This is a genomic window from Nitrospira sp. T9 (genome assembly GCF_052156535.1).
GTDB lineage: Bacteria > Nitrospirota > Nitrospiria > Nitrospirales > UBA8639 > Nitrospira_E.
Genome location: NZ_JBQKUP010000027.1, coordinates 1 through 52,476, shown reverse-complemented (window position 1 = coordinate 52,476; position 52,476 = coordinate 1). Strand labels below are relative to the sequence as shown.

43 protein-coding genes and 2 tRNA genes are annotated in these 52,476 nt (G+C 48.0%); 38 read left to right on the top strand and 7 right to left on the bottom strand.

The features are described from left to right. Both ACTRXD_RS04330 and ACTRXD_RS04325 read left to right on the top strand, forming a co-directional pair. Positions 1–1,497 (top strand): PKD domain-containing protein (locus ACTRXD_RS04330; protein WP_442430616.1); only part of this gene is annotated, 1,497 nt, incomplete at its 5' end. Positions 1,498–2,503: 1,006 nt separating this feature from the next. Further along, positions 2,504–4,078 carry an FG-GAP repeat domain-containing protein gene (locus ACTRXD_RS04325; RefSeq protein ID WP_442430615.1) on the top strand — a complete coding sequence of 525 codons (1,575 nt, stop codon included), beginning with the start codon at positions 2,504–2,506 and terminating at the stop codon, positions 4,076–4,078. Between the two features lie 355 nt (positions 4,079–4,433). Here the strand turns inward: ACTRXD_RS04325 and ACTRXD_RS04320 are convergent, their stop codons facing one another. Next, on the bottom strand, positions 4,434–5,063 hold the full coding sequence (locus ACTRXD_RS04320; RefSeq protein ID WP_442430614.1) for an acyloxyacyl hydrolase: 630 nt from the start codon (positions 5,061–5,063) through the stop codon (positions 4,434–4,436). A 214-nt stretch (positions 5,064–5,277) separates the two neighbouring features. On the opposite strand from ACTRXD_RS04320, the gene ACTRXD_RS04315 reads away from it, so the two are divergent. After that, positions 5,278–5,475, top strand: coding sequence for a hypothetical protein (locus ACTRXD_RS04315; RefSeq protein WP_442430613.1), 198 nt, complete (start codon positions 5,278–5,280; stop codon positions 5,473–5,475). Between the two features lie 516 nt (positions 5,476–5,991). Here the strand turns inward: ACTRXD_RS04315 and ACTRXD_RS04310 are convergent. Together ACTRXD_RS04310 and ACTRXD_RS04305 are read right to left on the bottom strand one after the other, a co-directional pair. After that, positions 5,992–6,162: a hypothetical protein gene (locus ACTRXD_RS04310; RefSeq protein ID WP_442430612.1), complete on the bottom strand. Its 171-nt coding sequence runs from the start codon at positions 6,160–6,162 to the stop codon at positions 5,992–5,994. 129 nt (positions 6,163–6,291) lie between these two features. Continuing rightward, a complete protein-coding gene (locus ACTRXD_RS04305) occupies positions 6,292–7,656 on the bottom strand; it encodes a sodium-dependent transporter (RefSeq protein ID WP_442430611.1) in 1,365 nt (454 codons plus the stop codon). Between the two features lie 187 nt (positions 7,657–7,843). Here ACTRXD_RS04305 and ACTRXD_RS04300 point away from each other — a divergent pair, with 187 nt between their 5' ends. Both ACTRXD_RS04300 and ACTRXD_RS04295 read left to right on the top strand, forming a co-directional pair. Next, positions 7,844–9,334, top strand: a complete 1,491-nt coding sequence (locus ACTRXD_RS04300; RefSeq protein WP_442430610.1) for an FAD-dependent thymidylate synthase — start codon at positions 7,844–7,846, stop codon at positions 9,332–9,334. Between the two features lie 43 nt (positions 9,335–9,377). Next, a complete protein-coding gene (locus tag ACTRXD_RS04295) occupies positions 9,378–10,397 on the top strand; it encodes a tetratricopeptide repeat protein (RefSeq protein ID WP_442430609.1) in 1,020 nt (339 codons plus the stop codon). 57 nt (positions 10,398–10,454) lie between these two features. Here ACTRXD_RS04295 and ACTRXD_RS04290 read toward each other — a convergent pair whose 3' ends face one another. Further along, positions 10,455–10,733, bottom strand: coding sequence for a hypothetical protein (locus ACTRXD_RS04290; protein WP_442430608.1), 279 nt, complete (start codon positions 10,731–10,733; stop codon positions 10,455–10,457). A 206-nt stretch (positions 10,734–10,939) separates the two neighbouring features. On the opposite strand from ACTRXD_RS04290, the gene serC reads away from it, so the two are divergent. The 31 genes from serC to ACTRXD_RS04135 all read left to right on the top strand — a co-directional run bounded on the left by serC (position 10,940) and on the right by ACTRXD_RS04135 (position 45,885). After that, complete coding sequence (gene serC, locus ACTRXD_RS04285; RefSeq protein ID WP_442430607.1) at positions 10,940–12,022, top strand: 3-phosphoserine/phosphohydroxythreonine transaminase; 1,083 nt, start codon at positions 10,940–10,942, stop codon at positions 12,020–12,022. Between the two features lie 160 nt (positions 12,023–12,182). Next, positions 12,183–13,766 carry a phosphoglycerate dehydrogenase gene (gene serA, locus ACTRXD_RS04280; protein WP_442430606.1) on the top strand — a complete coding sequence of 528 codons (1,584 nt, stop codon included), beginning with the start codon at positions 12,183–12,185 and terminating at the stop codon, positions 13,764–13,766. A 71-nt stretch (positions 13,767–13,837) separates the two neighbouring features. Next, positions 13,838–15,163 carry an ATP phosphoribosyltransferase regulatory subunit gene (gene hisZ / locus ACTRXD_RS04275; protein ID WP_442430605.1) on the top strand — a complete coding sequence of 442 codons (1,326 nt, stop codon included), beginning with the start codon at positions 13,838–13,840 and terminating at the stop codon, positions 15,161–15,163. Then, positions 15,150–16,505, top strand: a complete 1,356-nt coding sequence (gene dnaB / locus ACTRXD_RS04270) for a replicative DNA helicase (RefSeq protein WP_312646074.1) — start codon at positions 15,150–15,152, stop codon at positions 16,503–16,505. Before hisZ ends, dnaB begins: the two co-directional genes overlap by 14 nt. A gap of 21 nt (positions 16,506–16,526) precedes the next feature. After that, positions 16,527–18,338 carry a tetratricopeptide repeat protein gene (locus ACTRXD_RS04265; protein WP_442430604.1) on the top strand — a complete coding sequence of 604 codons (1,812 nt, stop codon included), beginning with the start codon at positions 16,527–16,529 and terminating at the stop codon, positions 18,336–18,338. A gap of 399 nt (positions 18,339–18,737) precedes the next feature. After that, entirely contained in the window at positions 18,738–19,184 is a 447-nt protein-coding gene (locus tag ACTRXD_RS04260) for a type IV pilin protein (RefSeq protein ID WP_442430603.1), read from the top strand. A gap of 108 nt (positions 19,185–19,292) precedes the next feature. Then, complete coding sequence (locus ACTRXD_RS04255; protein ID WP_442430602.1) at positions 19,293–20,600, top strand: nucleotide sugar dehydrogenase; 1,308 nt, start codon at positions 19,293–19,295, stop codon at positions 20,598–20,600. Positions 20,601–20,764: 164 nt separating this feature from the next. Then, on the top strand, positions 20,765–22,933 hold the full coding sequence (shc, locus tag ACTRXD_RS04250) for a squalene--hopene cyclase (protein ID WP_442430601.1): 2,169 nt from the start codon (positions 20,765–20,767) through the stop codon (positions 22,931–22,933). An 81-nt stretch (positions 22,934–23,014) separates the two neighbouring features. Further along, on the top strand, positions 23,015–23,800 hold the full coding sequence (locus ACTRXD_RS04245; RefSeq protein WP_442430600.1) for a phosphorylase family protein: 786 nt from the start codon (positions 23,015–23,017) through the stop codon (positions 23,798–23,800). Continuing rightward, the gene (locus ACTRXD_RS04240; RefSeq protein ID WP_442430599.1) at positions 23,797–24,564 is read left to right on the top strand and encodes an MlaE family ABC transporter permease; all 768 of its coding nucleotides are present in this window, start codon (positions 23,797–23,799) and stop codon (positions 24,562–24,564) included. Before ACTRXD_RS04245 ends, ACTRXD_RS04240 begins: the two co-directional genes overlap by 4 nt. 26 nt (positions 24,565–24,590) lie before the next feature. After that, a complete protein-coding gene (locus tag ACTRXD_RS04235; protein ID WP_442430598.1) occupies positions 24,591–25,340 on the top strand; it encodes an ABC transporter ATP-binding protein in 750 nt (249 codons plus the stop codon). Between the two features lie 122 nt (positions 25,341–25,462). After that, entirely contained in the window at positions 25,463–25,909 is a 447-nt protein-coding gene (gene mlaD / locus ACTRXD_RS04230) for an outer membrane lipid asymmetry maintenance protein MlaD (RefSeq protein WP_442430597.1), read from the top strand. A gap of 169 nt (positions 25,910–26,078) precedes the next feature. Continuing rightward, positions 26,079–26,633, top strand: a complete 555-nt coding sequence (locus ACTRXD_RS04225) for an MlaC/ttg2D family ABC transporter substrate-binding protein (RefSeq protein ID WP_442430596.1) — start codon at positions 26,079–26,081, stop codon at positions 26,631–26,633. 12 nt (positions 26,634–26,645) lie between these two features. Next, a complete protein-coding gene (locus ACTRXD_RS04220) occupies positions 26,646–27,854 on the top strand; it encodes a BamA/TamA family outer membrane protein (RefSeq protein ID WP_442430595.1) in 1,209 nt (402 codons plus the stop codon). Positions 27,855–27,908: 54 nt separating this feature from the next. Continuing rightward, positions 27,909–28,667, top strand: coding sequence for a tetratricopeptide repeat protein (locus tag ACTRXD_RS04215; RefSeq protein ID WP_442430594.1), 759 nt, complete (start codon positions 27,909–27,911; stop codon positions 28,665–28,667). A gap of 123 nt (positions 28,668–28,790) precedes the next feature. Then, positions 28,791–30,686, top strand: a complete 1,896-nt coding sequence (dxs, locus tag ACTRXD_RS04210) for a 1-deoxy-D-xylulose-5-phosphate synthase (RefSeq protein ID WP_442430593.1) — start codon at positions 28,791–28,793, stop codon at positions 30,684–30,686. A gap of 9 nt (positions 30,687–30,695) precedes the next feature. Beyond that, positions 30,696–31,892: a flavodoxin-dependent (E)-4-hydroxy-3-methylbut-2-enyl-diphosphate synthase gene (gene ispG / locus ACTRXD_RS04205; protein ID WP_442430592.1), complete on the top strand. Its 1,197-nt coding sequence runs from the start codon at positions 30,696–30,698 to the stop codon at positions 31,890–31,892. A 78-nt stretch (positions 31,893–31,970) separates the two neighbouring features. Further along, positions 31,971–32,046 (top strand) — tRNA-Cys (locus ACTRXD_RS04200). Between the two features lie 105 nt (positions 32,047–32,151). After that, positions 32,152–33,168, top strand: coding sequence for an adenosyl-hopene transferase HpnH (gene hpnH / locus ACTRXD_RS04195; RefSeq protein ID WP_442430591.1), 1,017 nt, complete (start codon positions 32,152–32,154; stop codon positions 33,166–33,168). Positions 33,169–33,257: 89 nt separating this feature from the next. Next, on the top strand, positions 33,258–33,605 hold the full coding sequence (locus ACTRXD_RS04190; protein WP_442430590.1) for a hypothetical protein: 348 nt from the start codon (positions 33,258–33,260) through the stop codon (positions 33,603–33,605). Positions 33,606–34,413: 808 nt separating this feature from the next. Then, positions 34,414–34,974, top strand: coding sequence for a c-type cytochrome (locus tag ACTRXD_RS04185; RefSeq protein ID WP_442430589.1), 561 nt, complete (start codon positions 34,414–34,416; stop codon positions 34,972–34,974). Between the two features lie 38 nt (positions 34,975–35,012). Further along, on the top strand, positions 35,013–36,728 hold the full coding sequence (locus tag ACTRXD_RS04180) for a cytochrome ubiquinol oxidase subunit I (RefSeq protein ID WP_442430588.1): 1,716 nt from the start codon (positions 35,013–35,015) through the stop codon (positions 36,726–36,728). A 24-nt stretch (positions 36,729–36,752) separates the two neighbouring features. Continuing rightward, positions 36,753–37,565: a c-type cytochrome gene (locus tag ACTRXD_RS04175; protein WP_442430587.1), complete on the top strand. Its 813-nt coding sequence runs from the start codon at positions 36,753–36,755 to the stop codon at positions 37,563–37,565. 26 nt (positions 37,566–37,591) lie between these two features. Continuing rightward, a complete protein-coding gene (locus tag ACTRXD_RS04170) occupies positions 37,592–38,536 on the top strand; it encodes a ubiquinol-cytochrome c reductase iron-sulfur subunit (protein ID WP_442430586.1) in 945 nt (314 codons plus the stop codon). Between the two features lie 28 nt (positions 38,537–38,564). Beyond that, the gene (locus tag ACTRXD_RS04165; RefSeq protein ID WP_442430585.1) at positions 38,565–39,677 is read left to right on the top strand and encodes a cytochrome b; all 1,113 of its coding nucleotides are present in this window, start codon (positions 38,565–38,567) and stop codon (positions 39,675–39,677) included. 79 nt (positions 39,678–39,756) lie between these two features. Continuing rightward, a complete protein-coding gene (locus tag ACTRXD_RS04160; protein ID WP_442430584.1) occupies positions 39,757–40,587 on the top strand; it encodes a hypothetical protein in 831 nt (276 codons plus the stop codon). Between the two features lie 119 nt (positions 40,588–40,706). After that, a complete protein-coding gene (locus ACTRXD_RS04155) occupies positions 40,707–42,515 on the top strand; it encodes a cytochrome ubiquinol oxidase subunit I (protein WP_442430583.1) in 1,809 nt (602 codons plus the stop codon). Positions 42,516–42,575: 60 nt separating this feature from the next. Next, positions 42,576–43,214, top strand: coding sequence for a c-type cytochrome (locus ACTRXD_RS04150; RefSeq protein ID WP_442430582.1), 639 nt, complete (start codon positions 42,576–42,578; stop codon positions 43,212–43,214). Positions 43,215–43,241: 27 nt separating this feature from the next. Next, complete coding sequence (locus ACTRXD_RS04145; RefSeq protein ID WP_312743831.1) at positions 43,242–43,970, top strand: c-type cytochrome; 729 nt, start codon at positions 43,242–43,244, stop codon at positions 43,968–43,970. 44 nt (positions 43,971–44,014) lie between these two features. Beyond that, positions 44,015–44,851: an ethylbenzene dehydrogenase-related protein gene (locus ACTRXD_RS04140; RefSeq protein WP_442430581.1), complete on the top strand. Its 837-nt coding sequence runs from the start codon at positions 44,015–44,017 to the stop codon at positions 44,849–44,851. Beyond that, the gene (locus ACTRXD_RS04135; RefSeq protein ID WP_442430580.1) at positions 44,848–45,885 is read left to right on the top strand and encodes a c-type cytochrome; all 1,038 of its coding nucleotides are present in this window, start codon (positions 44,848–44,850) and stop codon (positions 45,883–45,885) included. The genes ACTRXD_RS04140 and ACTRXD_RS04135 overlap by 4 nt, the downstream gene beginning before the upstream one ends. A gap of 262 nt (positions 45,886–46,147) precedes the next feature. Here the strand turns inward: ACTRXD_RS04135 and ubiA are convergent, their stop codons facing one another. Both ubiA and ACTRXD_RS04125 read right to left on the bottom strand, forming a co-directional pair. Beyond that, positions 46,148–46,999, bottom strand: coding sequence for a 4-hydroxybenzoate octaprenyltransferase (gene ubiA, locus ACTRXD_RS04130; RefSeq protein ID WP_442430579.1), 852 nt, complete (start codon positions 46,997–46,999; stop codon positions 46,148–46,150). Positions 47,000–47,143: 144 nt separating this feature from the next. After that, complete coding sequence (locus ACTRXD_RS04125; RefSeq protein WP_442430578.1) at positions 47,144–47,617, bottom strand: DUF2914 domain-containing protein; 474 nt, start codon at positions 47,615–47,617, stop codon at positions 47,144–47,146. A 264-nt stretch (positions 47,618–47,881) separates the two neighbouring features. Here ACTRXD_RS04125 and ACTRXD_RS04120 point away from each other — a divergent pair. Together ACTRXD_RS04120 and ACTRXD_RS04115 are read left to right on the top strand one after the other, a co-directional pair. Then, positions 47,882–47,956 (top strand) — tRNA-Thr (locus tag ACTRXD_RS04120). 1,296 nt (positions 47,957–49,252) lie between these two features. Then, positions 49,253–50,938: a tetratricopeptide repeat protein gene (locus ACTRXD_RS04115; RefSeq protein ID WP_442430577.1), complete on the top strand. Its 1,686-nt coding sequence runs from the start codon at positions 49,253–49,255 to the stop codon at positions 50,936–50,938. A gap of 652 nt (positions 50,939–51,590) precedes the next feature. Here ACTRXD_RS04115 and ACTRXD_RS04110 read toward each other — a convergent pair. After that, positions 51,591–51,719, bottom strand: coding sequence for a hypothetical protein (locus ACTRXD_RS04110; RefSeq protein WP_442430576.1), 129 nt, complete (start codon positions 51,717–51,719; stop codon positions 51,591–51,593). Positions 51,720–52,476 lie beyond the last annotated feature (757 nt).

The window sequence follows — 52,476 nt, the reverse complement described above, 5'->3', positions numbered from 1 at the left end:
ACGTGTATTGTGACCATGACGGCGGCGCGGGCGGTGACCGCCACGTTTACGACCGTGCAACGGACGCTGACGGTCACGAAAGCCGGGACGGGCAGTGGGACGGTCACCAGTAATCCTGGGGGCATCTCCTGCGGGAACGATTGCACCGAGGGCTATGCCAATGGGACGGCAGTGACGCTGACGGCAGTGGCGAGTGGAGGCTCGACGTTTATAGGCTGGAGTGGCAGCGGGTGTGAGGGCACGGGCACGGGCACCTGCACGGTGAGTATGACGGCCGCGCGGACGGTTACGGCCACGTTTACTCAAAATCCAGGCAATCAACCCCCGTCGGTGAGTGCGGGGCCTTCAATCACAGTTGCGCTACCGAATACGGCTTCGTTGAACGGCACGGTGACGGATGATGGTCTGCCGGCCACGCCGGGCACGGTCTCCACCACCTGGGATAAAGTGAGCGGGCCGGGGACGGTGACATTTGGCAATGCGTCGGCCCTGAGTACGACGGCCAGTTTCAGCCAAGCGGGGACCTATGTGTTGCGGTTGTCTGCGACGGATGGTGAGTTCTTGCGTAGTTCAGACATGACCATTACTGCGAACAATCTGGGTGCGAGGAAGTTATCTAACGATTTGAACGCTGACGGAACGGCAGACCTCCTTTGGCGAAATAGCCTCAATGGGCTCGTGGTGGGCTGGCTCATGAACGATGCTGCGGTGACCACCACCGGTGTATTGGGTGGTGTTTCATCCCATTGGCAGATCATGGGAACGGGCGATGTGAATGGTGACGGCCAAGCCGACGTGATTTGGAGAAATACGACGACCGGGGTCGTGGCGGTGTGGTTTATGAATGGGTTGACCCACATGTCGACGGGATTTCCAGGGAGCGCGTCCCTCAAATATGTCATCAAAGGAATCGGTGATGTGGATGGCAACGGAACCGCGGATCTTATCTGGCATAATAGCGTCAGCGGGGGCTTGGCTGTCTGGCTCATGAACGGGTCGACCATTACCAAATTTGGATTCCCTGGCAGTGCGCCGGTGCAATGGGAAGTCACCGGTGTCGGTGATGTGAATGCCGATGAAAAAGCCGATGTGATTTGGCGGAACACGACGACCGGGGCGGTGGCGGTGTGGTTCATGAACGGCTTGACCCACACGTCGACGGGATTTCCAGGGAGTGCGCCTCTCAGTTATGTCATTAAGGAAATCGGGGATGTGGATGGCAACGGAACTGCCGATATCGTTTGGCACCAAAAGCTCAATGGTTCGGTGGCCATCTGGATTATGAACGGACCCACGGTCGCCTTTGTCGGGTTTCCTGGTGGAGTGCCCCTGGACTGGCAGATCACGGGAATGGGTGATGTGAATGCGGATGGTCAGGATGACGTCATTTGGCAAAATCGCACGAGTGGGGCGGTGGCGCTGTGGTTAATGAACGGGAAAGACGTCATGGACACCAAATTCCCGAACGGCACCTCTACTGACTGGGAAATTCAATAAGGATGATCTCGTAATTTGGCAAGGTTTAATGCTAAAGGCCAAACCGCAAAGGAAACCATGGGAATGATGGTTTCATTGTAACTGTGCCGGGGACAGCCGTTTTACTAAACTCAGAGTAGGCCCGGCTGTCGGTCCGGCTGTTTCGACAGAAGGCAAAACCTACGGCACAAACGGTAGGACAAAACCTTGTCTCTCTATGAAAGCCTCACATCTTCGGGTGTGAGGCTTTTTTTATGGAAAACCTTTCTTCACTTTTCATCTTGTTCTCTTGAGAACACGCCAAGTGACTTTTCCCTGCTTATGAGGAGGGTCTCTCATTGATCTTCTGTGGCATGTCAACGCATCCCGCCGATTTTGTTTTTCGGGACAAATCCCTTGTTCCCATTCCTTTTTTGGTTTTCTCTTCCACGACGGTTTGCTCTCTCCTGCTAATTTAAAAAAACGTGTTCGTCCGGTTCATGTGCCCTGCTTCCAGATCAATTCATTCCGAGTTGGATGATGTCCTACCCCTTTTAGACCAGATCTGCCTGCTCTTCTTCCGATCGAAGGAACGAACAGCCATTCGGGTCCCTTCTGTTATCAACCCGGAATCTCTGTAGGGGCTGTTGAAAAAAGCCGCCAGCGGCGTTCTCGCCATTTTTCCGTGCTCACGTGGAAGTACGCTCTGCGCGCAAAAATGACTGCGGCCTTGCTGGACGGACCCTTCGGGAAGACTCAGGGCATGCTTTTTTGAACCGCCCCGAGACCTCTAATATGAAACGTGCCTGTGAGGCAATATGCTCTTGGAAATTGGTTTTATTCAACACTCCCCTGTAATTTCCAGTTGAGCTTTAATAGAAAGGCTGACGTTTTTGAGGAGTCTGGTAAGAAAATAAAGAAATGGCGAGGGAGAAAAGATCTGGAATGTGGTGCCTGATTTTTAAGAATGGAATTGTCTATCCGATAAGGTTAGTCAACCTTGCTCATGTAATCTCTTATGTCAAATCAATTGATGTCGAAACACATAATGCCCGACGTAACCGGTCTGAGCCAGACCATCATATCCCTCATTCTGGTGGGGATGGTTTGTCTGTCTGTCCCGTCACAGAGCCTTGCGTATAAAATCGAAATTGGTGTTTCAGGGCCGATTGGTGGGAATTCAGTTGTCGAGGAAAATGGACGTACTGAAATCCAATTAGACACGGGTCCGGTAATCGGACCAGACGGTGAAGCCGGCTCAGCCTATGCCACAGCGAATTTAGCCACTGGAACCCTCGCGCTTAAAGTGACCTCGACGACTCCCAATCAAAGTTCGCAAGAGGGTATGGGATTGGCCTCCATTCAAATCAATGACCGGTTGAGGTTTTCGCTGGATCCGGGCGTGGCCATTGCCAACATCAGATTTTCTATGAGGGTCGATGGGTTTCCCTCTTGTCGGGATTTGTCTTCCAATTGCTTTACCAATGCGATCATTCGTTTGGGAGAGATGAGTGATCAGGCTCTTGGGCTTCCTTTACCGGAGCCAAAGGAGTTGGAGGTTAGAGTTACAGTTGTTGATGGGCAGGAGCTACCCATTGAGGCGTTTTTATCGGCCAGGGTCGAGATGAATAACCTCATCGATGTCAGCGATCCAAGTGCGACTATCCGGTTAATTCTGCCAAAAGGGGTAAGCTTTACCTCAGAATCCGGGGTGTTCCTCGGCCTTCAGCCTCCTTTTGAGGAACCGTCGCCTCGTGCCCCTGTCAGTTCCGATCTCAATGGAGATGGCAAGGCGGATATTGTCTGGCGCAATGTGAGAACCGGTGAGGTGGCGGTGTGGTTAATGAATGGTGGGTTGATTGGTTCCTCTGGTTTCCTGGGTGGGGTCTCATCCGATTGGCAGATCGTTGGAGTGGGTGATGTGAGTAATGACGGAATGGCTGATATTGTCTGGCGCAACACCCTAAGTGGCGCCGTAGCTGTATGGTTTTTGAACGGGTTGACGATCACGTCGGCCAGTTTCCCCGGGAGCGCTTCCTTGGATTGGGTGATTAAGGGAGTGGGCGATATGGACGGCAATGGTAGTGCCGACCTCATCTGGCACAATATGCAAAACGGAGCTGTTGCGGTCTGGCTCATGGATGGGCCCTCAATTAGCGGGTTCCGTTCACTGCCCGGTGTGCCCTTAGCGTGGCAGATCGTTGGGATCGGTGATGTGAATGCGGATGGTCTGGCGGACATCATTTGGCGCCATAGCGGAGGGGTATCTGCCGTGTGGGTGATGGATGAGGCGACGATCACTTCGGTGGGATTCCTCGGAGGGACCACGCCAGAGTGGGAGAAAGCAGGCTTTGGTGATCTGAACGGAGATGGGACAACTGATATGGTCTGGCGTCATACCGGTACCGGGAAGGTGGGGATCTGGTTGATGAACGGAGGGGCGATTGAGGAATCCGGCTTTTTGCCGGGTATGCACTCGGGGTGGCGTATTGCGCAGGTTGGTGACGCAGATGGAGATGGGAAGGCCGATGTGATCTGGCATAATCGCAGTACAGGACAGGTGGCGGTCTGGCTCATGGATGGCCTGACCTTGTCCTCGACAGAATTTCCCGGTAGCACGTAGATGTCAGTTTTATGACCACAGAACTTAGGTTCGATAAGCCCCCCTATCAAAGATCGTGTCTTTGTTCCAACTCTCAATTCGCCCCTTGAGAATGGGCGGATCCGATTCCTTGAAGCCTGCTCTGAATACCGTGGTTATTCAAATCCCCGTTTGGGAGAGAGAGCCATCCTAGTAGCGTTTTTTCCGTTTAAGAAGTTGATTTCCTTTCCCCGGGTTGCCCTCCCTTTCGTGTGTCCAAAAATTTTCTGGATAGCTCTAGAGACGACAACCACGGGAAGGGCTAAGACCGATTTTTCCAGAGTATCGGCACGAGCAGGCGAGTACCAAGAGTTGCGGATTTTCGAACCACAATATCTCACGGGGAAAAAAAGGATATGCCGACATTGAAGAGACAGCCATTCAATCCAATATTCCGTTCGCCAATCCCTGCGTTGGAAATATGATGGAAGCGAATACCGAGGGTCACCGCGGTGTTCTCTGTCACAAAATACGAGACACCCGGACCCGTTTGGAGGACGAAATTAAATTGCGTGCTTTGTTCGGGAATCCGGGGTCCCAGGTCTGTCCACAACATGCCTGCTCCACCATCCCAAAATGGCATCCACCGTCCAAAGTTGAGGAAATTATATTTCACCATTAACGAGCCTCCGAACGCTGAGGCGCTAAACGGTTGGTAATAGTGCGCAGCCAACGGTTCAATTAACACTTCGACATTCCCTGAGGTCCAACCTGAGCCAATCTCATCCGTCAACACCAGACCCAATTGAGGTAGGAAATAGACGGCGCTGCGGTTAGCTGACGGTTCATTACCAAAGGCGTTATTCCCTTGCCAATAGCCGGTGAGAAATCCGAATTCGAGGGTGCCCTTGGTCACACGATTTCTGGCATCAAAATCCACACCCCACGCCGTTCCAACCAAAAAGAGCATGAACAGCACACCAGTCATTTCGATGATGAATTGTTCCCTTTTGAATCCCTTAAACATGAAAATTCCTTTTTGTTTGTCTGCAAATCATTCCGATGAGTTAGTCAGAGAATTTGCAAGTTAAGCCTCATTCAGCTTCCGGTTTCGGCAACTCCCTCGGGAGCATTTCATGAAATTCCAATAATGAGCAGGAATTTCCCATAATTGGAACCAACAATTCAATGAACTTTTTATTCTAAAGGGTTACAATCTTTAGACTATTGAGGTCAAAAAAATGGAATCTTCCCCTTTATCTTTGAACATGCCACTCAAGAAATCTGCGAAAGATCCCCTTGCGCGATTGTCTTTGGCCGTCCGCGAGTTAGATAAACTCATCAACCGGGCCAATCAACTGGCCCATCTCTCAGAACAAGCCCTCCCTATTGATCACTCCACCCAGTCTGACCAGTGCACCCCACCTCAACAGACCTGACTCTGATCGATTTAGTCAAAGCTATTTTCCTCAATCCGCATAAAATCCTTTTCTTCCCTCCACCAAAGAGAATTCCCATTTTTACAGTGATCAAGCTGTGAAAGCTTCCAACAAAAATCTCTGCAACTCAAACGGTTTCCCGAGAACTTTGGCAAGTGATTGCGCGGGGAAAGAGGGAGCCGTGCTTTAGATTGATTCCCAGGACTTGTGAGTCTTGAGTTTTTTGGAGTCAGGTAAACTCAGAGGGGAATTTTGCCGGGTTGCCGAATAGATGTTTGGGCCACGGCTGCAGACAGAGATTCGACCAGGCTTCACTTCCGGTGCATGGCTCGTTTTCTGAAACTGAATTGCGTTGGGAATTTGGCGGGATGAATGACAGAGTTGAACGATGCTTGCTAATGGTTCACCTGAGTTAACAGACAAGAAGTCTGGAGGGATTAAGGAGGAGAGTTGAAATGATCGATGCTGTCCCCTGGCTTACAATTCCGGTTGCCCTGTCCAGCGTTCTGGGTGAGACTACCTGTGGTGGGCGTGCAGGGCCTTGGCTTCCAATGAAAGCGATACCGTGTCTTGGGTGGAAGAAGACGACAGGTTTCCTTGGGGTTGGGGAACGACGGCTGCTTGGATGAGCGGAAGAGAAGCTTGGGTGAGGAAATTGGCGGCTGCTAATGCAGATAATTCACTCATGAGGCATCTCCTTTCCTGAAGGTCTTGTCGGTTCAGTTTCCGGGATTCTTGATCCATATTCGCCGGAAAAATCAGGACGTCTGTCTCATGCGTGCGGGAAAGATTTAGGGAAAGTTGCCGTCCTGTAGGCTATAGAATGCCGATCGCGTTGAGGAGGACGATAAACACAGCAACCGGGGCGATGTAACGTACGAGAGCCTGCCAGGCAAGGTAGAGGGTAGGGTTATGTATGTTGAGTTCGGATTGGGTGCTTTCGGCCTTCATGAGCCACCCGGCAAAGAGGGCAATGAGAATCCCACCCAGGGGGAGCATGAGATTGGATGTTACAAAATCTAACAGGTCAAAAAAGGTTAGACCGAAAAACTTGATTTCTGCCCACCAGTTGAATGACCAGACTGTCCCGAGGCCAATCAGCCAGGTGGTTACCCCTGAATACAGGGAAGCCTTGATTCGTGATAATCCAAAAGTTTCAATGAGCCAGGTGACCAGGGGCTCAATCAAAGAAATCGACGACGTCCAGGCGGCCACAAGCAAGAGGATGAAAAAGAGCGAACCGAAGGCGAGGCCGCCGGGCATGTTGCCGAACGCGACGGGCAGTGTTTGAAAGATGAGACCTGGCCCGGAGCCTGGTTCCATATTGTTTGCAAAGACGATTGGAAAAATGGCCATGCCGGCTAATAAGGCAACAAGGGTGTCAGCTAGGCCAATGATAATTGAGGTGGAGGCGATTGACGTGTCCTTGGGAACATACGAGCCATAGATCATGATGGTGCCCATGCCAAGACTGAGGCTAAAGAAGGCTTGCCCCATGGCTGTCAGCATGCTCGCGCCTGTCAATTTACTGAAGTCCGGCGTAAAGAGAAATTCCAGACCTTTTCCAAAAAAACCCGTGGTCATGCTGTAGGCGACCATAAGCAGCAAAAGCAGGAAAAGAGTCGGCATAAGAAATTGAATTGCTCTTTCCAATCCTCCTTTGACTCCCCCTGCCACGACGATCATGGTCATGGTCATAAATATCGTGTGCCAAATGAAGAGCGTGGTTCCGCTCCCTATAAAATTGTTAAAGGTGTCTGCAGCAAATTGGCCCGAGGTCCCGCTGAAAGCCCCCGCGCCTGATTTGAAAATATAGGCCAGCGTCCAGCCGCCAATGACACTGTAGTAGGAAAGGATCAACATGCCCGCCAAAGTGCCTGACCAGCCAACAATTTGCCACCATTGGGTGGTGTTGGTTTCTTCCGCCAGCACTTGCATTGAATGAATTGGGGTGGAACGTCCTCTCCGGCCCAACAAAATTTCGGCCATCATCAAGGGGATTCCCAGGGCTGCCACGCAGAGGATATACACCAGAACAAATGCACTACCTCCATTTTCTCCCGTGAGGTAGGGGAATTTCCAAATATTGCCCAACCCCACGGCCGCACCGGTGGCCGCAAGGATGAAGGTCCATCGGGAGGACCATTGGCCATGCATGGATTGTCGATCGGAAATATTCATTGAGGATTGGATTTCTACCTGGAGACCCGGTGGAGTGTAGTGGAGGTGCCAGGCACTTTCAAGGTCTTTGGAGCATACCTTGCGGAGAGATAATGTCTGACTTGAGATGTCACTCCTGTCTGACTATAGTGTCGTCTTCTCTGTTTCGATTGTGTTTTCTTCGGGATAAGTTGGAAGGATTGAATCGATGAGCGACGAACAACGAAATCGGAAAGTGATTGCTCTGGCCCCGATGCCGCCGGAAAAATCTGCCTATGCCCTGGCTCGGTATAGTCGTTCACCGGATTCCATTGAGGAGAGTCTGCGATGGGTTCATTCCCATTCTTCCGAAAAGTTTTGGGAGCAGTTTTATTTCGCCTATGGGCATGGCTCGATTGCCGATCTTGGGCATGCGACGGTGTGTTTCGAACATATTTCTGAACTGGCGGCTATTCGTCTTGAGGATGAACCTCTGTGGGATGGGCAAGCCAAATCCAGCCGCTATCAAAACTTTGCGGCAGCCGGCTGTTACGTGCCTAGCGAGATTGCTAATACGGAAATCGAAGGGGAATATCGCGGCATCCTTGGCAGCCTCTATAACATTTATCGGTTGCTGAAAGATCCGATCCAAACCCATTTGAAGAAGCGATATCCCAGGCCGGAAAGTATGAAACCCGCAGATTACGATCGAACCATCGGTGCTCGAACCTATGATGTCATTCGCTATCTGCTTCCACTGGCGGCTATGACGAATGTGGGGCAGGTGGTCAGTATTCGCACATTGGAAAAGCAAATCACGCGGTTGCTGTCTGCTCAATTGCCGGAATTGAAGGGGATTGGAGAAGATCTGAAGGATGCGTGTGCCAAGTCACCCTCAACGGTGTGGGCCGAGTTGCAGCAAGAAGAGAGCAAAGGGTTAGAGGCCTTGGCGCCGACCTTAGCCCGGTATGCGGGGGCTAACGAATATCAAGGTTCGGTATATAAGGACGTGCTTCGCCAGGTCAAAGGGCGACTCAAACAGGCCGGCTATGATGATCCGCAATCCTGGAAAGGGAGGGATCAGTCGGTTGATTTGCTGGAATCGCATGCACCCTTGGATGAATTAGTGACGACGCTGGTATACCGAGTGAGCCATGCCCCCTACCGGTTCCTCCTTGAGTGGGTACAACAGTGGTCGGAAAAAGAGAAACAGGAAGTGGTCGATGCCGCGCTACGCGGTCGTGGTCCTCATGACGATTTGATAAAGGAATTCCGTTCAGGGTATGCCTTTATCTTTGACATTCTGATGGATATCGGTGGGTGGCGGGATATGCACCGGCACCGCCGTTGTCAGCAGATTCAGCAAAATTTCACGACGATTCATGGGTACGAGGTGCCGTCCGTTTTATCGGAGGCAGGGGTGGAGAGAGAATATCGGCAAGCCATGGATGCCGTGCGACTGGATATAGAGCGGTTGCGTGTCAGCAATCAGGAGGCGGCTCTCTATGCCATTCCCTTTGGGTTTCGTGTTCGGTGTTTGTTTAAAATGGATTTTGCTGAAGTTGAGTATATTGCCAAATTGCGGTCCGGGGTCAAGGGCCATTGGTCGTATCGAACCGTGGCCTGGCTTATGAAGCAAAAGATGCTTGAGCGACACCCGTATCTAGGAAGCCTCATGGAGGCCACGTCGCCGGATATTGAAGACTCGCTGAGGCGTTAGCGAATGAATATGCATTATTGAACTCGATTAAAAGGATGTGGGCATGAGTATAGATTATGAGCATGTAATTAATGACGCCATTTGCCAGGGAGAATGGGATGTAGTCTACGCAAAGGCGCGAGAGTGGTCTGAACAGGCTGACTGCGGGCCTTTGCCCTATTTCGCGCTGAATGTCGTGTGCATGTTGCGGGGGGATTTTGCCGAAGCGTGGAATATCTATCCTCGGGCTTTTGGAGAAGAGGCCGATGTGCAACTGCTTCAGGAGTGGATGGCGCGCTTGCGGGTTCAGGGATCGGATGCGCCGGATTTTTTGTTATTTGAAGGAGTGTTCTATACGCAATCCGGACGGTTGGAGGAGGCAGCGGCCAGTTATGAACAAGTAGGAGCGTTGGCTCCCCACTCTCCCTATCCCTACTTTTTCCTGGCGCAAATTTATCAGGCCAAAGACCGCATCGATCAAGCCGTTAAAGCCTACCGCGAAGCGATTAAGCGGGACCCCTCCTATGTGGCGGCTCGCCTCAAACTCGGGGTGGCCTATCAGGATCAAGGGCAGTTGGAAATGGCCATTCTACAATATCGGGAAGTCCTGAAGCTCCGTCCCGATGATGCCTTTGGGCATACCAATCTGGCCTGTGCCTTAGCGGAACAAGGTAAAATTGAGCCGGCGATTGAAGAATATAAAAAGGCGTTGCAGATTGATCCTAATGATGCTGAAGTGTATTTCGCCTTGGGCGGTCTTTATGAAAACAAGGGGCGGCTGGATTTAGCGAAACGACAGTACGAAGAAGCCCTTCGGTTGGAACCAAACTTTGCTCCGGCCGCGACCGCGATCGGCTGGTTTTTATATGATAAGGGGCAAGACGATTTTGCCATGGATTATTTTAGTCGAGCGCTCAAAGCCAACCCTGATGATGCCCAAGCGACATTCGGGGTTGGCCGGATCTATGAAGAAAAGCGCAAGCCGGAACTGGCGGTGCAGCATTATCAGCGGGCACTGTCTTTAGAAAAAGACCCGGACAAGAAGATGCGCATTCTCAATTTTATGGATAAATTGCTTGGATAGATTAAATAGCAGTAGGGGGCGGACGGGCATCAGGCATTCTTCGAAAGCGGTGAGAAGTTATTCCTTCCGAAAGAACTCTTGAATGACTGATATTTGAGGATTGAGGTCTCCGGTGTTTCGTACTTCCCGGCGTATCTGCTCTTGTAAATAGGATGAGTATCCCACCTTGTTGACGAAAAGCGCGAAAAATTGATCAGGTGGAAGCGCAGTCTGGGTTCGCAATTCCTCAACAATGTCATCACTGATGGGGATCAAAGTACTCCCGATGTGAAGAATGACTTTATAGTAATTCCCGTCCCCCCGTTGTTCCAATCTGAGACCCGTCTGTGTTCCCAAGTTGTTCTCCAACCTTCCTGAAAATCTATGAAAGCCTTCTCCAATCGCCGGTCATTGTAGGGTATCCAAAATTGGAATAACAAGGTTGCGTCCTCTTCTTGACTGGTCTAGGACCCTGTGCTAGCGTAACCTCTTTTTTCACACTGGTGAAGTTCCGTAATTCAATAGGTATGACGCCGGTTTAGGCATGGAGGACGAGTCAAGTAATGGCGCGGTTATATAACTTTAGTGCGGGTCCGGCGATCTTGCCGGAAGAGGTGTTAAAGCAGGCTCAAGCCGAATTGCCGGATTGGCATGGCTGTGGCGCATCAATTATGGAAATGAGCCATCGTGGGAAAGAGTTTGTTTCGGTGGCTGCAGAAGCCGAGCAAGATGTCCGCGATTTATTGGGAGTCCCTGCTAATTATAAAGTGCTTTTTTTGCAAGGCGGGGCGTCCACGCAATTTGCCACCATTCCCATGAATATTTTACGTGGGAAAAGTAAAGCTGATTACATTCTAACCGGTGCGTGGGGCAAAAAAGCTGTAAGCGATGCCAAAAAATATTGTGTGGTCAATGTTGCAGCATCTTCCGAAAGCGATAAATTTACGAGTATTCCACCATTTGAAGGTTGGGCATTAAGTCAGGATGCTGCCTATGTGCATTACACGCCCAATGAAACGATCGGTGGGGTGGAATTTCACTGGGTCCCGGACACCGGCGAGGTGCCGTTAGTTGCCGATTTTTCATCCACTATTTTATCGCGTCCCATTGATGTCAGTCGGTTCGGAATCATTTATGCTGGCGCACAAAAAAATATTGGCCCAGCCGGTTTGACATTAGTGATTGTGCGGGACGACCTCATTGGAAATGCGTTGCCGATTACCCCAAGCGTGTACGATTATGCCAAACAAGCAGAAGCGGATTCTATGTTGAATACACCGCCAACTTATGCCGTGTATATTGCGGGTTTGGTGTTTAAATGGTTAAAAAAACAAGGTGGGCTTTCGGCGATGGGTGCCATCAATCAACGAAAGGCCGGTAAACTCTATGCAGCCATTGATGGGTCTAGGTTTTACCGAAATCCCGTGGAAAAGGCCTCTCGTTCCTGGATGAACGTCCCCTTCGTGTTGGCCAATCCGGATTTGGATAAGGCCTTTCTTGCAGGAGCGACAGATGCAGGATTAACAACCCTTGAAGGCCATCGTTCTGTTGGCGGAATGCGCGCCAGTATTTATAACGCGATGCCTGAAGCTGGCGTTGATGCGTTAATTGACTTTATGGCGGACTTTGAGAAACGCAAAGCCTAACGTCTCCTCGGAAATACGGTTTCGAATGACTCGCCAAGATAATGGTGCGGGTATGTTTGCGACAACCCTGTGTGTGAATGAGATGCCCTTTGAAATGGCAAGAGTGCTCAAGATTTCCCCGTGAGAAATAAAGTGGGGCCTCCCCTATATTGGAGATACTATGAATATTTTAGTGAGTGACAGCCTTTCCCCTAAAGGAGTTGAAGTCTTAGAGCGTGCCGGATTTTCGGTGGATGTTAAAACCAAGCTCACGAAAGAGGAATTGCTTCAAGAAATTCCCAAATATGAAGGTTTAGTTGTTCGGTCTGCAACCAAAGTCACTAAAGACGTGATTGAGGCAGGCAGTCGTCTTCGTATTGTGGGACGTGCCGGAACCGGTTTAGATAATGTTGACAGTGAGGCGGCAACCCGGCGCGGTATTGTGGTCATGAATACTCCAGGTGGAAATACAATTACCACTGCGGAGCACACAATGTCGATGATTGCTTCGATGAGTCGAAAGATTCCACAGGCGACCATGTCCATGAAGGCAGGTAAGTGGGAAAAAACCCGGTTCATGGGAACGGAACTCTATAACAAAACTTTGGGGTTGGTAGGGTTAGGCCAGATTGGGTCGTATGTTGCAAAATTGGCCCAGGGATGGTCCATGAATGTCATTGGCTATGATCCCTATTTGGCCGTGGAGCGGGCCAAACAAATGGGGATTGAAGTGGTGGATTTAAATGAATTGTTCCATCGTTCTGATGTGATTTCGGTTCATACGCCCTTGACCAATGAAACGAGAGGCCTCATTAACACCGAGACCATAGCAAAGATGAAAGATGGGGTCATGATCGTGAATTGTGCCAGAGGCGGTATCATTAATGAACTGGATTTATGCGAAGCGTTGAAATCCCAGAAAGTTGCCGCGGCGGCCTTTGATGTGTTTGAAAATGAGCCAGTGGATCCCAAGCATCCTCTCATGGATCTTGATAACTTTATCTGCACCCCTCATATAGGTGCTTCTACCGAAGAAGCTCAAGAGAATGTGGCAATTGGAATTGCTGAACAATTCGTTGATTATTTCAAGCGAGGCATTGCCAGAGGGGCTGTAAACGTTCCCTCTGTGGCACCTGAAGTGCTTCCCCAACTGCAGCCCTATTTGGTCTTGGCCGAACGTATGGGTCGATTTCAGGCCCAATTATTAGATGGAGGGATTAAATCCGTTACCGTTGAATATTTTGGTGAAGTGGCTCAACTTACCGTGGCACCCGTGACCGTCGCTGTGTTAAAGGGCCTTCTCTCACCTATTTTGGAAGATGTCATCAATTACGTGAATGCCCCTATCGTGGCAAAAGAACGTGGTATTGAAGTGAAGGAAGTGAAAAGTAGTGATGCCGGAGACTTCTCCAGTTTAATCCGGATTAAAGTCGAAGCTGGTTCTCATACGTATTCCCTGGGGGGAACTCTTTTTCATCGTCAAGAACCGCGTTTTGTCGAAATTAACCAATTTCAGGTCGAGGTGGTCTCGGAAGGCCAAATGATTTTGATCGATAACGTGGATCGCCCAGGGGTGATTGGTATGGTGGGTCAGATTTTAGGCCAGCATGATGTCAACATTGCCAGGATGCAATGCGCCAGAGTCGAGCGGGGAGCATCAGCACTGCTGATTATTGGTCTGGATGCCCCGCTTGCTTCCGCCGTATTGGATCTTCTCAAGAAAGAGAAAGATATTCTGTCTGTTCGCATGGTTGACCTTAGCTAGCTTGACGGCTTCTTTCTGCAGACTATCTTGGCCAAACAATTCGAGTTGGCAGGTTCTCTTCCTTACGCCCCATGAAACCACTCCGCTCGCTTATCCCCATTGGCACAGCTACATTACTTCCCCATACGGCGCAAAGCGTTCGGTGGTTGGAAGATCAATTGTTGGCGCATTGTTCGACCTGGGGCTATCAGGAAATCATTCTTCCTACCTTTGAGTATCTTGATGTATTAGCCGTGGGCTTGGCTCCTGAAATCCTGGAGAAATGCTATAAATTTGCGGATTGGGGGTCAGGCCGAATTCTGGTCTTGCGACCTGATGCGACCGCACAGATTGCCCGGATGGTGGCCATGGGCCTCGGAGGAGATGCTCTTCCCTTGCGGTTTTCTTATCGGACCACGGTTTTTCGGTATGAACCGGAACATCGTGGACGGGACCGTGAAGTATTTCAGGTCGGATCTGAACTGCTCGGCAAGGATACTTCTCAAAGTGATGCCGAAGTCGTGACTTTATTGGCGGGGCTTCTGGAACGGATTGGATTGCCAGAATGGAAAATTTCTCTTGGTCATGTCGGATTTTTTAAAGCGTTGTTGGCCCAATCCGGTCTGTCACTCAGTGGGCGAAAGCAGGCAGAAATCGCGGCAGCCCATAAAGACCTTCCTCAGCTGGAAAAAATTTTAGAGACTGAACGGTTATCTCGTTCTAAGGTAAAGGACATATTGCAAGTGCCGGAACGGTACGGCCGTGACGAAGTGCTGGAATGGGGGATGCGAATCGCTGGGAAGGATACGCAATTGCTTAAGCCCTTACAACGTCTGACGCAGGTGTATCGGCAATTGATCGCAAACGGCGTGCAAGATTATATTCTTTTGGACCTTGGGGAATTTCGTGGTTTTGACTATTACGATGGTGTCGTATTTGACGTCTTTACCTCTACGTTCGGCAGTGAAATCGGTGGAGGAGGGCGTTACAATCATTTGGTTGGGCGGTTTGGCCGGGACCTGTCTGCCATTGGATTAGGGCTGGATTTGGACCGCGTGTTTTCCGCCTTGGAGCGGGGAGGAAAGGTGAGCGGCAATGGATTGAAGCCTGTCAGAATTTTTACTTCTCCTCATCAGTCTGAGGCATCCTTCGCTCTTGCTCAGCGATTACGGGGGGCTGGAATTTGTGTGATTGAAGAAATGATAGAAGGTTCTCCAAAATCGGCCTTGAGCTGGGTTACCACAGTTGCTCGGCGTCGAGGGGTGCCGAGTGCAATGATTTTTGAAGAAAAGACATCCACCCCGCAATCGGTGCTCTTGTTGGAATTCACCTCTTTTTCTCAAAAGCCCCGGCAAACCCGGATGCTAGTTCAAGAACTTCCTCAACGGTTACAAGCATTCAGCCATGGCAATATCTGAAGCACCAGAGATCCGAGTCCCTCCCCAAAATCTCGAAGCGGAACAATCCGTCCTTGGCGCCATTCTTCTTGATAATGCGGCGCTTAATCGAGCGATGGAAATCTTGTCGGAGGATGACTTTTATCGAACGGGCAACCGGATCGTGTATCGTGGCATGGTGGCATTGTCAGAGCGGAATCAACCTGTTGATCAAATTACTCTGACAGACTATTTGCGAGGGACCGGCGAACTCGACCAGATCGGGGGCGCTTCGTATATTGCAGAAATCGTACAGGTGGTTCCCAGTGCCGCCAATATCCGGTATCACAGTAATATTGTTCGAGATAAATCCTTGCTTCGTGGCCTTGTTCAAACCGCCACTGAGGTGGCCATGCGAGGCTATGAGGGGACGACGGGGACGAATGAACTCCTTGAATTTGCCGAACGCGAAATTTTTCGATTGGCCCAGGGGCATTTGGGAGGAACTTTTGCGCCTGTCAGTAGTATCATTAAGGATAGTGTTGAGATTGTTGACCGGTTGTATAGCCGAAAAGAACGGATCACCGGAGTGCCCACCGGGTTTTCGGATTTGGATAATATGCTGGCTGGGCTTCAACCATCTGATTTAATTATCGTGGCGGGTAGGCCGAGTATGGGGAAGACCAGTTTGGCCTTAGGGATGGTCGAGTATGCTTCTCTTCGATCCAATGCCGTAGTCGGAATCTTTAGTTTAGAGATGTCCCGTGCGCAGCTGGTTTTGCGTATGTTGAGTTCCCAGGCGCTATTAGACTCTCATGCTCTCCGGACTGGGCAGTTAACGAAACATGACTGGGTAGCCTTAACTGAGGCAGCGAGTCGGCTGGAGCAGGCCAGGATTTTCATAGACGATTCTGGAAATTTAACTCTTCAACAAATGCGAGGGAAGGCTCGACGGTTGAAAGCCGAACATGGTTTGGACCTCCTGGTGGTCGATTATTTGCAATTGATGGAAGGGCGTGGAGATTCAGAATCTCGCCAACAAGAAATTTCGGATATTTCCCGGGCCTTAAAAGGATTGGCAAAAGAATTGAATATTCCTGTGATTGCCCTTTCTCAGTTAAGCCGGGCGGTGGAAAATCGAAAACCGCCCATCCCCGTGCTGGCTGATTTGCGGGAGTCGGGTGCGATTGAGCAAGATGCCGATGTGGTAATGTTTATCTATCGCGAGGAGGTCTATGAGCCTGATACGGAGCAGAAAGGCATTGCGCAAATCCTGGTGAGAAAACACCGGAATGGACCGATTGGAGAAGTGGATCTGCAATTTCATGACCGGTATGCCAAATTTAATAACTTAACGAGAGAGAGACAGGCTGGTATAGTATAAAGAATTGTTGAGGGACGGCATATGAATTCTAAAACTGTGCAAGCTATGGCGAAGAAGGTTAGGGCAGGACAGACATTCCCCATGTGGTTGGGTCGGCTGAGAACGCTTTTGTGGGGAATTCCACTTCTGGTGGTGTCCTGTGGGACAGCTCCCCCTCCCACTTTGAATGGACAGGAAGCGTCCATGGTAACGCGGGAAACTGTCCACCCTCAGGCCTACTATCACTTCCTTCGAGGTTCCCTTGCCGAGTTGAATAACAATGCCACAACAGCTTTAGAGGAATATCAAGCAGGTTTGGCATTTGACGCGGATTCGAAGTTTTTAAAATTTCGACTTGCCAAACTGCATTTCTCTATGTCGCATTTGACTGAAGCCGTGGACCTAGCAAGACAAATCCCTGTGTCGGAAATTTCTCAGGCGGCAATGTTTTTCGATTTGGCGAAAATTTTTGCCGGGGGAGGGGATACCGGGCGAGCTGTGGAAATTTTGGCTGAAGGGGAACGACATTTTCCTCAGGATGAACGGATATACATTTCTCATGGGACTCTTCTGTTAAATATCAAAGAGCTTCAAATGGCTGAAGATGTATTCCATGATTTATTAGTTCATGTCCCTGGCTCCGCTGAAGCCCATTATTATTTGGGGGTGATTGCTTTGGAGGCGAAAACGAAACAGGAAGCCAAGGACCATTTTCAGGATGCCATTGCTCTTCATCCCACCTTTGAAAGGGCGTACCTGAAGTTGGTGGCCATTTCCGAAGAAGCAGAGGAGCCTCAGGAGGCTATTGAACTTTTGGAGCGCTACTTGATTGAGGTCAATCCGCATCATCGGGAATTCCGGTTGCGTGTTATCCGGCTATATATTGGCCAACATAACACGGACAAGGCTTTGAACCATTTGGATTATTTTCTCCAGCAAAATCCAGATGATTTGCATGCGCAGATTCTAAAGGCTCAAATTTATGGTGAAATGGGGAATTTTCCGGCTGCAATCGAGCAGTTAAACGCCATTCTGCGCGTGAGACCTAACGAATTGCGTGTTCGTGACTTTCTGGGATTGTTATATGAGGAAATGAAGGATTATGACCGCGCGATTCAGGCCTATCGAACGAATGTCCAAATGGACGACACTTTTTTTGATAGTATTCTGCATTTAGGCTTTGTGTCCTACCGGTTAAAACGAAACCAGGAAGCTCTCTCGTATTTGGATCAGGCCGTAAGCCTCAATCCTAACCGGCCAGAGCCGTATTTATTGTTGGGGCTGACCCATTTTCAAATGGAAGAATATCACAAGGCCAAGGCCAGATTAGAGGAGGGTATTCACCATGACCCCTCAAATGCCGAACTCCATTTTAATTTAGGCACGGTCTATGACAAATTAGACCATTTCGATAAAGTGGTCCGGGAAATGGAACAGGCTTTGGAGTTGGATCCGGAACATGCGGATGCCTTGAATTATTTGGGGTATAGCTATGCCGATCGCGGCATCAAGGGGGAGCAGGCCTTGTCCCTTACGCAACGTGCCGTTGCCTTAAAACCGAATAATGGGTATTACGTGGACAGTTTAGCTTGGGCACTCTATAAGCTGGGACGTATTGAAGAAGCACTGGAAGCGATTCAACGAGCGGTCTCTTTAGTGTCCGATGATCCTGTTATTTATGAACATTTGGGGGATATTTTCTTAAAGCAAGATGAGCGAAATAAGGCACGAGAGGCCTGGCTTCATTCGCTGCAACTCGATTCAACAAATAAGTTGTTGGGTAAGCGGTTTCGTGAGGCCGGTTTTGGGGAACCGATTCCTACCCTTTCCCATCAGTCTACCCTGTCCCCTTAGGTTCTGACCCTTCTAGATATTTCGCTGTGATTTACCCAATAAATTTTTCAAGTGATACCTCCAGTTTATTTTAAAAGGTGATATGAGCCTTCTTGATAGGTTCCGTGACTGAGTCATTTTCAGCCGCTGATTCTTAAGACTTGCTTTCTTCCTGGCGAATAAATAGTCACACCTGTTTGTATTTGCCTTGCATGAAGATGTGGCCCTCCATTTTTTGTGTCCCTGAAATGGTCCGTTATATGAATTTTTGTGACGTTTAATGTCGTTTCATTGCCGTCTTTAAGGCCGTGTTAATTTTCATTGGAGCCCTGGCTACTTGAGAAAACCAGGTGTACCATCATCCGAGGGTGAGATATATAACAATCTGTTGGAGATAGTTCTCCATGGAGGATTCGTAGGATGCTGACTCAACTCAATGAACAAAAGGGTTTCAGTTTAACGGAGCTGATGATTGTGGTGGCAATTATTGGAATATTGGCGACTATAGCCATTCCAAATTTTTTGCGTTATCAAGCTAAGGCCAAGCAAACGGAGGCCAAAAGCAATTTGGTGGCAATCCATACCGCAGAAATTGCCTATTTTGCTGAAAATAATGGGTATATAGACGATTTTAATGCAATTGGGTTTGGCATGAGTGGGTCTTCGCAGCGATATTTTTATAAAATCGGCAATGCCAATCTTGGAACTTTACCTCCCGGGTGTACCGACCCGAATTTGGATTCTGTGAGTGCACTAGGTTTTACGGCGGTTGCCATTGGAAACATTGATGGAGATGCAACCTGCGACGTGTGGACCATTAATGAGGGAAAGGTCATCACGAATGTGACGAATGATGTGTCTTCCTAGTTTTGTTGTGTCAGAGCGCAATGGATTCAACGGTAACCAACTCAAGAAAAGTTGATTTTCCCCGAACTTAAATTGAATCGATTAACGTGATCTCAAGAGGGGGCAACAGTGGACATACTCGAAAAAATAAAAAATCGGTCAGCCAATGTGGGAGTGATTGGATTGGGATATGTGGGGCTTCCCTTAGCCGTTCTTCAAGCTAAAGCGGGGTACCATGTATTTGGGGTGGATGAAGTGGTAGCCAAGGTTGAAATGGTGAACCAAGGGCGTAATTATATTTTGGATGTGGTGGACTCTGAGTTACGAGAAGTCGTAGACCAAAAAAAATTACAGGCGACAACTGATTTTTCCGTATTGCGGCAGTGCGATGTCATACTTATCTGTGTGCCGACTCCTCTAACCAAAAATAAGGAACCGGATATCTCGGCAATTGTAAAAGTTCTTGGGCATCTTGCCGATAATTCACATCCGAATATGCTCGTTGTATTAGAAAGTACAACCTATCCAGGAACAACCGAGGAAGTCATTTTACCTGCCTTGACAGCAAAGGGTTTAACGGCTGGAAAAGATCTGTTTGTCGCATTTTCCCCAGAACGGGTTGACCCCGGAAATACTGAGTTTAAGACTCATAACACTTTTAAGTTGGTGGGTGGTGTTACCAAAGTTTGCGGGGAAGTTGCCAAAGCCTTTTATGAACAATCCATCGTGAAAATCTTCCCTCTCAGCTCTCCACGTGTTGCGGAAATGGCGAAGGTCTTTGAAAATGTTTTTCGCTCAGTAAATATTGCATTAGTGAATGAGCTCACTTTGTTGTGTGACCGGATGAATATTAATGTTTATGAAGTGATTGATGCCGCAGCCACAAAGAACTTTGGCTTCATGCCTTTTTATCCTGGCCCTGGCGTGGGTGGACATTGCATCCCCCTGGATCCATATTATTTAGCGTGGAAGTCAAAAGAGTATGATGTCCATACCAGGTTCATTGAGCTGGCTGGGGAAATCAACGAAAATATGCCCTATTTCGTAATGAATAAGGTTCAGCGGATTTTAAATCAACGAGGTCAATGCTTAAAAGATTCAATCATTCTAGTATTGGGAGTAACCTATAAAGCCGACATTGAAGACCCACGTGAATCGCCTGCCACCAAAGTCATGGAACTATTGCAACATGAAGGAGCAACGCTGCAATATTCAGACCCCTTTACTCCTTCCCTTATTATTCAAGGAAAGGAATATAAATCTCAACAGATAAATCCTGAATTGTTAAAGCGCAGTGCGTGCGCCCTGATTTTGACCGCGCATTCTGCTTTTGATTACCAGTTGATCGTTGAGCACGCTCCCGTGGTATTTGATACCCGGAACGGAACTCGTCAGGTGAAGCATCACCGTGATCGTATTGTGTTGCTTTCAACCTAAGGAGCGTTTCAGTAGAAAACACATTCGGCTTGACAGTCTAACTGTATTTAGCTATAAAGCCCTGTTTAAACAGGGCTTTTTTGTGCTTGTGAATCTCTCATTTGTTGGCAGCACTCCCCCACAAATTGCATTATTAAAAGTAGAATCGCTGAAAGACCTACCGCATGAAGTTGCTCAAGCAATTCTTAGTACGGTTATCGGGGAATATCTTTGAAACCCTGACTCCAAAGTTGGGACCCTATCGTGTAAAGCAAAAGCCACCGCCCCTTAAGCTGGTTTCCCATAACCCTCATCCAGAGGTTTCTCAGGATCGCCCTCTCCAACGAACAGCCAATCTTGGCCATATGAGTGCTCTGGAATCAGCTCTTCAAAAAGGGGAAGACTGGTTACTGAACATGCAAGATCCTGAACAGGGATTTTGGGTAGAGGAGCTGGAAGCGGATACGACCTTGACCTCTGAGTATGTGATGCTTCGACGGTTTCTGGATTTGGTTGATCTGGATAGAGAGCGGAAAGCCACTCGGTATTTACTTCATACTCAGCTCGAGGATGGGGGTTGGCCGATTTTTTTCGGAGGGCCTGCAGATATAAGTGCATCGGTAAAGGCCTATTTTGCGCTCAAACTGGCGGGGGTTTCTCCTGATGAGCCTGTGTTGCAGCGTGCGAGAAGTTTCATTCTCGGCAAGGGTGGTGTCGTTCAGGCCAATGTCTTCACCAAAATTACCCTAGCATTATTCGGGCAATATGATTGGCGCGGGATACCGTGTATGCCTCCAGAAATATTCTTAGCCCCTCGATGGTTTTATTTTAATTTATATGCCGTTTCTTATTGGTCCCGTGCAGTTATTATCCCGCTTTTAATTATTTTTGCCCATCGACCTCTGTGCACCATCCCCAAGGAGCAAGGGATTGATGAACTGTTTCTTCAGCCTCGTCAAGAGGTGGACTATGCTCATGTGCCACCGTTGCATAGGGATTCCACACTCATAAGCTGGCGGAATTTTTTTGTTTGGGTCGATGGGCTGCTTCGTTTATATGAGGCCTATCCCATAAGGGCCCTCCGGAAAAAGGCTTTGAGTAGCGTGCAGTCTTGGATGCTTGAACATATGGGTGGAGAAGGAGGATTGGGAGCCATCTATCCGGCAATGGCCTATTCGGTTTTTGCCCTTCGAGCTTTGGGATACTCTACCGATCATCCGTTGGTTCAAAAAGCATTGAGGGAAATAGAAGCACTTGAAATTTACTCGAATCCTGGTAATACCCCAACGCCCACTATGCTGCATTTACAGCCTTGTCATTCTCCAGTTTGGGATACAGCCTTAACGATGAATGCGCTGATCGAACGGGGCCTTGCGCTGGACCATTCGTCCTTGCAACGTGCGGATGCCTGGTTACGATCCCGTCAGTGTCAAAAAGTGGGAGATTGGGCCGTGTCGGCTCCAAAAGCTCGGTCTGGTGGATGGGCCTTCCAATTTGAAAATGAATGGTATCCCGATGTCGATGATACCGCGGCTGTGGTGACGGGGTTGGCCAAGATCAATCCTGCCGACATGTTCGGTTCAGATGAGGCCCTTGAGCGAGGGTTACGATGGGCTTTGGCGTTGCAGGGGTCGGATGGTGGTTGGGGGGCATATGATAAGGATAACAATAAATTAATTTTCAATAAGATTCCCTTTGCGGATCATCAGGCTCTTTTGGATCCCAGTACGGCCGATTTAACCGGTCGATGCTTGGAAATGTTAGGAACGTTAGGGTATGACCAGTCTTACCCTGCCGTGAACCCCGCAATTGGGTTCTTACGCCAGGAGCAAGAGCCAAACGGAAGTTGGTATGGCCGATGGGGGGTCAATTATATTTATGGGACCTGGTGTGTCCTTTCAGGTCTTCGTGCAATAGGCATGGATATGACGGTGCCGTGGATCCAGCAGGCGGTGATTTGGCTAGAGTCCGTTCAGAACTCTGATGGGGGTTGGGGGGAATCCTGTGATTCTTACGCTGATGTGGAGAAGGCCGGGCGAGGAGAAAGTGCGGCATCTCAAACGTCCTGGGCGCTCATGGCCCTCCTTCAAGCTGGAGAATCGGACTCCATAAGTGTTGTCCGGGGAGTCAATTGGCTCATTCGCCATCAACGTGAGAATGGAGTTTGGGATGAGCCGTTTCATACGGGTACCGGGTTCCCCAGGGTCTTTTATTTACGGTATCATGGCTATTTTAAGTATTTTCCCATCTGGGCCCTGGGTATGTACCGGAATGTAAAAATAACCGGGGAAGCAAGGGCCGATCAATTACGAAAGGCCGCACAAGTGGCCAGACGCCAGAATAAGCTTGTGTAATTTCGGTCCTGACTGCCTGCCTTTTGAATATTTCCCACTCCCCGATGATGGCAGGAGCCTCCTCTGATCAGAATCGTCATTTTGACTGCAACCCATCTAGAGTTTAACGCTGTTGGCCGGACTCTTCCCCGTGTGTGCTCCGCCAATCGCCCTGGGTACGCCGGCCTAGAGAGTCAAGGTGCTTCAACCCATGTGTTGTTAGTGAAGACGGGAATAGGTCCAGGAAAGGCTGAAAGGGTTACCCGGCAAATTTTAGAGAGCGAAGCATGGGATGTCGTCATTTCTACCGGTTTTGCCGGCGCTCTCAATGCTTCCCCAATCGGATCGCTGGTGATCGGTCAAGAGGTTCTGTTTGGGGAGTCTACAGAGATGTTCTCTGATTCTGATTTGCCACGAATTGTGTGTCATCCTGAGTGGGTCAAAGCGGCATTAAGGGTCCCATTGATGGATGGGTGCCATCTTCAAGCTGGTCGGTTTGTAACGACGGATCGAGTGCTCACACAGGCTTCACAAAAACGTATTCTGGGAGAACGGACCGGGGCCATGGCTGTAGATATGGAGAGTGGAGCTATAGGCGAAGTGGCGAAGCAGTATGGTTTCCCTTTTCTGATTATTCGTGCGATTTCTGATGGTATTAAGGAGGATTTACCGGTAGACTTCAATATGTTTCTCAAGCCGTTTGGGTGGGTTGGTGGTATAGGACAGGTCCTATCCTCACCTCGATGTTGGAAGGGATTTTTTCGTTTGTATCGGCATTCGAGGCAGGCCGGAATCCAACTTTCTGGTTTTTTTGAAAATTTTTTCCCGATTGTTTCAGCCCAAACTTTCTCCATGGCCATCAATAAATCTGGCGCGGAAATTCCATGATATTATTGCAACAAATTGGGAAACGGACTCTATTCTTGATAGAAGAAATGGGGGCCATGTTTGTGTTTTTGATACGGACGTTTGGATGGTTGTTCCGACCACCGGTGAGAATCGCTCAAATTGTCAAGCAAATGCATTTTGTGGGTTTCAAGTCTTCTTTTGTTGTGATTCTGACGGCGTTATTTACCGGGATGGTGTTAGCGCTTCAAGGGTACTATTCCCTGAGGAAGTTTGGGTCTGAAGGTTTGCTAGGGTCTGCGGTGGCAATAAGTATGATCCGTGAGCTAGGTCCGGTATTAGCGTCATTGATGGTGACGGCTCGCGCGGGATCAGCCATGACCGCAGAAATCGGGATAATGCGTATTACCGAGCAAATTGACGCATTGGAGACCATGGCGATCAATTCTTTGCAGTATTTGATTACTCCCAAGGTGGTTGCGTCGCTTATTTCGGTACCCTTGTTGGTTGCTATGTTTGACGTGGTGGGAATTTGGGGGGGGTATCTGGTTGGGGTCAAGTTGCTTGGAGTCAGCGGGGGATCCTATTGGAGTTCAATCGAATCAGCGGTGGAATGGAAAGATGTTTATGGGGGGATCTTAAAGTCAATTAGTTTTGGCCTGATTATCAGCTGGGTCTGCTGCTATAAAGGTTATTACACGAGAATGAGTGCCGAGGGTCTAGGAAAAGCTACCACTGAATCTGTGGTCTTGGCGGCAGTTCTTATATTGGTGTGGGACTATTTTTTAACCTCCGTCCTTATGTAACGTTACGCAAGTCTATGAGTCTACCGATGGTCATAAAACTGGAGGGGGTGGAAAAGACCTTAGGGGGACAGGCTGTGCTCAAAGGGGTCACTCTCGATATTCCTAAGGGTAAAATTACGACGATTATCGGTCCGAGCGGTGAGGGCAAAAGTGTGATGCTTAAGCACATCATTGGATTGATTCGCCCGGATCGAGGCCGAGTCATTATTGATGGAACGGATCTTACGGAAATTAATGACCAAGAATTGAATGACATACGTAAAAAGTTTGCTATGTTGTTTCAATCGGCTGCCTTGTTTGATTCTATGAATGTATTTGATAATGTCGCTTTTCCCTTGCGAGAAAAACGCATGATGACTGAACAGGAAATTTGTCGATGGGTGCCAGAGATGCTGGAGAGGGTAGGGTTGGACAAGATGGGCCATAAATTTCCGGCAGAACTGAGCGGAGGAATGAAGAAACGTGCAGGATTGGCCAGGGCACTGGTAATGGGGCCGGAGATTCTTTTGTTTGATGAACCGACAACGGGGTTGGACCCGTTGATGGCCCATGCCATCCATGACCTCATTTTGGCCATGCATAAATCCTTTGGATTTACCGGTGTGATGGTGAGTCATGAAATCCCAGAGATCTTCCCTATCTCTGATTGGGTTGCTATGTTAAAGAATGGAAAGATTATTGCTATGTGTCCTTCAAATGAATTTCAGCAGACTGCCGATCCTGTGGTGCGGGAGTTTATTTCGGTCAATAATGGCATTCACCTCGCTCAAGTCTGAATTTCCTGGCTCTCGAGTGTGGGTTAGGGAGTGAAATGGATATTAGTGTTACGCTGAACTATATGCCTTATCCTTCCCGGGCCTTGCCCCAATAAAACATCAATTACCCTAATTTAATTTTTATGATTGAACGTGGAAAACTTGAATTAATCGTCGGAATATTTGTGTTAGTGGGGGTCATCTGCCTTGGGTATTTGGCCATCAAGCTTGGAAAGCTTGAGCTGGTTGGAGGGGATTATTACGAACTCCAGGCAGAATTTTCTTCCACTTCCGGGTTGAAAAACGGAGCGTCGGTAGAAATCGCCGGAGTAGAGGTGGGCCGGGTAAAAAAAATCGGACTGAAAGAAGATCGGGCTCAAGTGGTCCTAGCGATCCAGGATGGGATCCCGGTGTTTGACGATGCGATTGCTTCAATCAAGACTCGTGGCATTATCGGAGAAAAATTCATGGAATTATCTCCCGGCGGGGCGGGAGAGCGTTTGAAGACTGGTGGGACCATTGTGGACACTGAATCTGGAATTGACCTAGAGCAGGTGATTAGTCAATTTATCCATGGCAATGTTGAGTGATGCTTTTTGGTGAAATAAATGTGGAGGAAATATGCAAAGGGAATTGGTTAAGAAACCTGAGTTAAAGGTGAGGACCAGAGAAGGTGAACCACGAAGGCTGCAGTTTAAAAATTCTTCAAGAAATGTGGCAGTAATATTTCTTGGTTGGATAGTAGTTTCTTTTGCCTGTTTGACTGCCGCGTGGGGAGGAGGTACTCCAACGGGGGCAGTCAAGGAAACCGTTGATCAGGTTTTTGTGGTGCTGAGGGATCAAGCATTAAAGGACCCTGCGAGAGAGACGGAACGTCGAGCGAAGCTGGAAGAAATTATCGGAAAGCGATTTGATTATGCCGAAATGGCCAAGCGTACCCTGGCTTCTCAGTGGAAGGGGTTAAGTACAGAGCAACAACAAGAATTTGTGACCCTATTTCAGCAGTTTTTGGCAAATTCCTACGTCGGCAATGTAGACGGGTATTCGGGGGAAGAAGTGGAGTACCTCAAGGAGCGCGAAAAGGGAGAATTTGCTGAAGTCCAGACCAAAGTGGTGTCTCCGAAAGTGCAAATACCCTTAGACTATCGTCTGTTGCAAAAAAATGGAGAGTGGCGGGTGTATGACGTAGTGATAGATGGAGTAAGTTTGATGAAAAATTACCGTGGGCAATTTTCCCGTATTATTAACTCCTCATCGTTTGAAGCTCTTCTCGAGAAGCTTCGTTCAAAAGCCGACCTGGGGACTTCGTCCTAAGGAGTCGGTTTTGTGATATCGTTTCGTTCGTGGGGCCTGGTGTTCTCGTGCCTGGCCTTAGGCGGCGTTATCCTTCCCTCTTCTACAGTCCTCGCCGAAAATTCTTTTTTTGTGGTTCCTGCGTTTTCTACCTCCAAAAATGATGGACAAGACTTTGGGTTGATTGCCCCGTCATTGAATTCAGATGCGGAAGGTAATCTTCGTTCTCTCTTTGCCCCGATGCTGATTCACAATTCATTTTTAGGAGTCCGGGGAACCTTGAACTATTTTCATTATTGGTCTGGTGGGAGGCAAATGGAGACAGTTGGTTCGTATACTGAGGAAATTGAACGAAAGCTGAAGTTTCGTTACCAGGATCCTGGGTTTATCGAAGGGCTGTTCTTTGTGGATGTTGGAGCACAGTTTTTCAAAAATGCGACCAAGCGGTTTTATGGTTTAGGGCAAACCACTCCCAAAGGTAATGAATCAAACTATACGGGGCGTGAAATTCAAATTCATTGGAACTTTGGTATTCATTTGAATGATGTGACGCGATTATCCGTTAACCAAAGGTTTCGAAATGTTGAAATTCAACCGGGAGGTGTAGATGACGAGCCATATACTAAGGATCGTTTCCCACGGGATCCGGGGATAAAAGGTGCGACGATTCTGGCCCACCGTCTGGTGTTCCAATATGATACCAGAGATAACCTCAATACCCCGACCGCGGGCACCCGAGTAGAAGCATTTGGGGAATTGGCGCAGAACTTTGATTTTGGGAAAGAAGAGGATCTGTTGTATTTTCGTTCAGGGTTTGATATCAGGCACCTGATACCGAGTCCCTCCAAACGGTATATTTTTGTGGCACGAGCGATGCTGCAATTAAGTTTTGGCGATGGGATCCCCTTTTACGAACAAAGTTCCTTGGGAGGAGAAGACAACCTGAGAGGATATGGGAAGGATCGGTTTATTGATAAACATATGGTGGCATTTAATGTGGAGGAACGTATCCATCTATTTGGGATGAAGATGTTCAATGTCAGTATAGAATGTGAATTAACGCCATTTGTGGATATGGGGAGAACCTATAAGGATTTTAAATTTCGCCAATTTCATGATTGGGAAGTTACCCCTGGAGTAGGCTTCCGAGCCATTGTCCGTCCCAATGTTATGGCCCGGGTGGATTGGGGGTACAGCAGGGAAGGTGGAGCAGTTTTTGCTGGCCTCAACTATCCTTTCTGATACAGCTCATAGGTAATCTGCTCTTCCGGAAAAAACATGTATTGATAAGATCTAATGAATATGCGTCTATTTGTCCCAATAGGGCTACTCTTACTAGTAGGAGTCTTCATTCTCCCTTCTCGGGCATTGCAGGGTGAGGACTCAACCGACCAGCAATTTCCCGAGAGTCTTGAAAGGGAGTTGGAGGTTTTGGTGAGGGAGGGGGCAGCTAATTCAAGCGATCTCACGCGCTTGCTTCGGATGGCCGGCCTGTATCTGGATCTGGGTTATGGGGTGTACGTTGATCGGGAGCAGAAGTTGGCAGCTTTCCAGGAAGGAGCCCGTCTTGCTCAAAAAGCCTTTGGTCTTCGTGAGTCTTCTGCAGATGCCCATTTTTTGTATGCCGCCAATCTTGGGAGTGCGGCGGAGTTGGAGGGTTTGGTTTCAGCGGCATTGACGATTCAGAAGTTAAAGAAGCATGTGAATCGGGTGCTGGAACTTGATCCAAACAATGTTCAGGCTCACCATATGTTAGGGCGGATGTATGAGGAGTTACCCTGGGTGTTAGGAGGCGATCAGAACGTCGCTGGAGAGCACTTGAAAAAAGCGGTTTCTCTCGATAGCAGGTATGCACCGGCAGGGTTAGATCTTGCCAAATGGTACGTGAAACAAGGACAAAATTTGGAGGCAGTGAGGGAGCTAACCCGGGTTGTAAACACCCCTCCTCTTAAGAAGCGATGGATATGGGAACGGATTCATCGACCGGAAGCCCAAGCCTTGCTCCAGGAGACCATCAGTCAGGTGGATGTTGGCCGTTCCAATGCTCATCCCTGAAGTTAGATCAAATGCTTGACAGGCAATAGCAGCTATGGGAAGATTTTGGTTAATCATGTCGGAATTTGGACATTTTTAGTTATTCCCCTACAACACGTTAGGTTCTTCAAGAAAGGATGCGCAATGTCCTTGCTAAAAAGGATTGAAAGTCCAGCAGATTTAAAGAAACTTTCTCGGGACCAATTTCCTGAACTTTGTCAGGAAATTCGGGAACTCATTATAGAGGTGATCTCCCATGTTGGGGGGCATTTGGCCTCCAATTTAGGCGTAGTGGAATTGACGGTGGCTTTGCAGTATTTATTAAACACGCCAGAAGATAAAATTGTTTGGGATACCAGTAATCAGGCTTACACGCATAAATTATTAACGGGCCGTCGTGAACAATTCCATACAGTCCGCCAGTTTGGGGGAATAAGCGGATTTTGTAAACGAGAAGAAAGCATCTATGACACGTTTAATGCCGGACACGCCGGAACCGGAGTGTCCGCTGCCGTGGGCTTTGTGGAGGCACGTGAGCAGTTAGGCAAGTCAAATAAGGTCGTTTGCGTCGTAGGGGACGGGGCCCTCACTGCTGGAATGACATTGGAAGGATTGCAGCATGCCGGAGATATGGGCCGTGACTGTGTGGTGATCCTGAATGATAATCAAATGTCGATTTCCCGAAATGTCGGAGCTATTTCCGCCTATCTTAACCGGACCTTTACCGGGGAGTTCTACACAAGACTTCGTGAGGAAACCTCTCAACTCCTGGAAACCATTCCGCAAATTGGAGAACCCGTAAAGCGAATGGCGATTCGGGCCGAAGAGCTGGCTAAAGGCTTACTGCTCCCGGGTCTGCTTTTTGAAGAGTTGGGATTTCGATATGTCGGTCCAATTGATGGACACAATTTTGAGCATTTACTCCCGACGTTGGAGAATGTTTTGAAATTAAAAGGGCCTACTCTCCTGCATGTGATTACCAAAAAGGGATTGGGGTTTCAGCCGGCAATGAAGAATCCGGTTTGGTTTCATGCCTGTTCACCGTTTGATGCGAAGACTGGGCAACCGATGAAAAAGCCCGGTCACCCCTCGTATAGTTCTATCGCTGCTAAAACGCTGATTCGTCAAGCCAAAAAAGATAATCGTGTGGTGGTCATTACGGCTGCGATGTGCGAGGGAACGGGAATGTCTGAGTTTGAAAAGGAGTTTCCCTCCCGTTTGATTGATGTTGGGATTGCCGAGCAGCATGCAGTGACATATGCAGCTGGTCTCGCTGCGGATAATATGCGCCCGGTTATCTGTATGTACTCGACGTTTCTCCAGCGGGCCTATGATCAGGTTGTGCACGATGTGGCAACCCAGAATCTGCCTGTGACCTTTTGTATTGATCGGGGAGGATTGGTGGCCGAAGACGGAACGACCCATCATGGGGCTTTTGATTTTGCGTTTCTTCGGCATGTGCCCAATATGGTAATTATGGCCCCAAAAGATGAAAATGAACTTCAACATATGGTCCAAACAGGATTGGTGCATGATGGTCCGGTGGCGGTTCGATATCCTCGCGGCAGTAGCCTTGGGGTGCCTTTAGATTCTGAGCCCCTTCCTCTTTCAATAGGCCAGGGTGAGCTGTTATCTGATGGTCGAGACGTGGCGATTATCGCGATTGGAGTTATGGTTTCGGAGGCCATGAAAGCGGCTGAGCGCTTACAAGAAGAAGGCGTATCGGTGGCTGTCATTAATGCACGTTTTGTGAAGCCTCTAGATAAAAACCTTATTCGAGAAATTGCCAACAAAGTGAAATGCTTAATCACGGTTGAAGAAGGGTGCCGAATGGGCGGATTTGGATCCGCTGTATTAGAGTTTTTATCCGAAGAAGAATGTTGGAGTATGCCGACCAAAGTACTCGGATTGCCAGATTGGTACATTGAACAAGGGCCTCAGGATTTGCTCAGGGAAAAGTATGGTCTCACGGCGGATGGGATTTATGATCAGGCCAAGGCGTTGCATGACCGGGTTTCCCTGCAAGCAGTGATACGCTAGTCTATTCTCGTGTATATTTCTCGACGAAAAACCAAACAAATCCAGGTTGGATCGGTCAAAGTTGGTGGGGATGCCCCTATATCGGTCCAGTCTATGACGATTCCTCATCCGAGGGACGTTGCTGGGACTCTGGAACAGATCCACCGATTAGAGAAAGCTGGATGTGAATTAATTAGGGTAGCCGTGCCCGATATGGAAGCAGCTGATGCGCTTCCAAAAATAAAATCACAAATGACGGTACCTTTGATTGCAGATATCCATTTTGACCATCGTCTTGCTCTCAAAGCCGCCAAAGTTGTGGATTGCGTCCGTATTAATCCAGGGAATATTGGGCCATGGTGGAAAACCGAAGAAGTAATTCAGGCCGTCAATGACTATGGCATTCCACTCAGAATTGGCGTAAATGGGGGTTCATTAGAGAAGCATCTTCTTGAAAAATACGGCTACCCCACGGCTGAAGCACTTGCCGAGTCGGCATTAAACGCGGTTCATGCTTTGGAGGATGTTGGGTTTACCAATATGAAGGTGTCCCTGAAGGCCTCTGACGTGCACATGGCGATTGATGCCTATTGGTTGTTTGCCCAGCAAGCCAATTACCCATTGCATATCGGCATTACCGAAGCGGGAACTGCGATGACCGGTGCGGTGAAATCTGCTATGGGGTTAGGTTGGCTGCTTTCTCAGGGTATCGGAGACACCCTTCGTGTCTCTTTAGCGGCCGATCCTGTAGAAGAAGTCAAAGTTGGATTTGAAATTTTGAAATCGCTGGAGCTTCGGCATCGTGGTGTCAATGTGATTGCTTGTCCGACATGTGGGCGAGTGGAAATTGATGTGGTGAAAATGGCTAACGAATTAGAGCATCGACTGGGACATATCACCACCCCAATCACCGTATCTGTCCTGGGTTGTGTAGTGAATGGAATAGGTGAAGGAAAAGAAGCTGATATTGGAATTGCCGGGGGTCAAGGCGTAGGAATTCTATTTAAAAAAGGGAAATTATATAAACGTGTGCCATCTGAAGACCTTCTTCATACTTTGATTGAAGAAGTGGAGTTGATGGCCAAAGAGCAGGGTGGTCAGGGCCCGAGCGTCAATGGTCATGAGACGCCCGATGGCGTTTCCATTCATCAATCCCCAATGGAAGATCTTTCCTTAAGCCCGATACGGTCTGTCTCCAGAGAACTTCCCGTGTTGCCTCGTCAGTAATGATTCCAGCTAAAGAGCGAGAAAGCCAGATTTTCTCTTGTACAAGAGAAAATAGACTTCTTATAATGAGCTCGGAAAGGCGCCGTACCCAAGTGGCTAAGGGAGCAGTCTGCAAAACTGCGATTCAGCGGTTCGAACCCGCTCGGCGCCTCCATTTATTTTATCCTGTTTACCCCAGGCATTGGTTTTAGGATTTATGCCGGGAGTAGGAGTGGATGCTCTTGAAATATGGTGAAAATCCGGAGGGAGTAAAATAACAATGTCGGTACCTGTATCTCAAATGTATACCGTAGCTCATTATGCCCTCTCACAGCACTTTCGGGGTGTGAAGCGATACCCTCTTGTGCTCATGTTGGAGCCGCTCTTTCGGTGTAACCTGGAATGCGCAGGGTGTGGGAAAATCCAGTACCCGGATCATATTTTGAATCGGCGCCTGACGCCTGAGCAATGTTGGGCTGCTGCGGATGAATGTGGTGCACCTATTGTGAGTATTCCTGGAGGAGAGCCTCTGATTCATCCTGAAATGCCAGCCATTGCCGAAGGGCTTGTGAAGCGAAAGAAATATGTTTACCTCTGTACAAATGCCATTCTGCTTGAACGAAAATTACAGGACTATACTCCCTCGAAATACCTTACATTTAGCATCCATATGGATGGTCTCAAGGAAGAGCATGACCATGCCGTTTGTCGAGATGGCGTCTATGATGTTGCCGTGAAAGCCATTAAAGCCGCTTTAGCCAAAGGTTTTCGAGTGACGACCAATACGACATTATTTAATGATGCGGCGCCTGCTCGTGTCAGGCGATTTTTTGATGAAATGATGGAGTTAGGTGTGGAAGGCATGATGATTTCTCCTGGGTATAGTTATGAAAAGGCTCCAGATCAGCATAGTTTTTTGAGTCGTGATCGGACGCATTCGTTATTTGCGCAATTGCTGGCTCAACGTAAACGCGCCTGGCAGTTCAACCAATCTCCGTTATTTCTTGAATTTCTGATGGGAAAACGGGAGTATGAATGCACCCCTTGGGGGAATCCCACGTACAATATTTTTGGATGGCAGCGCCCCTGTTATTTGTTGCAGGATGGGTATGTATCCACTTTTCGAGAATTAATGGAAGAAACGGAGTGGGAGCGATATGGAACGGGACGACATGAACAATGCCGGGATTGTATGGTGCATTGTGGGTATGAAGCCTCTGCCGTGAAAGATACCTTCAGCTCATGGAGTGGGTTTTTTGGGACCGTCAGGGCAACCCTGTTTCCCAATGCTGTGTGAGGCTTCTTCTCCTTGTTTTTTCTTTTCCTTCCTCAACTCTGGGTCCTCTGGAAATTGTCTCCACGTTTAGCTGCAAGTGAGGGGTCATCATGGGTTTAGATGTAACTTCAACAGATTCTCCTCAATCATGGGAAGGCCGGCATCTGCAGCCATCGAATGAGAAAGAATTGCACGAAGCCATCGATCGCGTATTTGATTATCGAGGCGATGTGACGATTCACCTCCAAGCAGGGGAGCAGGTTGTAGGATTTGTATTTGATCGTCAGGAGAAGGCTCCTCAGCCGTATATTAAGCTATTCCTGCCAGGAGATCAGCAGCCTCGAACGGTTTTATACCAAGAGGTGGCTGGAATCGTATTCTCAGGGCAAGATACGGCGTTTGGTCGATCGTGGGAGGACTGGGCGCAAAAGTGGAAGAAGCCCGAGGCAAGCTCTTGACGACACGATCCACCCAAGCCTTTTTTTCCCTTCAATGCTCTGAAACATCCATATAATCCAAAACTGATTTTCCTTGTCATCTTACTCTGGCAGGATGAGAAATTTATTTCTCTCTCGACTCATTCACTAATATGTTTATTCTCTGAAATCACGGGAATGGCGAGTGGTAAACAGCGCGCAATAACGGAAGAAATAATTGACGGTTGGCTTCTGACTGTGATAGAAGTCCTGAACTTTTTTGGGCCCAAGAGACCTATGTAGCCCAAATATTTTTGAATTGGATAAATGGGGTTGGCAGAGTATTTTCATTGAAGGAAATGTGAAGGATCGTGAAAACTGAGTGATGTAGAGTGTACGAATATGGTGCACTCCCGTTACCTCGTTTTACCTTTAATTCTTTCTCTGTTAAACCATTTTTACTATCCGTGTGCTTTATGCTCTTCATGATGTAGACCATCGCTTTACGACCGAGGGTCGGGATTGTGGAAAAGGGCGGGATTGGCTCTGAATCGGCTGTCGTTTCGAGTTGGATGCTCGGACAGATGCTTCGAGGAATGGAAAGCAGATAACCTGGATTTAATAGAGTCGTTTTCCATTTTGAAGATGAAAGCCAGGGGCAACTCTTGGTTTTTTAATCTGGATGGTTTTGGTCGATTCGGAGAGTGGAGTTTGGCCGGGCTGATACAAAGACAGATCGAATCATTACGGCAAACTTTTAGCACCCATGCCGTGTCGTTCTGTAGATACTAAGATTTTTTGAGGAAGGTCGAATCTGGAAAATCAAGAATCAGGTAAACGAGGGGGAACAATGAACGAGTTTCAAACAGTGAAAAGCCTTTTAGTCAGTGGTTTGGCCGTCATGGGCCTTTTGATGTCAGCATGTGGTGGTGGCGAAGGTCCCCCGCAACCGCCTCCTCCTGCTCCCCCGGAATATGCGGATAAGCATATGCCGGCTGGCTATTGGAATAATCCAGAGATACTGGAAGAGGGTAAAGCGATTTTTACTGGTCAGCAGAATATCGATGTGAATTGTGCGAGCTGTCACGGAAAAGATGGAAAGCCTGTTAAGGCCGGTGCCCGGGACTTCCGGCGAACAGAGCAGATGCAGTTATATTCGGATGCCGTATGGTTTTGGCGAATTTCTGAGGGAGTGACTGGGACAAAAATGAAGGCGTGGAAGAGCAAGCTTTCAGAAGACGCCATTTGGAAAGTTATTGCGTATGAAGCGACTTTTGGGCTCAAGGGGATGGAATATGATGTTGCGAAAAAGCAATGGGTTCCTGCGGGAACAGCCGGGTCAGCGCCTGGAGGTGAAGCTCCTGCCGCGGAAGCTCCAGCCGGTGGAGAGGCTGAAAAAGCGGCAGAGTAATACAGGAATTGAATGAAAAATAAGGAGGGCGGGGACCCTTGAATACACTGAATCGAAGTCTATGGATAATTCTAGCGTTGGGCCTATGTGGTGGGGCTACGGCCTTTGGGCAGGTTCCGGATGCTCCACTTGTGGACTTTCCTTATTCGGGAAATCGAACGGCGGTGTGGGTCGTCGCTCAACTTCATATTTTGTTTGCGGCGTTTATTTTAGGTGCTCCAATTTTTGCGGTGGTAGCAGAATGGCTTGGATATAAGAATAACGATCCCAAATATGACCGTCTGGCCAAGGAAGTCATAAAGGTTACGGTCATCTTATACAGCATGACTGCCTTAACTGGTGGATTGTTTATTTTTGTCCTGCTCGGGACGTATCCTGACTTTTCGACATGGTTGATCAAGCATTTTTTCCTTGTGTTTGCGGTTATTTATCCTCTGCTGTTTATCCTTGAAACCATTATTTTGTATACCTACTTTTATTCATGGGATTCCATGAAGGGAGCGAAGAAAGGACGACACATTGCTCTTGGTATCCTTCTGAATATTGTTGGAACCGTGACACTCTTTGTCATTGACGGTCCAACGTCTTTCATGAATACCCCGGCTAAAGCGGCAGGAGATTTATCCCTGGTAGAGTTTATCCAAACGGCCAGCCTCTGGGACAAAATGGCTAATTTTAGCTGGATGCCCCTCAACCTGCATCGCCTGGTGGGAAATGTGACGTTTGGGGGTTTTATTGCGGGGCTAATTGCGGCCTATATGTTTATGGGGTCAAAAACAGATGAGGAACGGGCCTATTACGACTGGATGGGATTTGTGGGTAACATGATTGGAGTAGGAGCGCTCTTGCTTCTTCCGTTCATGGGCTACCTCCTGGCCTATGAGCTCTGTGACTATGATGCCTCGATTTGTCCCTACATGATGGCTGATCAGTTGTCCATGTTCTTTGAAATGCAAGGTGCCATGGTCGGACTCATCTTCCTGGCCAGCAACTATTATATATGGCTAAGTCTAAAGCGAATACAGGGTGTTGAGCAGGTACGGATATCCGGATTTGTGGCGGTGGTAGTGCTGCTCATGCCAGCCATCATGGGATTTACATGGAAAATGTTCCCTCCGCCTGAATGGCAATCGTTAATTGTCTTAGTGATAATAGTCGTCCTTCCTATGATTCTTGGAAAAGTTCCTGGTCTCAAGAATTTCACGGTGTCGGCATTCACCATGATTAAAGTTGGCTTTTTGATGATTGTGGTGGCGGATGCGATTTGGATGACCCCTCATGGTTTCGTCCCGACTCAAGGGCTGGCCACCGAGGAAGTCGAGCTGCCTTCTTGGGCGAGTGAATTAGCACTCATGCCGGCGAAGAATGCTGCAGCCTTTACTCTCGTATTTCTGACGGTGGTCAATTATCTGCTTTATAATCGCGCCATTAAGCGAGGGACGATTGTATGGGGGAAAATTGATTTTGCATCCCAATTCGTCCTCATATTCCTGGCTTTTAGCGCCATCTGGACTATGGGCCTCATGGGCGCCGTGCGCTCGTTAACTCGAAAATATTACCATGTCTATAACCTCGTTCCAGATTTTACTCCTGAAGCGTTTACGCCGACTCTGGCCTACTCGGCCTGGTGGATAACGGGAGTGACTATTGTGTTTTATGCGGTGGTGAGTTTTGCCATCCTTGTCACGCTGAGAGCGGGAAGTCCGAAGCCGGCTACGTCATTGGCATCGTCAGTGCCGGTTGAAGCTAAATAAGAAGGTTGAACAAAGAGGAAACAAATGGCTAACCAGAGTTTTGCCAAGAGTGTCATGAAGAAGACCGCCTTGGGGGTCATTATTGGGCTGTTATTGGTGGTGGGCGCTAAATACACTCATTTCCCGCCAGTCTTTCAGATCATGTTTTTTCTTTACGCGATACTAGGGGCTTTGGTGTTCATTCTTTTAGATGCTCCAGCGATGAAACGGTTGGAAGGGGTGAAGGCGGTGGGGGCGTTGGTGGTATTTTACCTCCTACTCTCCGGTCTCTATATTGCCGGAGCGTCGATTCTACCCCAGTTTGACCCGGAGGATGAGAAAGGGAAAATTGAAAAAGTCTTGAAGCTTCGCCGGGCCCAAACAGAGCTAGGGAAGGCCGATGAATTAATTGCCAGGGCAAAGGAATTGGATGAACGGGCTAAGGCTATTTCGAAACAACTGAGTTCTTTAGGTGCTGATGCTAAAGTTGAGGTGGCGGTTGCGACCAGCGGAGGCGGTGGTGGAGCAGCTTCCGGCGATCTTGTAGCCCTTGGGAAAGAACAATGGGAGCTACAAGAATGTTATAACTGCCATAAGTTGTATGGACAAGGTGGGAAAAAACGTGGGCCTGAGATGGATAATATCGGTAATCTTATGACTGTGGAACAGTTGAAAGAAAAGATTATTGATCCAAAAAGTTGGAAAGCAGAAGGATTCGATAAGGATTTCGAAAAAGGGAAAATGCCTGATAAGTATAAAGATCTCATGTTCCCACAAGAAATTGATGCGCTTGTTGCCTTTCTTGCTTCGTTAAAAGACGAGTCAGTTAAAACTCCGAAGCCGATAAAAATGAATTAATCAACATCTGAGGTTTTTCCCTGGCTATGCAACCAAAATTGACAGCAAAAGCGGTGTGTGCGAACAAGGAAGTCGGGAAGATTTCTAAGGTTATTGTTGATCCCCTTTCCCATCAAATCAGCCATATCATTGTTCAAGAATTGAATGGCCACGGGGCGCAACGCCAGATTCCTATTGACCAAATTCAGGAAGTAGTGAGCGAGGAGGAAATTGTCCTTCGGTGTTCACCCGAAGAATTCGGTCAATTTCCGGTGCTCGAGCGAGATCAGTACGTCACGATTAAGGAAGTTGAAATTGCCCATTTGGAAGATCATTTGCATGTGGAGCCCGGTGAGATTTTGGTTCCTCTTCCTCGGTTAGAGCAAGGGGTTCCCAGGCGCACATTTTTTACCAATATGACGCATGCGATTGGGACCTTAATTGCCTTGCCCTTAGTGTTTCCTGTGTTGAAGTATCTCATGAAGCCCATGTTCAAGCCCTACGATAATGCCTGGTTTTCCGTCGGCAATGTAAAGAAGGTGAATAAAGAGAATATTGGCTTCCAATTTAAATTTACCCGCGGGTTTAAAGAAGCCTTTATGCCAGAGCAACAGATTGAGAAAAACATTTGGGTGGTTAAGGCGACTCCGGCTGTACAACAAGCCGTATATGAGGGAAATGATAGAAAGTTTTATGATGATAAGGGGGATGTCATCTGGGTCAACAAGTCAAATTCTCCCTATATTGGCTACTCTGGGAAATGTCCCCATCTGGGTTGTGGGTATAAATGGAGAAAAACAAAAAATTTTCCAGATGGGGTGTTTTTATGCCCTTGTCATCTGAGTATTTATGATGAAGCTGGAAAAGTTATTGAAGGGCCGGCACCAAGACCGCTCGATGTGCTTCCTCTGAAAGTTGATGCCGGTGGAGAAGTGAAGATCATTGATGTTGAATATAAAGCCGGGGTTAATAACCAAATTCGGCTTCTGTAAAAGCCTAGGATGGAATGGTGAAAGGCGCATGAAGGAAGACAGTCAAGTCGCAAGTCAACAAAACGCATTCGAAAAGGTTGTTGAATTTGTTGATGAGCGGGTAGGTCTGAAAAATATTCAGGCCAAAATGCTGAATGAGCCAATTCCTGGCGGCTCTCGCTGGGCCTATGCTTTTGGCTCGGTATTGCTATTTATCTTTATTCTTCAAGTCGTCACGGGGATACTATTGATGTTTTATTATGTCCCCAGTACCGATCACGCTTACGCGAGTACTCAATACATCATCCACGAAGTGGACTACGGGTGGTTTCTCCTGAGCTACCATTTTTGGGGATCCTCTGCCATGGTGGTGATGGTCTTCGCGCATATGTCCCAAGTTTTTTTATGGGGTGCCTATAAAAAGCCACGAGAACTCATCTGGTTGGTAGGCTTAGCTTTATTTGGCATTGTGATGGGTTTTGGCTTTACAGGCTATCTCCTTCCATGGGATCAACGCGCATATTGGGCAACGGTGGTCGGGGTTGAAATTATGGATAAAACCCCGGTTGTGGGGGATTTTATAGCTCGATTTCTTAAGGGTGGTCCCACCCCGGGGCAAATGACGCTAAGTCGGTTTTTTGTCATCCATGTCATGATCTTGCCGGCTGCATTAGCAGGGCTGGCCGGCCTTCATATTTTCCTTTTTAGAAAGGCCGGGCCCGCAGGTCCGTTTAGGGGCACACCTGATGAGATCAAGGCCAAAACAGATTATTTTTTTCCTCGTCAGATTTGGAAAGATATTGTGGCTATGGCCACGGTCTTTTTAATCATCTGTTCCCTTGCCTTCATTGAGCCAGTGGTGTTGCTGGAAAAAGCGACTCCTGATCCCGGTGATTATCATCCGGAGCCGGAATGGTATTTCTTGTTCTTGTTTCAGTTGCTTCGATTGAAAATTTTTGGCGGGGAATTTGGCCAATTTCTTGGGGCTATGGCCATACCAGGGGCATTTATGGCGTTTTTAGCGGCCCTGCCTTTTTTGGATACAAGTTCAGAGCGAAATATCTTTAAGCGGCCAATAGCTCTGATTGGTTGGACGGTGATTATGGTATTTATTCTGGTGTTTACTGTGTCAGCCATTATAAACCGACACTTTTTAGACTAATCTCTGGGAACATATGTCAAATACGAAGTTAGGGCTTTTAGTTTTCTGGCCTACATTCTGGACCGGATTTCCAATAAAGATGGTGGTCGCCTTGTTGTTGCTTGCGGCACATATGCATCCATGGGAGGGGAGCGGGCTTTTTCTTTTGTTACTTGTCTCCATACCAGTTGATATTTGGGCTCTTGGTCTATGTGCAAGAACCGTATTTATTGACAGGTTAAAGGTCGATCCGAAACCAGGCTTTGGTCTTCATCTTTGGGTCCGATGGGCAGTCTTTAGTCTTTTGACATTACCAATCATCATGATCGTGGTGTCCACGGTGACGGAAGCCACTCAGTCGGTGGTTTCCAGTATTGTTGAATCAATCAAAGAGAATATATTCGTCATTCCCGTCGCCGAACAGATAAGTCTTGAGCTGGTGATGTGGGGGAGTGTTTCGTCTATTGTACTTATTCTTTGTATATTGGGGTGGCTGTATGGCCTAGGGTGGCTCGCCCAACCATTTGTAAAAAATGCGACCCCGGTAAAAGGGTCAGCAGTGGACCAGGCTAAATTTTGGGACAGCTTACGTATACCATCGGATCAACCTCTACTCCTAACCGCCTTTACTGGGGCGGGTGTCGTACTAGTGTTTCTCTTCTGGGTTCTCCTGCCTTCTACGACGCCACACCCACATGAAGAATATGTCTATACTTTTGAACAAAAAGGAGTGGTCAAAGTTGAGCCACAAAAGGTATTGAAGGAAGCGGAGCAAGTTCTGGCCACCGCGGAACTTGTGGTGAGTAAGCTTCAGGAGGAAAAGTCTGGAGATACAAAAACGTCTTTAGAAGCTGGTGACCTTTCACCTAAAGCCAAACCGGAAAATAAGGCTGAGAAGCAACCTCCAGTAGAGGATGGAGGAAAACCCTAGAAAAGGTTTGTGGGCTCTGGTGGGTAGCCTTGAACAAAATAATGAACGATCGAAGGGGGGCCAGAATGACATCGGCCGGCCAATTACGACACGCACCCGTTGTGCAAGGAATGAATAGAATGCCTGGATTGCTTAAATTTGGAAGTTTATTGGCCCTTCTCTTTTTCCCGGCTTTGGCTATGGCGGCTGGAGGTGCTGAGATTCAGGCCATGTCGGTTGAATATCGGGATGTCCCTGGAATCGGTAGTCGTAACCTGGTATGGGTTGTCGCGCAACAACATTTGTTGCTGGCTGGTTTCGTGTTAGGTGTTCCGATTTTTGCCTGGATATGCGAGTTGGTTGGATGGAAAACCAAGGAGCAACGGTATGACAAGCTCGCCAAAGAGTTTACAAAGCTCCTAACCTCAGCCTATGCCACCACCGCCCTTTTCGGCGGAATCCTTCTGTTCCTGCTGATCGGACTCTACCCTAAGTTGATGGCCTATCTGACCGATATGTTTTTCCCTTCCTTCCTTGTCTATTGTTTGCTCTTTTTATTGGAAACGGCCACCCTATATATGTATTGGTATGGGTGGGATTACATGCAGGGCAATAAAAAAACTTTCCATCTCTTTTTAGGGTTTCTTTTAAATCTTTTTGCCCTCGGAATCATGATCGTACCCAACTCATGGGCAACCTTTCAGGCCAGTCCGGTGGTGGTGGGGGAGGGAGATGCTTGGGCTAGGGCTTGGATGGCTATGCAAAACCCAACCTGGTGGCCAGTCAATATCCATAGATTGATCGCCAACGTGGTGTTGGGTGGATTTATAGTCGGAGCGTATGCGGGTGTCCGCTATTTACTCGCGGTATCACGTGAAGAGCGGGAGCACTACGATTGGATGGGGTATGTCGGGAATTTTATTGGGGTGTTTGGTATGTTACCCCTCCCATTCGCCGGCTATTGGCTTATGCGGGAGGTCTACCAATACAACCAACAAATGGGGATTACCCTTATGGGTGGTTTCTTGGCATGGCTGTTTATCCTTCAGGCTATGCTCATTGGAGTGCTCTTCCTCGGAGCCAATTACTATTTTTGGTTGGGAATTACCCACCGAATTCCAGGGTCTGAAAACCAATATAAAAAACCGGTGATGGGGATGCTGATCGTCCTGTTATTGTGCCTTGGAGTGTGGATGACTCCGCATTCCTTGGTGGCGAGCTTGGCGGAAGCACAAAAAATGGGCGGTACTCACCATCCTTTACTCGGGGTGTTCGGCGTAATGTCTGCAAAAATGACCGTGTCCAATATCATGATACTCGTGACGTTTATGAGTTTCATTATGTATTGGCGGGCGGGAAAACAAGAAACTGCAGGATGGGCCAAAGCTGCCAAGGCTATTATGGGAGGGTTACTGGTTATCGCAGGTATCGCCGTTGTGGTTCTTGGGGTATGGGGATATTTTGTCCCAGCCATTATCCGGATTAATTATTTCTCGGTTGCCCAGGTTTTAATTGTGCTGTTCATCATGATTACGTTCACCCCATTAACCGCTTTGTTAATGAAAAGTGCTAAAACGACCACGGAAATGGTATGGGGAAAAATGCCTATTCGGGCTGGATATAGCTTGGTCTTAAATGCGGTGATGGTGATTTTGCTCATGTCCCTAATGGGATATGCACGATCATCATCTCGAGTGCACTGGCACATTTATGGCGTCATGAGAGATACCTCGGATTATGCATATTCCCCTGCGTTAGGGTATGCGGCGGCATTTATGTCCCTTAATACATTTGTGTTTTGCCTGATCGTCGCATTTATTTTTTGGGTAGCGACCTTGGGCGATAAGGCCAAAGCCCAGCCGCCAAAGGGATCTACAATGGGAATTCCTGGCCACACCGCTCCGGCAATGGCTGGTGGTGCACCGAGTTCAGGGGAAAAACTTGAATAGGGATGGAGTAAGAGAAAGACTCAAGAGCCATACATCTTTGAAAAGCATGGGTGAGGAAACATGAGTGAAGTCGCGCTATTGCAGATAATCGGCATGTGTGTCATTGGGGTGGGTATCCTCATCCTGTTGTTTATTAAGGGCATGTTCCTTCGGGTGCTTGGATTCGTCGCGATGGTCTTGGGAGTTTTTAGCTTAATTGCCTTGAGTGTTCCCCAAATGGCGTCCTTGCCTCCGGCGGTGGAAACCTTCGATCTTGCCAGCGTCAAGAGTCCAGATGATTTGGCCTCCATTGGGCAAAAAATATTTTTTAGCAAGGGACAATGTGCGTTATGCCATTCCATTGGACCGAGCGAATCGGCCAGATGCCCTGATTTAAATGGCATTGGAGCAAAACTGTCTGCTGAATTTATCTATGAAAGTTTAACCCAGCCTCAAGCCTATATTTATTTGGACTTCAGGCATGATGGTATTCCAAAAGAATATCCTGCACAGATGCCCCATATTGACCAGGATCCCATCGGCTTAAGCAATCAGGAAATTTATTCGGTTATTGCGTTTCTCCAAAAAATGAGTGGGGAGCCCATCAGTATCAAAGTTGAAGATATAATGGAAACTGCGCAAGAAACAGCCAATTCCTTAAAGGTGGCTTCGGTCTCCTCTTCACTTAAATCCCAAATTCAGAATTTGGCGGACCGCTAAAGGAATAGCCATAATGAGGAGAATATCATGAAAGGCCCAATCATTAGTGGAGCTATCATTCTTGCTGGAATGTTCATATTTTTGAAATTCCTTCTTCCGTTAGTGACGGCACCTCTTCCAGCCAGTTTAATTTACCTATATTTGGCCCTTGTTCTGAGTGGAATAATGATTTACGGAACCATGAGTGCGCCTTCCTTGGAGGCCATGATGGGGCCAATCTTCAGATTTTTGTCGGGGAAAGGACAGACGGGAGCAGGGCAGATGGCCCGGTTGGCGGTGTTGGTTATGTTCCCGCTTTTGGTGGGGTGGCAAACGTACAGCCGACTGGTCCCTAGCGACCTTCCACCTGCCGAAAACAGAACCATTCATCCGGCCCCGCCAGGTGAATTTGTCGGCTTATCCAACCCTTATCCCAAAACCCCTGAGAATATTATGATGGGCAAAGGCCTGTATGCCGCCTACTGCTCACCCTGTCACGGAGCCAATTATGATGGAAAGGGTCCAGCGGCCCCTGGCTTTAATCCACCTCCTGCCAACTTTAGTGACCCGGGAACTATTGCGCAATTACAAGAGGCGTATTTGTTCTGGAGAATAAAAAAAGGGGGAGTGGGTTTACCCGTCGAAGGCATGCCTTGGAAATCGGCTATGCCCCGATGGGAAGAGGAATTGCCAGAAGAGTTTATTTGGAAAATTATTATGGGTGAATATGATGGGGCACACCAATCCCCTCGGACTTGGGAAGAAGAAGAAGAATAGACTCAAGCCAATTATGTTGTGGATGAATGAGTGGAGAATATGACATGTTGAACGGACTAGGAAACCTCAGGACACTATCCATTATTGGGCTGTTCGGGGTCCTGGGATTTTCGTCAGCTTTTGCCAATGAGCCACCTGCTTCAGATGAGCCAGGTAGTGTCTCGGTTCGATTGTATCAATTAGAAGGCAGCTTGCCGTCAGAAGACCCAAATTCTTCACAATGGGATTCGGTGCCTAGTTCGGAATTTAACCTGGCGCCCCAGGTGCATTGGCCTCCTAGAATCCAGGAGGTGACGGTGAAGTCGGTCAAGGTCAAAGGGGTTCATAATGGCCAGGAACTGGCTATTCTCGTGGAATACGCAGATCCTACCGAAGATGCCGCCGATGCCGCAGCACTTGAATTTATGGTGGGTGATAAAATGGCTCATTTCGCGCATGGCCAAGAAATGTTGCAGGTTGAAGGGGGACCAGTAAATATTTGGTTTTGGAAAAATGAAAGTGGCAAGGCAGTTGATATGAGCGCAAAAGGGTTTAAGACCTTGGAAACCCAACCTCATCAGGATGTTCAAGCAAAAGGTGTTTGGCAAAATGGTATTTGGAAAGTGGTCTTTTCCCGTTTATTGAAAACCGAGGATGCTCAGGATGTGCAAGTAGAGGAAGGCGAATGGCGTAATGTAGCATTTGCCTTTTGGGATGGGGCGGTTGTCGATGGTCTGGTAAAGGAAAAGGGGGGCCAGAAAGCCGTCTCTACTTGGTGGTATGTTCGGGCGGAACCGAGTGCAGATAATTCCATTTTTGGTTGGGTTATTTTGGGGTTAGCCCTCGCAGCGGCATTTGAATTGGTGATAGTCAGAAAACTGAGAAAGGGGCAATCAGTATGAAACGGGTAGCGGGAGGCGGTCGCGATATGACAGTCATCGGGTTGGCCGTCCTCGGAATAACCTTCACGCTATTTTCTGGCTGTGCGCTTTTTGAGGATGAAAGAACGGCGAAGGGTCGAAAGCTCTATAACCACTATTGTAGTCATTGCCATGGGGAGACCGGACAACAGGGAGAAGGATTCAATTGGGAGCGCATGTCGGACCCCCGGCCTAAAAATCTTGCATCCAATGCCGAAATGTCCACTTTCAGTGATGAGGAGATTTTTCATACCGTTTATCGAGACATGAAAGATACCACGGATCAAAAAGTCATTGATGATGAGGACTATTTTGCAGTACCAACCATGCCGACCTTTAAGTACACGTTATCGGAGGAAGAAATCTGGTCAATTGTGGGATATGTTCGAACCCTTCATGGGATGTCGCTGAGCTATGATTTGGAAACAAGAAAGAAGGAATTGGAAGAGGCATTACAGGTGGCGCAGCAAGAGATGGAAACCACAAAGGCCACCTATGAGGCAGCCGTCGAAAAGGCAGAGGCCGCGCAAGCAGCGTATGAAGAAACGTTAACTGATGAGCAGCTTGAAAGTTACGAACCCAAAGAAGTGACCATTCCTGAAGAAGAAGTGTTTCTTGCCGCCAATGAAAAATATGAAACGGCAAAAGCCGCCGTTGATAATTTTTTAAAACGACCGAAAAAGCAACAAGTCCCGCGACCTGATCTTACCATTGCTGAAGAAGACCGTGCGGCTCAAGCTAAACTGGGAAAGCAGTTATATAATGATAAATATGGATGCCAGGGATGTCATAGTCTCAACGATGAAGGCGGGGTGGTTGGCCCTGCATTGGATCGAGCAGGCTTTCGCCTCAATCCTACATGGGTCTATCGATGGATTCTATATCCTCAAGCCATGAAAAAACATACCAGGATGCCAAATTTGGGGATTTCAGAGCAAGATGCAAAGGCTCTCACGTATTATCTCGGGACGCTCCAGGCCCCAAAACATGAAAATCAGAGTTCAACATCAGAATAATCTCCCAACGGCCATTTTTCTTTTTGAGAAGTGTATTTTTTAGGCTAAACTTACCATGACCAGGTGCTCTTCTATGATTTTAGTTTCCGCCAGGAACCACTAAACGCCGATGGTCGTAAGATTAAAAGCATTGGGAAACGCTCTTGATGCCCAGGGCAGGTTGGAAATTAGAAAAGGAAGATGAGCGCTTAAGATCTGAAGGAGGTGTTTGGCTAATAAAAATTAACGCAAGCGGTCGTGTTGTAATTCTTTCCAAGTGTACCTATCGAAGCCCCATCAAAATTCCTCCTAAAATAAGAACCCCAATCCAGATATGTTGTTTGAATAAAGACAAAGCTTTCTTCCCTGAAATCTTTGAGCGGAGAAGAAGGACTTGATAGCCCAATATGACAGCTACTCCCCCTAAGGTGAAAGAATATTCAACTCCCAGATGATTGATTCTGGCGACCAAGGCCAAGCACCCCAGCATAAACAAAGCGGCAATTCCCACCCCAAGCCAGGTGAAGGATCCAAAGAGAATGGCGGTGGATTTGACCCCAATCCTTTGGTCATCATCTTTATCCTGTATGGCGTAAATCGTATCGTAGACCATCGCCCAACATACCGTTGCAGCAAAAAGAACCCAGGCCGACAGGTCCAATTCGTTGCGAACAGCGGCCCACGCCAAGACGCCACCCCACCCAAATGCTAAGCCCAAAACAAATTGGGGAACATGGATGAAACGCTTGCAGAAGGGGTATCCCCCAGCAAGCACCAATGCCACAGGACTCAAAGCAAGCGTCAGGGGATTCAAGAACAATAACAAGATGGCTGCTAACCCAAGCAAGACGGCCAGAAATGCTACTGCTTGGGAAGGGGTTAATTGGCCGGAAGCGAGGGGGCGATGCCGCGTCCGTTGGACTTCCCGATCGAATGACCGGTCTGCCAGGTCATTCATAATCACTCCCGCACTTCGCATGAGGAATGATCCCAAAATAAAAATCATAAGAAGTTTAAGGCTGGGCCAACCCTCGGAAGCTAGAAACAGGGACCAAAGCGTGGGGAAGAGTAAAAGTAGAGTCCCTGTTTGATTGAACAACCGGATTAGATTGGCAAATGCAACGGAAGAAGGCATAGACTGTATGTAGGGATGACTATAAGAATAAGTGAAACGTATGGTGTGACATGAGAATGGCTTAATCCGCCTGATCAGAGCAAACAACCCATGAGTTCTAATTCATGTGAATGTGAATCCCATGACTCAAAAAGCCCTACAGGTTTATTTCACCGTAAATCGTGCGATACAGAGGATTCGATCCGGTTCTTTGGAAGGGGCAACCACGATCATCCATTCGCCGATATGAAAATCTGGATGTAGTGATTTCCTGCTCCACATGCGATAGCCTGGAGAAGGTCGAATGGGGATGTCCACTTCTGAAATTTTGGTCCATGTTCCGTCGGTTTTGTGATGCCAACTGTGACGAATCTTTCCTGTTGAGGTTGCTTCGATTTTTGTCCAAAATATCACGTGGGAGGTTTTTGAAGTTTGAACCTCTGGAATGGCCGCTTGCCCGTTTTTATCTTTTTCGCAATAGGCCGGAGGCAGGAATATTCCCTGTGGGGTTCTCTTTTTCACCTCCTTGGATAACACGACAGTCTTAACCAGAAAATCAGCCTGTGCCAAAAGAGGTGTACCTGCCAAACCGATTATGAGCCCGATTCCCCTAAATATGTGTTTTACTCGATTACCCACTTCCGCCCTCATATGGATCTTGAGATAACGTCAACCCAAGAAACTAAAATATACCTGCTGCCTTGTCAATGGAGAGAGTGAGGTGAGGATAAATGGGCGGACTCTACGATTGATCGGCCAAAATCCTCCATTTTTCCAAAAGAGCCAGAATCTTTGGAAGTTGACGTTACTAAGCGACGAAAGGTATAAACGACCACAAAGAAAACCTACCAAGCTTGTGCTCCAGAGCGTTCTGTCTTTCGCAATTTGATTACTCCAATGTGAGCCGGCGTAGCTCAGTGGTAGAGCAGCTGATTCGTAATCAGCAGGTCGGTGGTTCAATCCCACTCGCCGGCTCCAGCCAATTTCCTTTCGGACAGGCTTTTAAAGTTATAGGTCCAAGAGATTCGGCTTTTTCTTCTTTCACAACGAGTATCGGTAATCTAATCTGGATGCCTAGAGCCTATATGGCCGCTATTTCTTTTCCCGTCAGGTTCTAACTCGTTGGCACTTCTCCTTACCTTCCTCTGAAATTCAGGCTCTCCAGCCAGAGAAAATATTTCGACCATTTATCTAATTTGAGTGTGGTGACTCCTGTCAGATTCCCTAACAAATTTGTCGCCATGCAACTCTAATTAACCTGCCCTCAAAGCACATGATCTCACCCTACTGCCCAAGGTCTACTAGAGCCAACTGTCAACGAATTTTACACCGGGTTTTTATTGATTCAGACTATCGTAGTGTTCCAACACCTTAATCACCCCTGTTCGTTTAGATTTTATGGAAATGGTGTTTGTCTGGTGAGTTCGGAAGAGAGGCACATGGTTTGCTTAACCGAAGCTGAGAACAGGAACACTTATTATTTGAGGGACATTATGAGAATCTGTGAAAAATGTCAGGGATCAATGGTGCTAGAACGCGCCGTGGATTTAGAGGTTGGATTAAGTCTTTTGTATTTTGCTTGCTTGAATTGTGGAAAACGGATTCAAGCCGAAAAAGAGCCGCGCCCTTTAGTACATTAATGATTGTAATTTATATAACTATGAATACGGAGGAGTTATGAAAAAACAGAATCGACCATTGACTTATGATGAACGGAAGGCGGCTGAAGCCGCGTTTCGAGGGGCACCATTCGACCCGCAATTGTCCGAATCTGCCAGAAGGATATATCTAGGAATTTCCTCTGCAATGGCGAACAAACGTAATGAGGCATTCCAGGATTATGATCTTACACAACCGAACGTTAGGGCCAAGTGCCCGTCAACGGAATCGCAGACTCGATCAAGAGCAAAATCTTCCTTATGGTAATTTCAGTCCACTCTTCTCAGGACAACCCGGGAATCGGGTTGTCCTCAGCCATTCCCTTCCGTTAGCGCTCGACAGCGCGTAATTCCTCATCTACAATAATTTTTGGTTACGGGATCTTCTGGGCGTTGAGCTTAGTCGGAGAGACTGTAGCTGCATGGTGGAGTGGATTATGCCAAAGAATGTTCGGGTGCCTTCCTGGTATTGGATCCGGTTTTTTCGCCAATTTTTGTGGTGAGGTATAATCATCATACTGTCATCACGCTACTCAACCCATTTATGAAATTGGCAATCAATACACATAGTTTATGGGCTCGACTCCCACAGGATACAGGATTAATTCATGGGTTGATGTTTCTTTTGGTTCTTTTTGCCGGGACCTGGGCGTTTGCCTATGCGGAGGGAATGAAGTCCGAGGAGGAGGTGACCAACCAAGCACGGGCTGCGTGGATGAAAGGATCCGCTAATCAAGCATTAGATATTCTTGACCAGGAAATTCCCCATTTTCCCCATAATACAAATTTCCAAAAACTTCGAGGAAACATTCTGACGACAATCCGTCGGAACCAGGAAGCCTTAGAGGTCTATGATGCCATACTGGAACGTGAGCCAGATTCGTTGCGAGTTCGGTGGGCAAAATGGAGTGTATTGATTCGGATAGGAGAGGGAGATTCGGCCATTACCGAGCTTAGAAGTATCGCCAAACGATCATCTCATAACCCTCTGGTTCATCTGCGTTTAGCACAAGAACTTCGGAAACTTGATCGTTTAGAGGAGTCCCTAGAATCATATCGCCAAGCGGTACTCCTGGCTCCGGAAATGACAGGATGGCGATTGTCTTTAGGCCGCGCGCTTTTTGATGTCTTGGATTATGAAGGGGCCAGAAAGGAAGTGGAAGGGGTATTGAAAAATGTCCCAAAAGGCTCTCCGGTCGAAGCTGCTGCTCGCAATTTGTTAATGGTGGTGTATGGGGCTACAAAGGAGAGAGGGCGCCGTTTTCAACCCATATTTACCCCGGAGGGCACCGGGGCAGATCTTAAGCAATGGGCGTTGATCCGTAATAAGGCCTGGAAACTTTTTACGGCTGGCCGGTATGAGGAAGCCGAGCCGGTATATCGAGAAGTTCTCATCCTCAAACCTTCCGATCATCGAGCGGCTTATGAACTCGGTCAGACTTTAATGGAATTGAATCGCTATCAGGATGCCATCGATTTTCTCCAAAAGGGGATTGATCAGGGTGCGTCCAATGAGGTGTATTTGGACTCTATTTTTCGTATTGGCCAGTGCCTGGTGGAATTGGAACGATGGCCTGAAGCGTTGATGCATTTTGAATTACTTCAGGAGTTAGGCCCTGCACCAAGAGTTACTTCAGAGGAGAGCCAGGAAAGTACCGATGATGCTCCGATCGTTGCCGGGGCACCAGTTCTCGATATGCAAAAGGTGGCACAATGGTTGGAGAAGATTCGGACGCATCTTCCCAGTACCCAACAGTCCACAGTGGTTCCCAGTCCAGTCAGCCCTGATCCCGTCATCCCCGATACGTCGCCGGTTCAAACTGAGGAATTGCCAACAAGAAGTCTAGAGGGTTTGGAACCGGTTCATTCCCGAGCATCCCTAATGGGGCGTGACGCGGATTTCAGTTGGTTCCGATTCGCCATTCCCGCAGAGATGGTGATGCGTGATGATCTACTTATGGGGTCCCATGAATTTATTCCCATTGATCCGGGAGACACTTTTCCCGTTAATCAACCAGAAATATATGTGGTGTTTGGCTTAGTCACACCTTCCTACGATGAAATTCCCTTAACGGCCAAATGCTTTCTTGAAAAGTCTGAGATTTCGTCCAGTCAGGTCGCGTTAGTCCAGGATCGGGTCATCATGAGCATGAATGATCAATCCGGATATTTTCGGTTTCAAATTTCACCGGAAGGAGGCTGGAAACCCGGACTCTATCGTTGTGGTTTATTTGTGGGAGACGAGGCCTCGGCTTATAACGTAGCTGATGATGTGAGATTTCGAATTGTTGCCTCAGATTAGGCAAGGAGCACTAGAAAGAGCATTTGAAGATCAAATGATCTCGTTCTTCTTGAAGCGCGTGTGGGTTGTGCAGGCTATTCCTTTTTGTCCTTCATCAATATTTTTTTGGCGCCATTCCAAATCATTTTCTGCTACTTGAATTTCCTTGCACACCTCACTTCTCCATTTGAAATACCTCCGATTAACCGACAAAGGCCCTACCTACATGGTAGCTTCTGTGCTGTTTACCCTCAATAAGGATAAAGCTTCATTTTTCACCAATACAGTTTCGGGTTTCGTGTAATAGTATAGTGCTTCGATCGCATCAATGGGTGGGGAGTTGGATGGAGATGCCCGCCAAAAATTCGTTGGGAAAGTCTTATACCCGTCTTAAGACAAAATTATGGCAAATGAGCAAATCGGTGGCTTCTCCGTTGAGTCGACCGTCGGTGGTGTACCAGTCTTCCAAACCTAGGAGAACAGTGTTCTCAATATGTCTGGACGCACGCCATTTCCTACAGGAGATCCTGAAGATGCGGTAGCCAGGTTACTTGGAAAGAGCTGTTGTTTTTTGAGCAAAAAAGCGAAATATTGGATTCTTCAATATGTGTGAAAAGATTGTGCGGCCATTATCCTTCCTCCTTCCGGCAAAGCGACCAAATGCAAATGGCAATTAATCACTGATTTTTGCGGGGATGGTGAAGGTGGATCCGTCTTGGATATGGGCTTGTTGCCAATCGTGAATGGATTGACCGATGAGTGGTTCGTCGGGAGTCGGATGAGGGCCAATGGGATATCGCATGGTGTATCCCATTTATCACCATGAGTTCCCGGAAGGTTTGTGACAGCTTCTCCTGTGATGCGGGCTGTGATTCATTCAAATATTTCATACTCCGCCCCGAAGGCGCCAGATATTCGGAAGCGGCCAGACAAAACATCCATTGTCATGAGGCAAGAGGCGATTGTCTGAGTAGTATTTCACGTATGGGGCGGGCCGGAACCCATTCTTGAACAAAGCGGTCGAGACGGGCGAAGTGGTTTCTGCCCAAGCAACCAGGCTCTGCATCCAGAAGTTCGTGGAACCTCGGCGTACGTGGAATGTCCACTTAGGATGAGAGTAACTGCATGAATGGTGAGTAACTGATAGGTAATTGGAATGGAAGGGAATGAAGGTGAGCTTGCCTCTGGAAGGGGGGATGCCGATCAGAACGGGAAGTACTTCCAGTAAACAGGCGAAGCGGTCCTTGGGTTTGACGGCTGGCCAAAGTTGAAGAAGCACAAATCCCAATATCCAAAAATTTCAAATTTAGATTGAGGCATGGGTCTATAGGATACGGAAAACGCCTTCGGTCCGTTTGGTGGGAAGGTTGTCCCGCAGCGAACCCTATTTCATTATTATTTGAGTTTGCTTTACAGGTCACTACTGTCCGGTTAAGAATGAAATAAATTCAATTGGTTACAAGACCTCTCATCTTCACCATCGTTTTTGGTGTTGAGAAACTCCGGAGTTAAAGGGATTTTCTCGAATAGGGTCACGGAAAAAATCTGTAGTAATGTGT

What these genes read in the sequence shown, in the direction of transcription:
- ACTRXD_RS04325 (WP_442430615.1), top strand. Translation starts at nt 2,504, where the DNA reads ATGCCCGACGTAACCGGTCTGAGCCAGACCATCATATCCCTCATTCTG.
- ACTRXD_RS04320 (WP_442430614.1), bottom strand. Translation starts at nt 5,063, where the DNA reads ATGTTTAAGGGATTCAAAAGGGAACAATTCATCATCGAAATGACTGGT.
- ACTRXD_RS04315 (WP_442430613.1), top strand. Translation starts at nt 5,278, where the DNA reads ATGGAATCTTCCCCTTTATCTTTGAACATGCCACTCAAGAAATCTGCG.
- ACTRXD_RS04310 (WP_442430612.1), bottom strand. Translation starts at nt 6,162, where the DNA reads ATGAGTGAATTATCTGCATTAGCAGCCGCCAATTTCCTCACCCAAGCT.
- ACTRXD_RS04305 (WP_442430611.1), bottom strand. Translation starts at nt 7,656, where the DNA reads ATGAATATTTCCGATCGACAATCCATGCATGGCCAATGGTCCTCCCGA.
- ACTRXD_RS04300 (WP_442430610.1), top strand. Translation starts at nt 7,844, where the DNA reads ATGAGCGACGAACAACGAAATCGGAAAGTGATTGCTCTGGCCCCGATG.
- ACTRXD_RS04295 (WP_442430609.1), top strand. Translation starts at nt 9,378, where the DNA reads ATGAGTATAGATTATGAGCATGTAATTAATGACGCCATTTGCCAGGGA.
- serC (WP_442430607.1), top strand. Translation starts at nt 10,940, where the DNA reads ATGGCGCGGTTATATAACTTTAGTGCGGGTCCGGCGATCTTGCCGGAA.
- serA (WP_442430606.1), top strand. Translation starts at nt 12,183, where the DNA reads ATGAATATTTTAGTGAGTGACAGCCTTTCCCCTAAAGGAGTTGAAGTC.
- hisZ (WP_442430605.1), top strand. Translation starts at nt 13,838, where the DNA reads ATGAAACCACTCCGCTCGCTTATCCCCATTGGCACAGCTACATTACTT.
- dnaB (WP_312646074.1), top strand. Translation starts at nt 15,150, where the DNA reads ATGGCAATATCTGAAGCACCAGAGATCCGAGTCCCTCCCCAAAATCTC.
- ACTRXD_RS04265 (WP_442430604.1), top strand. Translation starts at nt 16,527, where the DNA reads ATGAATTCTAAAACTGTGCAAGCTATGGCGAAGAAGGTTAGGGCAGGA.
- ACTRXD_RS04260 (WP_442430603.1), top strand. Translation starts at nt 18,738, where the DNA reads ATGCTGACTCAACTCAATGAACAAAAGGGTTTCAGTTTAACGGAGCTG.
- shc (WP_442430601.1), top strand. Translation starts at nt 20,765, where the DNA reads ATGAAGTTGCTCAAGCAATTCTTAGTACGGTTATCGGGGAATATCTTT.
- ACTRXD_RS04240 (WP_442430599.1), top strand. Translation starts at nt 23,797, where the DNA reads ATGATATTATTGCAACAAATTGGGAAACGGACTCTATTCTTGATAGAA.
- ACTRXD_RS04235 (WP_442430598.1), top strand. Translation starts at nt 24,591, where the DNA reads ATGGTCATAAAACTGGAGGGGGTGGAAAAGACCTTAGGGGGACAGGCT.
- mlaD (WP_442430597.1), top strand. Translation starts at nt 25,463, where the DNA reads ATGATTGAACGTGGAAAACTTGAATTAATCGTCGGAATATTTGTGTTA.
- ACTRXD_RS04215 (WP_442430594.1), top strand. Translation starts at nt 27,909, where the DNA reads ATGAATATGCGTCTATTTGTCCCAATAGGGCTACTCTTACTAGTAGGA.
- dxs (WP_442430593.1), top strand. Translation starts at nt 28,791, where the DNA reads ATGTCCTTGCTAAAAAGGATTGAAAGTCCAGCAGATTTAAAGAAACTT.
- hpnH (WP_442430591.1), top strand. Translation starts at nt 32,152, where the DNA reads ATGTCGGTACCTGTATCTCAAATGTATACCGTAGCTCATTATGCCCTC.
- ACTRXD_RS04190 (WP_442430590.1), top strand. Translation starts at nt 33,258, where the DNA reads ATGGGTTTAGATGTAACTTCAACAGATTCTCCTCAATCATGGGAAGGC.
- ACTRXD_RS04185 (WP_442430589.1), top strand. Translation starts at nt 34,414, where the DNA reads ATGAACGAGTTTCAAACAGTGAAAAGCCTTTTAGTCAGTGGTTTGGCC.
- ACTRXD_RS04175 (WP_442430587.1), top strand. Translation starts at nt 36,753, where the DNA reads ATGGCTAACCAGAGTTTTGCCAAGAGTGTCATGAAGAAGACCGCCTTG.
- ACTRXD_RS04170 (WP_442430586.1), top strand. Translation starts at nt 37,592, where the DNA reads ATGCAACCAAAATTGACAGCAAAAGCGGTGTGTGCGAACAAGGAAGTC.
- ACTRXD_RS04165 (WP_442430585.1), top strand. Translation starts at nt 38,565, where the DNA reads ATGAAGGAAGACAGTCAAGTCGCAAGTCAACAAAACGCATTCGAAAAG.
- ACTRXD_RS04160 (WP_442430584.1), top strand. Translation starts at nt 39,757, where the DNA reads ATGGTGGTCGCCTTGTTGTTGCTTGCGGCACATATGCATCCATGGGAG.
- ACTRXD_RS04155 (WP_442430583.1), top strand. Translation starts at nt 40,707, where the DNA reads ATGCCTGGATTGCTTAAATTTGGAAGTTTATTGGCCCTTCTCTTTTTC.
- ACTRXD_RS04150 (WP_442430582.1), top strand. Translation starts at nt 42,576, where the DNA reads ATGAGTGAAGTCGCGCTATTGCAGATAATCGGCATGTGTGTCATTGGG.
- ACTRXD_RS04145 (WP_312743831.1), top strand. Translation starts at nt 43,242, where the DNA reads ATGAAAGGCCCAATCATTAGTGGAGCTATCATTCTTGCTGGAATGTTC.
- ACTRXD_RS04140 (WP_442430581.1), top strand. Translation starts at nt 44,015, where the DNA reads ATGTTGAACGGACTAGGAAACCTCAGGACACTATCCATTATTGGGCTG.
- ACTRXD_RS04135 (WP_442430580.1), top strand. Translation starts at nt 44,848, where the DNA reads ATGAAACGGGTAGCGGGAGGCGGTCGCGATATGACAGTCATCGGGTTG.
- ubiA (WP_442430579.1), bottom strand. Translation starts at nt 46,999, where the DNA reads ATGCCTTCTTCCGTTGCATTTGCCAATCTAATCCGGTTGTTCAATCAA.
- ACTRXD_RS04115 (WP_442430577.1), top strand. Translation starts at nt 49,253, where the DNA reads ATGTTTCTTTTGGTTCTTTTTGCCGGGACCTGGGCGTTTGCCTATGCG.
- ACTRXD_RS04110 (WP_442430576.1), bottom strand. Translation starts at nt 51,719, where the DNA reads ATGCGATATCCCATTGGCCCTCATCCGACTCCCGACGAACCACTCATC.